50 protein-coding genes and 1 pseudogene are annotated in these 55,649 nt (G+C 65.4%); 16 read left to right on the top strand and 35 right to left on the bottom strand.

The window, feature by feature from the left end; genetic code table 11:
- The 3 genes from AWC06_RS09485 to AWC06_RS09475 form a co-directional block, all read right to left on the bottom strand.
- Nucleotides 1-1,472: condensation domain-containing protein (locus AWC06_RS09485; protein WP_244899060.1), on the bottom strand; the 1,472-nt coding region annotated here is incomplete at its 3' end.
- A 49-nt stretch (nt 1,473-1,521) separates the two neighbouring features.
- On the bottom strand, nt 1,522-1,749 hold the full coding sequence (locus AWC06_RS09480) for an MbtH family protein (RefSeq protein WP_085196721.1): 228 nt from the start codon (nt 1,747-1,749) through the stop codon (nt 1,522-1,524).
- A 390-nt stretch (nt 1,750-2,139) separates the two neighbouring features.
- Nucleotides 2,140-2,838 carry a TetR family transcriptional regulator gene (locus AWC06_RS09475; RefSeq protein ID WP_372458186.1) on the bottom strand — a complete coding sequence of 233 codons (699 nt, stop codon included), beginning with the start codon at nt 2,836-2,838 and terminating at the stop codon, nt 2,140-2,142.
- Nucleotides 2,839-3,109: 271 nt separating this feature from the next.
- Here AWC06_RS09475 and AWC06_RS09470 point away from each other — a divergent pair, with 271 nt between their 5' ends.
- The 5 genes from AWC06_RS09470 (at nt 3,110) to AWC06_RS09450 (ending at nt 11,213) form a co-directional block, all read left to right on the top strand.
- Nucleotides 3,110-3,565, top strand: coding sequence for an MmpS family transport accessory protein (locus tag AWC06_RS09470; protein ID WP_227371138.1), 456 nt, complete (start codon nt 3,110-3,112; stop codon nt 3,563-3,565).
- Nucleotides 3,562-6,444, top strand: a complete 2,883-nt coding sequence (locus tag AWC06_RS09465) for an MMPL/RND family transporter (RefSeq protein ID WP_085196716.1) — start codon at nt 3,562-3,564, stop codon at nt 6,442-6,444. Before AWC06_RS09470 ends, AWC06_RS09465 begins: the two co-directional genes overlap by 4 nt.
- A gap of 33 nt (nt 6,445-6,477) precedes the next feature.
- Nucleotides 6,478-9,414, top strand: a complete 2,937-nt coding sequence (locus tag AWC06_RS09460; RefSeq protein ID WP_085196714.1) for an MMPL/RND family transporter — start codon at nt 6,478-6,480, stop codon at nt 9,412-9,414.
- Between the two features lie 216 nt (nt 9,415-9,630).
- Nucleotides 9,631-11,001: a serine hydrolase domain-containing protein gene (locus AWC06_RS09455; RefSeq protein ID WP_085196712.1), complete on the top strand. Its 1,371-nt coding sequence runs from the start codon at nt 9,631-9,633 to the stop codon at nt 10,999-11,001.
- Nucleotides 10,998-11,213 carry a dodecin gene (locus AWC06_RS09450; protein ID WP_085196710.1) on the top strand — a complete coding sequence of 72 codons (216 nt, stop codon included), beginning with the start codon at nt 10,998-11,000 and terminating at the stop codon, nt 11,211-11,213. The genes AWC06_RS09455 and AWC06_RS09450 overlap by 4 nt, the downstream gene beginning before the upstream one ends.
- 4 nt (nt 11,214-11,217) lie before the next feature.
- Here the strand turns inward: AWC06_RS09450 and lipL are convergent, their stop codons facing one another.
- Genes lipL through mutA form a run of 4 tightly spaced genes read right to left on the bottom strand, consistent with a single transcriptional unit; the run spans nt 11,218 to nt 17,632 of the window.
- Nucleotides 11,218-12,483, bottom strand: coding sequence for an esterase/beta-lactamase LipL (gene lipL, locus AWC06_RS09445; protein ID WP_085196708.1), 1,266 nt, complete (start codon nt 12,481-12,483; stop codon nt 11,218-11,220).
- A gap of 52 nt (nt 12,484-12,535) precedes the next feature.
- Nucleotides 12,536-13,525, bottom strand: coding sequence for a methylmalonyl Co-A mutase-associated GTPase MeaB (gene meaB, locus AWC06_RS09440; RefSeq protein WP_085196706.1), 990 nt, complete (start codon nt 13,523-13,525; stop codon nt 12,536-12,538).
- Nucleotides 13,526-13,529: 4 nt separating this feature from the next.
- Nucleotides 13,530-15,779: a methylmalonyl-CoA mutase gene (gene scpA, locus AWC06_RS09435; protein WP_085196704.1), complete on the bottom strand. Its 2,250-nt coding sequence runs from the start codon at nt 15,777-15,779 to the stop codon at nt 13,530-13,532.
- A gap of 5 nt (nt 15,780-15,784) precedes the next feature.
- Nucleotides 15,785-17,632, bottom strand: coding sequence for a methylmalonyl-CoA mutase small subunit (mutA, locus tag AWC06_RS09430; RefSeq protein WP_085196702.1), 1,848 nt, complete (start codon nt 17,630-17,632; stop codon nt 15,785-15,787).
- Between the two features lie 192 nt (nt 17,633-17,824).
- Here mutA and AWC06_RS09425 point away from each other — a divergent pair, with 192 nt between their 5' ends.
- The gene (locus AWC06_RS09425) at nt 17,825-18,550 is read left to right on the top strand and encodes a TVP38/TMEM64 family protein (protein WP_085196738.1); all 726 of its coding nucleotides are present in this window, start codon (nt 17,825-17,827) and stop codon (nt 18,548-18,550) included.
- Nucleotides 18,551-18,630: 80 nt separating this feature from the next.
- Nucleotides 18,631-19,047 (top strand): nitroreductase family deazaflavin-dependent oxidoreductase, encoded by a 417-nt coding sequence (locus AWC06_RS09420; RefSeq protein ID WP_085196700.1) that lies wholly within the window; start codon nt 18,631-18,633, stop codon nt 19,045-19,047.
- A gap of 21 nt (nt 19,048-19,068) precedes the next feature.
- Here AWC06_RS09420 and AWC06_RS09415 read toward each other — a convergent pair whose 3' ends face one another.
- Nucleotides 19,069-20,211, bottom strand: coding sequence for an SPFH domain-containing protein (locus tag AWC06_RS09415; RefSeq protein WP_085196698.1), 1,143 nt, complete (start codon nt 20,209-20,211; stop codon nt 19,069-19,071).
- 28 nt (nt 20,212-20,239) lie between these two features.
- A complete protein-coding gene (locus tag AWC06_RS09410; RefSeq protein ID WP_085196696.1) occupies nt 20,240-20,674 on the bottom strand; it encodes an NfeD family protein in 435 nt (144 codons plus the stop codon).
- Nucleotides 20,675-20,732: 58 nt separating this feature from the next.
- On the opposite strand from AWC06_RS09410, the gene AWC06_RS09405 reads away from it, so the two are divergent.
- Complete coding sequence (locus AWC06_RS09405; protein ID WP_085196736.1) at nt 20,733-21,590, top strand: hypothetical protein; 858 nt, start codon at nt 20,733-20,735, stop codon at nt 21,588-21,590.
- On the opposite strand, the gene AWC06_RS09400 is transcribed toward AWC06_RS09405, so the two are convergent.
- The 9 genes from AWC06_RS09400 to AWC06_RS09360 form a co-directional block, all read right to left on the bottom strand.
- Nucleotides 21,556-22,596 carry a ferrochelatase gene (locus AWC06_RS09400; protein WP_085196694.1) on the bottom strand — a complete coding sequence of 347 codons (1,041 nt, stop codon included), beginning with the start codon at nt 22,594-22,596 and terminating at the stop codon, nt 21,556-21,558. The genes AWC06_RS09405 and AWC06_RS09400 overlap by 35 nt on opposite strands.
- The gene (gene inhA / locus AWC06_RS09395) at nt 22,596-23,405 is read right to left on the bottom strand and encodes an NADH-dependent enoyl-ACP reductase InhA (protein WP_085196692.1); all 810 of its coding nucleotides are present in this window, start codon (nt 23,403-23,405) and stop codon (nt 22,596-22,598) included. Before inhA ends, AWC06_RS09400 begins: the two co-directional genes overlap by 1 nt.
- 26 nt (nt 23,406-23,431) lie before the next feature.
- Complete coding sequence (fabG1, locus tag AWC06_RS09390) at nt 23,432-24,196, bottom strand: 3-oxoacyl-ACP reductase FabG1 (RefSeq protein WP_085196690.1); 765 nt, start codon at nt 24,194-24,196, stop codon at nt 23,432-23,434.
- An 88-nt stretch (nt 24,197-24,284) separates the two neighbouring features.
- Nucleotides 24,285-25,292 (bottom strand): VWA domain-containing protein, encoded by a 1,008-nt coding sequence (locus AWC06_RS09385; protein ID WP_085196688.1) that lies wholly within the window; start codon nt 25,290-25,292, stop codon nt 24,285-24,287.
- The gene (locus tag AWC06_RS09380) at nt 25,289-26,242 is read right to left on the bottom strand and encodes a DUF58 domain-containing protein (RefSeq protein WP_085196686.1); all 954 of its coding nucleotides are present in this window, start codon (nt 26,240-26,242) and stop codon (nt 25,289-25,291) included. Before AWC06_RS09380 ends, AWC06_RS09385 begins: the two co-directional genes overlap by 4 nt.
- On the bottom strand, nt 26,239-27,381 hold the full coding sequence (gene moxR1 / locus AWC06_RS09375; RefSeq protein WP_085196684.1) for a chaperone MoxR1: 1,143 nt from the start codon (nt 27,379-27,381) through the stop codon (nt 26,239-26,241). The genes AWC06_RS09380 and moxR1 overlap by 4 nt, the downstream gene beginning before the upstream one ends.
- A 143-nt stretch (nt 27,382-27,524) precedes the next feature.
- Entirely contained in the window at nt 27,525-28,241 is a 717-nt protein-coding gene (gene ripB, locus AWC06_RS09370) for an NlpC/P60 family peptidoglycan endopeptidase RipB (protein ID WP_085196682.1), read from the bottom strand.
- A 15-nt stretch (nt 28,242-28,256) separates the two neighbouring features.
- Nucleotides 28,257-29,696 carry an NlpC/P60 family peptidoglycan endopeptidase RipA gene (ripA, locus tag AWC06_RS09365; RefSeq protein ID WP_085196680.1) on the bottom strand — a complete coding sequence of 480 codons (1,440 nt, stop codon included), beginning with the start codon at nt 29,694-29,696 and terminating at the stop codon, nt 28,257-28,259.
- Between the two features lie 215 nt (nt 29,697-29,911).
- Nucleotides 29,912-30,490 (bottom strand): Rv1476 family membrane protein, encoded by a 579-nt coding sequence (locus AWC06_RS09360; RefSeq protein ID WP_372458185.1) that lies wholly within the window; start codon nt 30,488-30,490, stop codon nt 29,912-29,914.
- A 134-nt stretch (nt 30,491-30,624) separates the two neighbouring features.
- Between AWC06_RS09360 and acnA the strand changes: the two genes are divergently transcribed.
- Both acnA and AWC06_RS09350 read left to right on the top strand, forming a co-directional pair.
- On the top strand, nt 30,625-33,453 hold the full coding sequence (gene acnA / locus AWC06_RS09355) for an aconitate hydratase AcnA (protein ID WP_139819990.1): 2,829 nt from the start codon (nt 30,625-30,627) through the stop codon (nt 33,451-33,453).
- Between the two features lie 7 nt (nt 33,454-33,460).
- Nucleotides 33,461-34,024, top strand: coding sequence for a TetR/AcrR family transcriptional regulator (locus AWC06_RS09350; protein ID WP_085196678.1), 564 nt, complete (start codon nt 33,461-33,463; stop codon nt 34,022-34,024).
- A gap of 85 nt (nt 34,025-34,109) precedes the next feature.
- Here the strand turns inward: AWC06_RS09350 and AWC06_RS09345 are convergent, their stop codons facing one another.
- The 7 genes from AWC06_RS09345 to AWC06_RS09315 form a co-directional block, all read right to left on the bottom strand.
- Complete coding sequence (locus tag AWC06_RS09345; protein WP_085196676.1) at nt 34,110-34,301, bottom strand: helix-turn-helix domain-containing protein; 192 nt, start codon at nt 34,299-34,301, stop codon at nt 34,110-34,112.
- 87 nt (nt 34,302-34,388) lie between these two features.
- On the bottom strand, nt 34,389-36,017 hold the full coding sequence (locus AWC06_RS09340) for an ABC-F family ATP-binding cassette domain-containing protein (protein ID WP_085196731.1): 1,629 nt from the start codon (nt 36,015-36,017) through the stop codon (nt 34,389-34,391).
- Between the two features lie 15 nt (nt 36,018-36,032).
- Entirely contained in the window at nt 36,033-36,863 is an 831-nt protein-coding gene (locus AWC06_RS09335; RefSeq protein ID WP_372458187.1) for an enoyl-CoA hydratase, read from the bottom strand.
- The gene (trxA, locus tag AWC06_RS09330; RefSeq protein WP_085196672.1) at nt 36,860-37,225 is read right to left on the bottom strand and encodes a thioredoxin; all 366 of its coding nucleotides are present in this window, start codon (nt 37,223-37,225) and stop codon (nt 36,860-36,862) included. Before trxA ends, AWC06_RS09335 begins: the two co-directional genes overlap by 4 nt.
- Before the next feature lie 42 nt (nt 37,226-37,267).
- Nucleotides 37,268-38,080 (bottom strand): MBL fold metallo-hydrolase, encoded by an 813-nt coding sequence (locus AWC06_RS09325; RefSeq protein WP_085196670.1) that lies wholly within the window; start codon nt 38,078-38,080, stop codon nt 37,268-37,270.
- An 86-nt stretch (nt 38,081-38,166) separates the two neighbouring features.
- The gene (locus tag AWC06_RS09320) at nt 38,167-39,315 is read right to left on the bottom strand and encodes an acyl-CoA dehydrogenase family protein (RefSeq protein WP_085196668.1); all 1,149 of its coding nucleotides are present in this window, start codon (nt 39,313-39,315) and stop codon (nt 38,167-38,169) included.
- Nucleotides 39,312-40,805, bottom strand: a complete 1,494-nt coding sequence (locus tag AWC06_RS09315; protein WP_211281937.1) for a carotenoid oxygenase family protein — start codon at nt 40,803-40,805, stop codon at nt 39,312-39,314. Before AWC06_RS09315 ends, AWC06_RS09320 begins: the two co-directional genes overlap by 4 nt.
- Nucleotides 40,806-40,828: 23 nt before the next feature.
- On the opposite strand from AWC06_RS09315, the gene AWC06_RS23800 reads away from it, so the two are divergent.
- Nucleotides 40,829-41,575, top strand: a complete 747-nt coding sequence (locus tag AWC06_RS23800; protein WP_085196666.1) for a FadR/GntR family transcriptional regulator — start codon at nt 40,829-40,831, stop codon at nt 41,573-41,575.
- Here AWC06_RS23800 and zwf read toward each other — a convergent pair.
- The 8 genes from zwf to AWC06_RS09270 all read right to left on the bottom strand — a co-directional run bounded on the left by zwf (nt 41,572) and on the right by AWC06_RS09270 (nt 49,351).
- A complete protein-coding gene (zwf, locus tag AWC06_RS09305) occupies nt 41,572-43,035 on the bottom strand; it encodes a glucose-6-phosphate dehydrogenase (RefSeq protein ID WP_085196664.1) in 1,464 nt (487 codons plus the stop codon). The genes AWC06_RS23800 and zwf overlap by 4 nt on opposite strands.
- A gap of 79 nt (nt 43,036-43,114) precedes the next feature.
- Nucleotides 43,115-43,462, bottom strand: a complete 348-nt coding sequence (locus AWC06_RS09300) for a metal-sulfur cluster assembly factor (protein WP_085196662.1) — start codon at nt 43,460-43,462, stop codon at nt 43,115-43,117.
- Nucleotides 43,437-43,925, bottom strand: coding sequence for a Fe-S cluster assembly sulfur transfer protein SufU (gene sufU / locus AWC06_RS09295; protein ID WP_139819988.1), 489 nt, complete (start codon nt 43,923-43,925; stop codon nt 43,437-43,439). Before sufU ends, AWC06_RS09300 begins: the two co-directional genes overlap by 26 nt.
- Nucleotides 43,922-45,172, bottom strand: coding sequence for a cysteine desulfurase (locus AWC06_RS09290; RefSeq protein ID WP_211281939.1), 1,251 nt, complete (start codon nt 45,170-45,172; stop codon nt 43,922-43,924). The genes sufU and AWC06_RS09290 overlap by 4 nt, the downstream gene beginning before the upstream one ends.
- The gene (gene sufC, locus AWC06_RS09285; RefSeq protein ID WP_085196658.1) at nt 45,169-45,945 is read right to left on the bottom strand and encodes a Fe-S cluster assembly ATPase SufC; all 777 of its coding nucleotides are present in this window, start codon (nt 45,943-45,945) and stop codon (nt 45,169-45,171) included. Before sufC ends, AWC06_RS09290 begins: the two co-directional genes overlap by 4 nt.
- Nucleotides 45,942-47,117, bottom strand: a complete 1,176-nt coding sequence (sufD, locus tag AWC06_RS09280) for a Fe-S cluster assembly protein SufD (protein ID WP_085196656.1) — start codon at nt 47,115-47,117, stop codon at nt 45,942-45,944. Before sufD ends, sufC begins: the two co-directional genes overlap by 4 nt.
- Nucleotides 47,117-48,562 (bottom strand): Fe-S cluster assembly protein SufB, encoded by a 1,446-nt coding sequence (sufB, locus tag AWC06_RS09275; RefSeq protein ID WP_085196654.1) that lies wholly within the window; start codon nt 48,560-48,562, stop codon nt 47,117-47,119. The genes sufD and sufB overlap by 1 nt, the downstream gene beginning before the upstream one ends.
- Nucleotides 48,563-49,351: a helix-turn-helix transcriptional regulator gene (locus AWC06_RS09270; RefSeq protein WP_139819991.1), complete on the bottom strand. Its 789-nt coding sequence runs from the start codon at nt 49,349-49,351 to the stop codon at nt 48,563-48,565. It lies immediately after the preceding gene.
- Between the two features lie 113 nt (nt 49,352-49,464).
- Between AWC06_RS09270 and mptB the strand changes: the two genes are divergently transcribed.
- The 4 genes from mptB to AWC06_RS09250 all read left to right on the top strand — a co-directional run bounded on the left by mptB (nt 49,465) and on the right by AWC06_RS09250 (nt 53,960).
- Nucleotides 49,465-51,180 (top strand): polyprenol phosphomannose-dependent alpha 1,6 mannosyltransferase MptB, encoded by a 1,716-nt coding sequence (mptB, locus tag AWC06_RS09265; RefSeq protein ID WP_085196650.1) that lies wholly within the window; start codon nt 49,465-49,467, stop codon nt 51,178-51,180.
- A 26-nt stretch (nt 51,181-51,206) separates the two neighbouring features.
- Nucleotides 51,207-52,109, top strand: coding sequence for an ABC transporter ATP-binding protein (locus AWC06_RS09260; protein ID WP_085196725.1), 903 nt, complete (start codon nt 51,207-51,209; stop codon nt 52,107-52,109).
- Nucleotides 52,106-52,882 (top strand): ABC transporter permease, encoded by a 777-nt coding sequence (locus tag AWC06_RS09255; RefSeq protein WP_085196648.1) that lies wholly within the window; start codon nt 52,106-52,108, stop codon nt 52,880-52,882. Before AWC06_RS09260 ends, AWC06_RS09255 begins: the two co-directional genes overlap by 4 nt.
- Before the next feature lie 148 nt (nt 52,883-53,030).
- Entirely contained in the window at nt 53,031-53,960 is a 930-nt protein-coding gene (locus AWC06_RS09250; protein ID WP_211281938.1) for a COX15/CtaA family protein, read from the top strand.
- Here AWC06_RS09250 and AWC06_RS09245 read toward each other — a convergent pair.
- Nucleotides 53,910-54,557 carry a hypothetical protein gene (locus tag AWC06_RS09245; protein ID WP_085196646.1) on the bottom strand — a complete coding sequence of 216 codons (648 nt, stop codon included), beginning with the start codon at nt 54,555-54,557 and terminating at the stop codon, nt 53,910-53,912. The two genes, AWC06_RS09250 and AWC06_RS09245, sit on opposite strands and share 51 nt — an antisense overlap.
- A gap of 31 nt (nt 54,558-54,588) precedes the next feature.
- On the opposite strand from AWC06_RS09245, the gene AWC06_RS09240 reads away from it, so the two are divergent.
- A complete protein-coding gene (locus AWC06_RS09240; protein ID WP_085196645.1) occupies nt 54,589-55,569 on the top strand; it encodes a quinone oxidoreductase family protein in 981 nt (326 codons plus the stop codon).
- A 9-nt stretch (nt 55,570-55,578) separates the two neighbouring features.
- Here the strand turns inward: AWC06_RS09240 and AWC06_RS22960 are convergent.
- Nucleotides 55,579-55,649: pseudogene (locus tag AWC06_RS22960) on the bottom strand (WXG100 family type VII secretion target); the annotation flags it as partial.

Genomic DNA, 55,649 nt, shown 5'->3' with positions numbered 1-55,649 from the left:
TCCTCCAACTCCCCATACGTCATCGAGCGGCCCTCAAACGTCACCGCCACCGCCCGCGGACTACGCGCCACCTGCGCGGCAAACAACACCGGAACCGACACCGGCGCCGCCGCCGCCGTCAACACCCCCCGATTACTCCAATCATCGAGCCGGGGCTGCTCATCCTCATCGAGCAAATCAATCGACGACAGCCGCCGCCCCGGGTCGGCGGCCATCGCCGCCAATACCCGCTGCAGCCGCCACGCTAAATCGGAGACGTCGAAATTCGAGAACGGCTGCCCAGCGCCGGTCGTGTTGAGAAAAAGCTGGTCACCGCCGCTAGAGAAAATCAACCCAAAGGCGCCTACGAGGCCAGCATTGATCAATGACGCCGATGCCGCGACACCACCGAAGGGCAGAACAAATGTAGACGGGAGGAAATTAACGCTCACCCGATCAGAGGGCTGCCCTGGGTCGCGGAGCCGGGCCCTGCGCTCAAGCGCTTGCACCGGAAACCTCTGATGCTGCAGCGTCTCCCGTATTCGCGTGTCCACATGCTCGCAAAAATCGGCAACCGTAGACTCCGGCGACACCGTCAATACCAGTGGTACGACCCCGGCAAGCATCCCGGGCAGCGTCTTTGACTCCGGGGATACTCGCCTACTGACCGGGAAATCGAGCACCACCTCTGGACCCTCGGCACACCACCCACGCACCATCAGAGCGCACGCCGCAGTGATGACCGATGAGCGAGGCACGTTCCACGCGTGGGCTAAATCTTCAACTCGACGAACGACCAGAGGATCCAGTTGGACTGGCGCAGAAGGCTGGTGCAGATCACCCTCGGCCGCGGCTTGCTGAGACCGATAATTCGGTCCGCCGTCCGAGGGAAGGTTCGCGCTCCAAAAGGCCTCATCTTCTAGATAATCGTTGGACGCTTCGTATTCCAACTCGCAGTCGACTAAGTCTTGCAATGAGCCGAAGAAGGAAGGGGGGATTGGCGCGCCAGAAATGACTGCAGAGTAGATGGATGCGATCCGCTGGCCAACAAGGGCAATGCCGGATCCGTCTACGACTATATGGTGGCCACACCCGAACAAGTAGAATTCATCGTTCCGCGTCTTAAATAATGCGAATTTGAACAGCGGGCCGGTGAACGGCATTGGCGTATGTTGGATCGATAGCGCTATCGCCCGGGCTTCCTGAACGGGATCGGCCGAGCTGCTCAGGTCATAGAATTCCAGTTCGACATCCGGGTAATCGATGGCCTTTTGGAAAACCTGGCCATCCACCCCGAAGAAGGCGGATCTGACTGGTTCGGCGTCTCGCACCGCTCGGCGGATGGCCCATTCGAGAGAAGCACGTTCTACCGCGCCGTCGATCCTGACGAATAGGCCGAGTTGCCACTCAGTACTGGGATCACTCGTTTCCTGCGCGAGCCATATATCTAGCTGTCCGCGCGTGAGCGGAAGCGCCCCGCCGTCAAGTTCCATCAAACTCCCCCTTGAGACGGTTTACCGGTCAGAAAGCCCCCAGGATTACTTAGTCCGAAGACCGGTTCTCTGCCAGTCTGTCGCGCAGACTCTTCGGCCGTATATCGGTCCAGTTCTGTTCGATGTAGTCCAGACACGCCGCACGGTCAGCTTCGCCGTAAACCACTCGCCACCCGGCTGGAACATCTGCGAAGGTCGGCCACAGGCTGTGCTGCTCCTCGTCGTTGACCAAGACGAAAAAGCTGCCATTGTCGTCGTCGAACGGATTGATGCTCACCGATTCTCCAAACCACCTAGTTTGACGTGCGCGTAACGTTCCGAACCATACTGAAGCCCAAGGGTGTCGGTCCGGGGTTTCAACAAATTCCTGACGTTTCGGCAAGAAGATCCGCGAATGGTGCGTCGCGCAGGGTTCCGGCGGTGGTGGCTTTCTGAGCTGTGGCCTGCAGCAATGGGTTTGGCGTTGCGGCGTTTCGCTATCGAGCAGAGACGGGCGCCTCGAGAGACGATGACGTTCTGGTGGGTGTAGTGCCGCGAACGCTTGGATCAGTAGCCTCAGCCGGGGCGGACGCAGTCCCGAAAAGAAGCGGCGACGACCCCGCGATGGGCTATCAAGCGGGCGCGATGCCTGCCCTCTGACTGCCATCGGACCTAGACGAGCTCAGCGTCAGGTGTGGTTTCGCTCAGTCGATTCGGAGAGGAATCCGACGCAGGTCGCGGTCAGGAGTCGGGTAAGCGCGGAGGCGAAATCGAGGTTCCACTCGGTCGGAACCTGCGGTTCCTCGGCGAAGGCGTCGCTCAGTCCCTTCGGCGGGTGGGTGAGCTGCCACAAGGGCGCTGCCAAAGAGTAGGCAGCAAGAAGGACATTCAGTGCGCCCGAGCGCCCCAGCGCCGGCAACGCCTGCTGTATCGCATCCGCGAACGACATCACGGCAGCGGCGCTGGTCCGCCTGATCTCGACAACCCTGTCGAGATCGACCTCGTGCTCGAGGTGCAGGTGAAGGTTGGCGAGCAAGTCGCAGAAGAGCGGATCTGCGGCGAGACCGTTCGCTAACGTCTCGGCGACCCGCGAAGGCGACATCGGACCCGGCTCGCGCAACGCGGCGCACACGGTGTTCGACCACCTCACCCAACCTTCGGCTGCGAGATGCAGCAGCACTTCTTTATGGGAGGTGAAATAGCGGCGCACGGCGGAATAGTGGACCCCGGCGCGGTCGGCGACGGCAGTCAAGGTCACCGACGCGACACCCTCCTCCAGTGCCACCGAACGCGCGGCTGCCACGATCGCCGCCGCACGTTGGCGCTTTTGCTTCTCGGTGCGGGCGCGCTGGAAGGCAAACGACACCACCGTGCGAGGGTAACGCACATCACGTGATTTACGGGCCGATGCGAGACAATTCCTGTTTCCTGCCTTTACGCACGCGGTATGCATTACGATCCATATCGCGTTGCGAACGAGCCGATATGGAGGGCCCCGGCATGGTTTACTCATCAAGATCAGGTCGCGCTCCCTGGGGGCCGAACGCTTGAGGTGATCGCCGTACGCTAGCCTGCGACGCGCACCTCATGCGAGGTCGCCGTCTGGCGTGTCGCGGCCGATGTGTAGTTGCATGTTCGGGCGGTGACGATGATGCCGCGTGCGGAAATGGGAGGGGTGCGCGATTTTCAAAGTTTTGAGACGGTCGTGGATTCCGCTGGTCATACTGGTGGTCATCGCCAGCGGAGGGTTCACCGTGACAAGGCTTCACAGTGTATTTGGTTCTGAAAAGCGTCCTTCGTATGCCGATACCAAACTCAACGACACCAAACCTTTCAACCCCAAGCGCCTGACGTACGAGGTCTTCGGACCACCAGGGACGGTGGCCACCATTAGCTATTTCGACGTCAATGCTGACCCCAGGCATGTCGACAACGCGCCCTTGCCGTGGAAGTTGGAGTTCGCGAGCACCGAGGCGACGGCCGTCGGAAGTGTCTCGGCGCAGGGCGATAGTGACAGCATCGGCTGCCGCATCGTGGTCGACGGTGAAGTCAAAGCCGAAAGAGTATCGAACGAAGTGAACGCCTTTACCTTCTGCCTGTTGAAGGCCGCATGAGCTACGAACACATCGGCAACGGACACACCGCGCCACCGCGGCCGGCGCAGATGATCCATCGATTTGCCGTGCCTGTCATTTTGGCGTGGTTGGCGATCGCCGTCATTCTTAATTTCGCTGTCCCCACCTTGGAGCAGGTCGAGAAAGAGCATTCAGTATCGATAAGTCCCGACGATGCGCCGTCGTTCCAGGCGCTGAAGCGCATGGGCCAGGACTTCAAGGAAACTAATTCCCAGGGTGTGGCGATGATCGTCCTGGAGGGTCAGCAGCGCCTGGGCGACGAGGCTCACCGATACTATGATCGTTTGATTCGTCAATTAAAAGACGACCCCCGGCACATACAGCACATCCATGATTTCTGGGGGGACCCACTCACGTCGGATGCCGCGGAAAGCGCCGACGGTAAGGCAGCCTATGTTCAATTGGACCTCGCCGGTGAGCTGGGCCAAACTTTAGGGAACGAATCGACCCAGGCCGTCCGGGACATCGTGGACCGGACGCCAGCACCGCCGGGCATCAAGGCGTATGTCACCGGTCCTTCGGCGATCGCGGCGGACATGGGCCGCAGTGGCGACAGGACGTTGATCACAATTACGGTGGTAAGCCTCGCGGTGATCTTCACTACGTTGCTTCTCGTATACCGATCGGTTGTCACCGTAATTCTCTTGTTGCTGATGGTCGGGATTGAATTGCAGGTGGCCCGAGGTATCGTCGCGTTGCTCGGCCATAACGAGCTTATTGGTCTTACTACTTTCGTCGTTAATCTGCTGACATCCCTCGCGATCGCAGCTGGAACTGACTACGGGATATTCTTCTTCGGCCGTTATCAAGAGGCGCGTCAGGCTGGCGAGGATCGAATAACCGCCTTCTACACCACATACCGCGGCGTCGCCAAGGTCGTCTTGGCTTCCGGTTTGACCATCGCCGGAGCGCTTTACTGCCTCAGCTTTACACGGCTGACCGCTTTCCAAGCCCTGGGAATACCTTGTGCGGTAGGTATGCTGGTCGCGGTCGCGGTGGCGCTCACGCTGGTCCCGGCAGTTATTGCCTTAGGCAGCCGTTTCGGCATGTTCGAGCCCAAGCGCCTAGTCATGGGTCGTGGATGGCGGCGGATAGGCACGTCGATTGTTCGCTGGCCCGCGCCCATTCTCGTCGCGACGTTAGCGGTCGCACTTATCGGCCTATTGGCTCTGCCGGGATACAACCCCAGCTTCAACGACCAGAAGTTCATCCCCAAAGATATCCCCGCCAATCTGGGTTATACGGCCGCGCAGCGACATTTCCCCGCATCGCGAATGATGACGCCCGAAATCCTGATGATCGAGTCCGACCACGATATGCGCAATTCCGCAGACTTTCTGATATTGAACAAACTAGCGAAGGGCGTCTTCGCCGTTCCAGGCATTGCCAGCGTGCAGTCTATAACTCGGCCCACGGGAGCCCCGATCGCACACACCTCGATACCGTTTATGCTCAGCATGGGGCAGGCCAGCCAATTAGCAAATCTGAACTTTCAGAAATTGCGCATGAATGACATGCTCAAGCAAGCGGACGAGATGGCGAAAACAATCAGCCTAATGCAGCGCATGTATGGCCTGATGCAACAGATCACTGCCACGACTCATCACATGATCGGCGAAACGCATGACATGGTGGCGATCACTGAGGAATTGCGGGATCACGTTTCGGATTTCGAGGATTTCTGGAGGCCCATCCGCAGCTACTTCTACTGGGAAAAGCATTGTTACGACATTCCGATTTGCTGGTCGCTGAGATCCATATTTGATGGGCTCGACGGTGTCGACTTGATTAGCGATAAGCTCGAGGATCTCGTCAGGGATCTCGATAAGCTGGATATGCTCATGCCGCAGCTGCTCACCCAGTTTCCGCCAATGATCGCGACAATGCAGAGCACGCGGACCATGATGTTGACCATGCATAGCACGATGTCCGGGGTCTTCGGCCAGATGGAGGACTCAAGCGATAATGCAACAGCCATGGGGAAGGCTTTCGACAACTCCAAAAACGACGACTCGTTCTACGTGCCGCCGGACGTTTTCAAGAACAAGGATTTCAAACGAATCCTGAAAGTGTTCTTATCGCCGGACGGTAGGGCGGCCCGTATGCTCATTACGCAAAAGGATGATCCCGCGACACTCGACGGGATTTCGCGGGTCAACGCAATTAAAACTGCGGCCGAGGAGGCGCTCAAAGGAACTCCCTTAGAGGAATCCAAGATCTACCTCACTGGCACCGCAGCGATGACCAAAGACATTGTGGACGGCTCCAAATACGATCTCATGATCGCGGCAGTCGCTGCGCTGTGCCTGATCTTCATCATCATGCTGATCATGACGCGAAGTTTTATCGCCGCCCTGGTTATTGTGGGAACGGTAGCGCTTTCGCTGGGCGCGTCCTTCGGAATATCGATACTCGTCTGGCAGTACCTTCTCGGCATACAAATACACTGGGTAGTTCTGGCGATGTCGGTAATCGTCCTTTTGGCAGTGGGGTCTGACTACAACCTGCTGCTGGTCTCCCGGATGAAAGAGGAACTAGGAGCCGGGATAAACACGGGCATCATCCGCGCAATGGGGGGCACCGGAAAGGTCGTGACGAATGCGGGCCTGGTGTTCGCCTTCACCATGATGTCCATGGTGGTCAGCGACCTGACCATTATCGCTCAGATCGGTACCACGATCGGCCTCGGTTTGCTCTTCGACACGCTGGTCGTCCGCGCCTTCATGACCCCCTCGATCGCCGCATTGCTAGGACGCTGGTTCTGGTGGCCACAACAAGTGCGTCCCCGCCCCGCCAGTGCATTACTTCGGCCGTTAGGACCCCGTCCGCTGGTGCGCTCCCTGTTGCTGAGGAGCTAGCGGGATGTTTACCTTCTGCCCGTTGAAGGCAGCATGAACACCGAACGCCCTCGGCCGCCCCGTTTAGCTGGGACAATCCGCCGGCTGGCGCTGTTCGTAATCCTGGCCTGGGTGGCCCTGACTCTGATTGTGACCCTGGCAGTTCCATCGCTGGAGAAGGTCGGGCAACAGCATTCCGTATCGATGAGCCCTAGAGATGCGCCGTCGGTGCAGGCCATGATGCGCATGGGCAAGGACTTCAAAGAATCTAATTCCGACAGTTTCGCGATGATCGTGCTGGAGGGGAAACAGCCACTCGGCGACGATGCTCACACGTATTATGCCGGGTTGGTTCGTACGTTAAGAGACGATTCGAAGCACGTGGAACACGTGCAGGATCTATGGGGAGATCGACTCACTGCGGCGGGCGCGCAAAGCCCCGACGGTAAGGCCGCATATGTGCAAGTGAATCTGGCCGGCAACCAAGGCACAACCTTGGGGGATGAATCCGTGGCGGCGATCCGGGATATCGTAAAGCGGACCCCGCCGCCTCCCGGGGTCACGGCGTATGTCACTGGTGCGGCACCGCTGGTCGTGGATATGCAGCACAGTGGTAACAAATCCGTTCTGAAGATCACCGTGGTAACCGTCGTAATGATCTTCACGATGCTGCTTCTTGTGTACCGTTCGATCACGACCGTGGTTCTGCTGTTGGTCATGGTCGGGGTCGAATTAGCGGCGGCCCGGGGAATCGTCGCGTTTCTCGGCTACAACAATATTCTTGCGCTCTCGACATTCGCCATTAACCTGTTGGTGTCCCTTGGAATCGCGGCTGGAACCGATTACGCGATATTCTTCTTCGGTAGATATCAAGAGGCGCGACAGGCCGGCGAGGACCCGGAAACGGCCTACTACACCACTTATCGCGGAGTCGTCCCGGTTGTCTTGGCCTCCGGTTTGACTATCGCGGGGGCAATCTTTTGTCTGAGCTTTACGCGGATGCCCTATTTCCAGACGATGGGCATCCCGTGCGCCGTGGGCATGGTCGTTGCGGTCGCGGTCGCGGTCACGTTGGTTCCGGCGGTTATTGCCGTGGGCAGCGACGTTGGGCTATTCGACCCCAGGCGCAGGATCGGCGTCCGCCGGTGGCGCCGCGTCGGCACCGCGATTGTCCGCTGGCCCGCGCCCATTCTGACCGCCGCCTGCGCGATCGCACTGATCGGTTTACTGACATTGCCGGGCTATAAAACGAGCTACAACGACCGACTCTATATCCCCGACAATATTCCGGCCAATTTAGGGTTTGCGGCCGCTGACCGTCATTTCTCCCAGGCACGAACCATGCCGGAAATTGTGATGATCGAGTCAGATCACGATATGCGGAATCCAACAGACTTTCTGATTCTAAATAAACTAGCAAAGGCAGTTTTCCGGGTTCCTGGAATATCCCGGGTACAGGGCATAACTCGCCCTGAGGGAACGCCGATCGACCACACGTCAATACCGTTTCAGATCAGCATACAAAATGCGAGTCAGCAACAAACTATGCGGTACATGAAAGAGCGCATGCATGACATGCTTAAGCAGGCCGACGATATGGCGGTAATGATCGGCACCATGCAGCGCATGTATGGTCTTACGCAACAGATTACTGCCACGACCCATAGCACGATTACTCAAACGAAGGAAATCACCGCCATCACCAATGAACTGCGCGATCATTTTGCGGATTTCGAGGATTTCTGGAGACCGATCCGCAGCTATTTCTACTGGGAAAAACATTGCTACGACATTCCCATCTGCTGGTCGCTTAGATCCGTATTTGATGTGTTCGACGGTATTGACCTGATTAGTGAGAAGCTAAAGGATCTTGTCAAAGACCTCGACAAGCTGGATGCGCTCATGCCGCAGCTCCTCGAGTATTTCCCGCCGATGATTGCGAGCATGCAAAGCATGCGGACCATGATGCTGACCATGCACAGCACTATGACCGGGATCTTCGACCAGATGGACGACGCGAACAGTAACGTAATGGCGATGGGGCAGGCGTTCGACGCCGCAAAAAACGATGATTCCTTCTGGCTGCCTCCCGAAGTCTTCCAAAACAAAGACTTCCAACGTGCGATGAATTCGTTCCTGTCTCCAGACGGGAAAGCGGCTCGATTCATCATTTCGCAGAGAGGCCAGCCCGCGACTCCCGAGGGAATTAAGCGCATCAACCAGATAAGGACGGCGGCCGAGGAGGCGCTCAAGGGGACACCTTTGTCGAACGCCAAGATCTACACCGCCGGGACCGCATCGACCTATAAGGACTGGGGAGACGGCTCCAAATACGACCTCTTGATCGCAGGAGTTGGTTCGCTCTGCCTTATTTTCATCATCATGCTCATCATCACGCGAAGTTTTGTGGCCGCACTAGTTATTGTGGGCACGGTGGCAATCTCGCTGGGTGCATCGTTTGGACTGTCAGTACTGATCTGGCAGTATATTCTGGGCATAGATTTGCACTGGATGGTGCTTCCGATGTCGGTGATCATCCTTTTGGCCGTGGGGTCTGACTACAACCTGCTCTTGGTATCCCGGATGAAAGAGGAAATAGGCGCAGGGATAAACACGGGCATCATCCGCGCAATGGGCGGTACCGGCAAGGTCGTGACGAACGCGGGCCTTGTGTTCGCCTTCACCATGATGTCGATGGCGGTCAGCGACCTACGCATTATCGCTCAAGTCGGTACCACCATCGGTCTGGGTCTGCTGTTCGACACGCTGGTCGTCCGCTCGTTCATGACACCGTCTGCCGCCGCACTGCTAGGACGTTGGTTCTGGTGGCCGCAAGTAGTGCGCCCGCGCCCGGCCAGTCAATTGCTTGAACCTTACGCGCCGCGCCCGGTGGTTCGGTCCTTGCTGCTAAGGGAGGAGCAGGCGCACTACGACGATACGGACACCGACGTGCTCCCGAAGCCATCCCTGTGGCTTGATCCTCGCCCTTGACCAGCGGGGGCAGCGGCGGGCAACCGGCACCCTGCGTAGCGGGGTATGTCGACGAGAATCACCTACCGGGTTAAATACTCCCGGCTGTTGGCATCGGTACTGGAGCCTCTAGCCGACCGCTCGCTCGCCCACGGTCGACACGCCAGCAGACCGTTCGAGGCGCCCAGCACCAGAACAATGCGCCACTGCGGCCGCGCCAGGCGTTAGGTTCGGCCCATGATCCCACTCCTAGACACCACGACCCGGTCCCTGCGACGCATCGCTCTCGGCAAGCAGCGCGAGGCGCGGGTCCCGGGTCTCTACGCAGCGGTGTGCCGCGGGGGCGAGCTTGTGTGGGGCGACGGGATTGGCGTCGCGGACCTGGACGGTGACCACGCGCCCGGGCCAGACGACCAGTTCCTGATCGGCTCGATCACCAAAACGCTAACCGCGGTGATGGTCATGCAGCTGCGAGACGAGGGGCGGCTCACCCTCGACGACCTACTCGGCGATCACGTCCCGGAAGTCTCCCACCCGATCACCATCCGGCAATGCCTCGCCCACGTGTCGGGGATGGCCCGCGAGCCCCTCGGTGAGGTCTGGGAGACCCTGGAACACCCAGACTCGGAAGTGCTGCGGCGCGACTTCGATCGCGTCGAACGGATCCTGAGGCCCCACGAGCGCTGGCACTACTCCAATGTCGTTTACGCGATGCTCGGCCAACTGGTCGGGGAGCTCGACGGGCGGCCCTGGAAAGATTCGCTGCGCACCCGGCTGCTGGAGCCGCTGCAGCTGCGGCGCACCACGGTTGGGTTCGATGACGGCCCTCGCGCGACGGGGTACTACGTCGCGCCGTACGACGACGTCCCTCGAGTGGAGCCGGTCATGGACCTCAAGGCGATGGCACCGGCCGGCGGCCTGGCCAGTGCGGCCTCCGACCTGACCCGGTGGTCGGCGTTTGTGGCGGACCCGCCCGCGGAGCTGCTCTCGCCGGACACGATGGAGGAGATGTGCCAGCCGCAGATCCTGCTCAATGCGGAGGTCTGGACCGGCGCGATGGGACTGGGTTTCTTCCTCATGCGCTCGGCTACCAACCGTACCTGGGTGGGCCACACCGGCGGGATGCCCGGCTACATCACCGGCGTCTTCACCCACCGCGAGTCGGGCACGGGTGGAATTGCGCTGATGAACGCGACCGTCACGCCAGCGCCCTCCACGCTGGCGATCGAGCTAGCCGACCACGTGGTCGAGCACGACCCGGTGGAGGACAGACCGTGGCGGGCCGGCACGGAGGTGCCCGAAGAGCTGCGCGGCATCCTTGGTCGCTGGTTCTCCGAGGGTCATCCCTTCGTGTTCGTGGTGGAGCAGGGACGGCTCAAGGCACACATCGACGTGCCGATGGCCGCCGATCTCCCGCCGTCGGTGTTCGAGAAGATCTCCGACGACGTCTATCGCACGGTATCCGGACGGGAGCGCGGTGAGCAGCTGCGGGTGACCCGCGCAGCCGACGGCACGGTCACCAAGCTGAACTGGGCGACGTACCTCTTCACACGTGAGCCGACCACCTTCGGCGAGCGCGTCAATTCACCGAAGAAAGGGACGCCATGACCGACCACACCTACCGCGTGATTGAGATTGTCGGGAGCTCTCCCGATGGTGTCGACGCGGCGATCCGCAACGCAGTGACCCGCGCCGCAGAGACGATGCGGGGCCTGGACTGGTTTGAAATGCAGTCCGTCCGTGGCCACCTGGAGAACGGGACCATCGCGCACTTCCAGGTGACGCTGAAAGTCGGCTTCCGGCTCGAGAACGCTCAGTAATCCGTTAGCCCGCAACGGCTCCCGGCTCCGAGAAGGGTGCCCCGAAGTTCGCCACCCGCTCGAACCCGTGTTTGCGCGCCTCCTTAGCGCCGCGGCGGAGCAGGGTGCCGGTCGCGACGAATCCGCCGTGGTCGATCAGCACGAACGGCGACAAGAGCCGGTTGTGCACGAATCCGAACGCCAAGCCGCTCTCCGGATCCGCCCACCCGAGTGAGCCACCCAGTCCGGCGTGGCCGAATCCGGGCAGCAAGTTGAAAGGCACCCGGTGATAACCGAGGTGAAATGACAGCGGCACCACGAGATTACGGTCCAGCCGCAGACTCGGTCGACCAGTCAGACCGGCTACCAGCTCGCGAGACAAGAACTGGGCGCCGTCGATCTGGCCGCCGTTGGCGATCGCCCCGTACATCCGGGCCAGCCCGCGTGCCGTCGTCACCCCGTTCACCGAGGGTATTTCGGCGTCCAGCAGCGGAAGATCGCCTTGCACAACGGCTTTCATGCCCGGGAAGTACATGGCGCCGAATCCGGCGGACATTTCCAGGGCGGCGATCTTGGGTGCCAGCGCGTCGAACAGCGGATTGCGTATGGTGCTCTGCGGCATGATGATCTGCGAGGGCTGCGTCGCCGCGTCGGCCGGCGGCCGGCCCAGGTGCAGGCCGTCGGTGTCCAGCGGCTCGGCCAACTCCTGGCGGATCAGCTCCCGCATGCCCTTTCCGGTGACCGCCCGGCCCAGTCCGGACATCAGCCAGCCGTAGGTGATCGCGTGATAGGCGGGTTTGCCGAACGAGGCGCCCGCGGGCGCCGCCGCTAGCCGCTCTTCCATCACTTCGTGATCCAGCAAGTCTTTTTTGCTCGCGCCGTGCAGCGCCGACAATCCGGCCCGGTGCCGCATCACCTGGCGGACGGTGATGTCCGCTTTGCCGTTCGCGGCGAACTGCGGCCAGTACTCAGCAACGGGTGCGTCGTAGTCGATCAGGCCGCGGTCGACGAGGCGATGGATGACAGTCGAGGCCATTCCCTTCGTCGCCGAGAACACGAGTGCGCCGGTATCCGCCGACCATGGCACCCGTCCGCGCCGGTCGGCCCACCCGGTCCAGACATCGACGACGGGCTCGCCGTCCAGATACACCGCCAGTGCCCCGCCGCCGAATCGCCGGCCCCGGAACATGGCCGCGAAGCTCCGTACCGCGCAGGCAAAGTTCGGGTCGGCCGCACCGTGGACTCCGCGCGGCAGCACTGACCTGCGGTTGCCCACAACTTCCAGCCTCATACGATCGAATGTACCGAGCTGGTCCGCAAACAACTGTGAAGTTATCCTTCCGTTAGGCTGATGCAACATTAAGTATTTGCTGAGCGGCCATGGCCGGGGTCAGTTCGCCGGCCAGCACCTGACGCTCCACCTCCGCGCGAACCTTGCGCACTGCGGGGTTGGACAGCACCCGGTCCAGCACGGTGTCGCGGACCATCTGCCAGGTCCAGTCCACCTGCTGGGCACGCCGGCGCGCCTCGAACTCCCCCGCCTCGGTAAGCACCTGGCGATGACGCTCGACGGTTTCCCACAGCTCGGTCAGACCGGTGCCCTCCAGCGCGCTCATGGTGAGAACCGGTGGACGCCAAAGCGTCTCACGCGGATAGATCAACCGGATCGCCCCGGACAGCTCGCGCGCCGCCGAGCGGGCCTCGGCCAGGTGGTCACCGTCGGCCTTGTTGACCGCAACGATGTCGGCCAACTCCAACACGCCTTTTTTGATGCCCTGCAACTGATCACCGGTGCGTGCCAGGGTCAGAAAGACGAAGGTGTCGACCATGTTGGCCACCGCGACCTCGGATTGGCCGACGCCGACGGTCTCGACCAGGATCACGTCGAAGCCGGCGGCCTCGAGCAACACGATGGTTTCGCGGGTGGCCTTGGCCACCCCGCCGAGGGTGCCCGACGTCGGTGACGGGCGGATGTAGGCGTCGGGATGCACTGCCAGCCGCGCCATCCGGGTCTTGTCGCCGAGGATCGAACCACCCGTGCGGGTCGACGACGGGTCGACCGCCAGCACCGCTACCCGATGGCCGCGCTCGATCAGGTACATGCCGAGCGCTTCAATAGCGGTCGACTTGCCCACCCCGGGAACCCCGGTAATCCCGACATGGTGGGCGTTTCCGGCGTCCGGCGTCAGTGCCAGCAGCAACTGCTGCGCCTGCTCGCGGTGATCAGCCCGGGTGGACTCCACCAATGTGATGGCCCGGGGCAGCGCGGCGCGGTCGCCGCGACGCACAGCCGCCGCCAATTCCTCGACGTTGTCGCCGTTCTCGGTTGCCATGTGGCTAAAGGGCGTACCCGCGCTGCTCGGCCAGCTTCTTGAGCAAATCGATCGCGGCGTCGGCGATGACCGTCCCGGGCGGGAAGATGGCGGTGGCTCCGGCGGCGTAGAGCTCGTCGAAGTCACCGGGTGGGATGACTCCCCCGACCACGATCATGATGTCGGGCCGGCCGACCTCGGCCAGCGCGTCGCGCAGCGCCGGCACCAAGGTCAGGTGACCGGCGGCCAGCGACGACACCCCGACGACGTGCACGTCGTTGTCGGCGGCTTGGCGGGCCACTTCTTCGGGGGTGGAGAACAGCGATCCGACGTCGACGTCAAACCCGATGTCGGCGAACGCCGTTGCGATCACCTTCTGCCCGCGGTCGTGGCCGTCCTGGCCCATTTTGGCCACCAGGATCCGAGGCCGCCGACCGTCGGCCTCGGCGAACTTCTCGACGAGTTCGGTGGCTCTAGAGATACTGCTCACCTTTCCGGCTTCATCACGGTAAACCCCGGCGATAGTGCGAATCTCGGCTTGATGACGTCCGTACACCTTTTCCAACGCGTCGGAGATTTCTCCGACGGTGGCCTTGGCGCGTGCCGCGTCGATGGCCAACGCCAGAAGATTGTTGCCAAGTCCGTCTTCACCCGCGGGGCCATGCGCCGCGGCAGCGCGACTCAATTCGGCCAGCGCGCGGTCGACGGCCGACTGATCCCGATTTGCCCGCAGCTCTTGCAATTTCGCCAGCTGCTCGGCGCGCACCCGGCTGTTCTCGACCTTGAGCACCTCGATCTCGTGGTCCTCGTCGACCTGATACTTGTTCACCCCGATCACCGGCTGGCGCCCGGAGTCGATGCGAGCCTGGGTGCGCGCGGCGGCCTCCTCGATGCGCAGCTTCGGGATCCCGTCGTCGATCGCCTGGGCCATCCCGCCGTGCTCGGCCACCTCGGCGATATGGGCGCGGGCGCGCTGCGCGAGCTGATAGGTCAGCCACTCGACGTAATACGAGCCCGCCCACGGGTCGATCGGCCTGGTGGTACCCGACTCCTGCTGCAGCAGCAGCTGCGTGTTACGCGCTATCCGCGCCGAGAAATCGGTGGGCAGCGCGAGCGCCTCGTCGAGCGCGTTGGTGTGCAGCGACTGAGTGTGGCCCTGGGTCGCGGCCATCGCCTCGATACACGTGCGGGCGACGTTGTTGAACGCGTCCTGCGCCGTCAGCGACCAGCCCGAGGTCTGCGAATGAGTACGCAACGACAGCGATTTGGGATTCTTGGCACCAAAACCGGCGACCAGTTCACTCCACAACAGCCGCCCGGCACGCAGTTTGGCGACCTCCATGAAGAAGTTCATCCCGATGCCCCAGAAGAACGACAGCCGCGGCGCGAACTTGTCGATGTCCAGGCCGGCGTCCAGCCCCGCCTTGATGTAGTCCACGCCGTCGGCCAGCGTGTAGGCCAATTCCAAATCCGCTGTGGCGCCGGCCTCCTGGATGTGGTACCCGGAGATCGAGATCGAGTTGAACTTCGGCATCTTCGCGCTGGTGTAGCCGAAGATGTCGGAGATGATCCGCATGGACGGCTTGGGCGGATAGATGTAGGTGTTGCGGACCATGAATTCTTTGAGGATGTCGTTCTGGATGGTTCCGGCCAACTTCTCCGGCGGCACCCCCTGCTCCTCCGCGGCCACTACGTAGAGCGCCAGAATCGGCAGCACCGCGCCGTTCATGGTCATCGACACCGACACCGCCGACAGGTCGATCCCGTCGAACAACTGCCGCATGTCCAAGATGGAATCGATTGCCACCCCGGCCATTCCGACATCGCCTTGCACGCGCGGGTGGTCGGAGTCATACCCGCGGTGGGTGGCCAGGTCAAACGCCACCGACAGACCCTTCTGCCCGGCGGCCAGATTGCGCCGGTAGAACGCGTTGGATTCGGCGGCGGTGGAAAATCCCGCGTACTGGCGGATGGTCCAGGGCTGGTTGACGTACATGGTCGGGTACGGGCCGCGGATGAACGGAGGCTCACCGGGGAAGCTGTCCAGCGGGTAGCCCTCGGCGACCACCTCGTCGCGGTCGGCGGCGATGTAGAGCGGTTTGACGGCGATGCCTTCGGGGGTGTGCCAGTCGAGCTGGTCGGGCGTGTATCCGTGCGCCGCCGCGGCTCTGGCGACGTGCTCGGTGACGGCAGCTTGGGTGGCCGGTGCGCCGGCGTGCTCGCCGTGCAGCGGGACATCGGCGAAACTGCCGACAACACTCATGCTCGCGGTCATGGCGGCTAGGCTCCCAACCTGGTCAACAGATTCGACAAAGCCTGGACCGCATCGATTTTCGCGGTCAGATAGTCGTCGGGCCGGTGTGCCGCGTCGTCGCCGAGCACCTGCTGCGGCCCAGCCAGGTAAATCTGGGACACACCCGCGCGTCGTGCCGCCTCGACGACGCCGCTGGCCTCGGCGTGGTAGCGCTTGTCGGTGCCGCAGATGACCGCGACAGCCGGCGATCCGGCGGCCGATACCGCCGGGGCGACACCGGCGGCCTCGACCGGTCCCGGGTTGACGGCCTCGATACCGCCGGACGCCAACAGGTTCGCCGCGAACGTCGCCCGGATGTTGTGCTCGGCCAACGGTCCCAGCGGCAACAGCAACACCTGCGGACGCGACCCGGTGCGCTCCAGGTAGACGTCCGAGCGGTCCCGCAACGCCTCGAATCCCGCGGCGTAGCGCTGGATGGTCGGCACCGAATCGATCTGCGGTAGCGGAGGTTCGGCCAGGTTCGGGTATTCGTTGACGCCGGTGATCGCGGTGCGGCGGTGCGAAATGTCGTCGAGGCGGCGGGCGGCCACCGCCGCGATCTGCTCGGCGAGATAGTCACGGGCATCGACGAATCCACCGCGCTCCTCGAGGCTTTGGAAATCCTTCCACGCCTGCTGGGCCAGCTGCTCGGTGAGCTCTTCGACGTACCACGACCCGCCGGCTGGGTCCAGCACCCTGCCGATATGTGACTCCTCCAGCAGCAGAAGTTGAGTGTTGCGGGCGATCCGGCGCGAAAAGCTAGTCGCCATGCCGGGAAAACCGCCGGGGATGGCCACGTCGAACGGCAGCACCAAAACGGTATCGGCACCGCCGACGCCCGCGCCGAACGCGGCCACCGTGGTACGCAGCATGTTCACCCAGGGATCGCGCTGGGTCATCATCGGCAGCGAGGTCTCGGCATGCACGACGGCCGCGCCGTTCTGCGGTTCACCGACGACCTCGGCGACCCGCGCCCACAGTTGGCGCGTGGCGCGGATCTTGGCGATCGCCATGAACTGGTCGTCGTCAGCGGCCAACCGGAAGCTGATCTGGCGCAACGCTTCCGCGATCGTCAGCCCGGACTCGTCCAGCACCCGCACGTATGCCACCGCCGCGGCGATGCTGCCGGCCAGCTCCCATGCTGCGTTAGCGCCCAGATTGTGAAAGGCCGGACCGTCGACGGTGATCGCCCGCACCCCGCCACCGGGGGCCACCCGCGACGCCACCGCGACCACCTCGTCGAGCGAGGGCGCCCCCCGCCCGCTCAGCGCCGCCGTCAGCGGGTCCGCGCCAAGGTCGATCGACACCGACTTCCGTCGGTCAGCGTCCAACTGGCCGACCAGCCCCAGCAGAACGTCGGCGGCCGCGGTGAAGTCGGCGCCGGCGTCGAGAATCACCGGCGCCAGGTCCAGATACACGCCGTCGAGCAACCGCCCGAGCTGCGCCGGGGCCACACCGGAGGCGCCGACGCGCAGCACCAGCGCACCGACCCCGTCGCTGAGCGCGGCCAGCAGCGCCGCATTGCCGTCGGCGCCGTTGCTCGGAAACGCTTCGGCGACCTTCCAGCCGGAGTTGACGTCGCGCAGGGCGTCCGCGCCGCGCGCATAGGGCCAATCACCGGGCAGCGCCTGCTCGGGCAACGCGTCCAACGCGGTGTAGAGGGCCCGGATCGGGAAGCCCTCGTAGGTCGGGGTGTCGAGCAGCCGCTCGGGTTCGGGGCCCAAATCCTCGGCGTCACGATGTGTGCTCTTGGCCAGCACCCCGGCCACCGCCGTGCGCCATCGGGCGCGGCCCTGAACCGGGTCGGCGGGCTCGGCGGACACATCGACTGACACCGGCGGCTCCTGTTATCGCAGCATGTGGCGGGGTTGCCACTTGCCACTCAGGCTAATTGATCGAAGTCGACGCTCAGGAGCCGACCGTCCGCAGTATTGTGACGAAACGCGCGGCGGGTGCAACGAGTTGTTCACGGGCGGCCCGTAGTCTTGATCACCGTGACGGCTCGGGCCACCACCAAAATCGGCGACATGGCGCGCGGCCTGGCCTCCACGGTCATCGCGACCGCACGTCAGCTGCCCAAGCGCCGCATCGTCATCACGGCCGGGGCCGTTGCCATCCTGGTCGCGGTGGCCGTGCTGGTTCCCGTCCCCACCGCGGTGCAGCTGCGGGACTGGGCCGCGTCGGTGGGCCCGTGGTTTCCGCTGGCGTTTCTGGCCGCCCACATCGTCGTGACCGTGTTTCCGTTCCCGCGTACCGCGTTCACGCTCGCTGCCGGCCTGTTGTTCGGGCCGGTGTTGGGGGTGGGACTGGCAGTGGTGGCCAGCACGGCGAGCGCGGTGATCGCGTTGATCCTGATCCGTGCGGTGGGCTGGCAGCTGAGCCGCCTGGTGCGTCACCACGCCGTCGAGAAGCTCGACGCACGCCTGTATGACCGCGGATGGCCCGCGGTCATGTCGCTGCGGCTGATTCCAGCCGTGCCGTTCTCGGTGCTCAACTACGCTGCCGGCGCGTCGGCGGTGCGGCTGTTGCCCTACACGCTGGCCACGCTGGCCGGTGTGCTTCCCGGAACCGCCGCCATCGTGATTCTGGGCGACGCGCTCACCGGTGACATCAGCCCGTTGTTGCTCCTTGCCTCGCTGTGCACCGCGACCGTCGGGCTGACGCTGCTGGCCTACGAGGTACGTCATCACCGCAAGCAGCACCGCGTGCCGGTGACGGCCGAGGAGAACCCCGAGCCGGCCCTCGCGCCGTAACCGGAGGAATTTTGTCCACCACACGTCCATCGTCGAGGTTGGCCGCCGTCGGCGCGCGAATCCTGCGGTCTCGCGCGCTCATGCGCGCACCGATCTGGATCTACAAGGCCCGCGCAGGCGCGATGCTGAGTTCGCGAGTGCTCATGCTCGAACACATCGGCCGCAAATCTGGCGCGCGGCGCTACGTCGTCCTCGAGGTCGTCGATCACCCCACGCCGGAGACCTATGTCGTCGCATCCGGTTTCGGTGAGAAGGCCCAGTGGTTCCGTAACGTCCGGGCCAACCCACGTGTCCGGGTCTATGCGGGTAGCCGCAGGCCCGCAGCGGCTACCGCACGCGTCCTGACTCAGTCCGAAGCCGACCGCGCACTCGCCGTATACGTGGGCCGGCATCCCCGTGCGTGGCAGCGGTTCAAAGGCGTGCTCGAGGAGACTCTCGGCAGCCCGATTACCGAGACCAATACGCCGCTGCCGATGGTTGAGTTGAGACTGGACTAACCGCGGCCCGGCACCTTCGCCTCACTGCCTCAGCTCAGAGGGCGGCGGGAAGGTGCCCTCCACCGGCTTGCGCGCGTCGGCCTCGGCCTTGGCCACCGCCTGCACGATGGCAGGGTCGGTCTCGGTGGAGAACCAGTCGGCTATCTCTTCGCCGTCCGATTCGGGTGCGGGCAGGTTGTCGTCCACGGGCGACGGCTGATACCGGAACACGCCGTCTTCACCCGGGGCGCCCAGCAGCTTGGCGAACCCCTGTAATGCCGCGCCGAAGTCGCTGGGCACCAGCCACACCTTGTTGGCTTCACCTTTGGCCATCTGCGGCAGGGTCTGCAGGTACTGGTAGGCAAGCAGCTCCGGGGTGGGCCGGCCGGCCTTGATCGCCGCGAACGTCTTCTCGATCGCCTTGGCCTGGCCCTGGGCCTGCAGGTAGGCCGCCGCCCGCTCACCCTGCGCCCGCAGCATCCGGGATTGCCGGTCGGCCTCGGCGGCCAGGATCGCGGCCTGCTTGGCCCCTTCGGCGGCGAGGATCTGGGCCTGCTTCTCCCCCTCGGCCTGTTTGATCGCCGCCTCCCGGGTACCTTCCGCGGTCAAGATCATCGCCCGCTTCTCCCGGTCGGCCTTCATCTGCTTTTCCATCGACGCCTGGATCGACGGCGGCGGGTCGATGCTGCGCAGCTCCACCCGTGCCACCCGCAGGCCCCAGCGACCGGTGGCCTCGTCGAGCACTCCGCGCAGCTGGCCGTTGATCTGGTCGCGCGACGTCAGAGTCTGCTCCAGCGTCATGCCGCCGACGACGTTGCGCAGCGTGGTGGTGGTGAGCTGCTCGACCCCGACGATGTAGTTGCTGATCTCGTAGACCGCGGCCTGCGGGCTGGTGACCTGGAAGTAGACCACGGTGTCGATGTTGAGTGTGAGGTTGTCCTCGGTGATCACCGGCTGCGGCGGGAACGACACCACCCGCTCGCGCAGGTCCACTCGGGCACGGACCCGGTCGATGAAGGGCACCAGCAGCGTCAGTTGCCCGCTGACCGTGCGGCTGTAGCGGCCCAGCCGTTCGATCACCGCCGCTTCGGCCTGCGGGATCAGCGCAATCGACTTGGCCACCACAATGATGGCGAAAATCACTAGTACGGCCAGAAATACCAGCCCGGCAGCTGCACCTTGCATCGGAATGCCTCCTATTGCTCCAGAGGGGTTATGGGCTCTTCCAGACCACGGCGGTGGCCCCGTCGATATGCATGACGGTCACCCGCTCGCCAGGCTCGAAGACATCGCCGTCATTCAACGGCCGCGCAGTCCAGACCTGTCCGTCCAGTTTGACCTGGCCTTCATCGTGCGTGATTCGGTCAAGCACCAGCGCGTGCTTGCCCTCCAGCGCCTTGACGCCGGTCTGCGCCCCCTTGGCGGGAATCAGACGCCGCCGCAGCGCGGGCCGCACCAGCACCAGCAGCAGCACCGAGACCACCAGGAAAACCGCGCCGTCAGCCCAGACCGGCAGGTCGAGCAGCCAGCTGGATCCGGCAGCGGCCAGCGCGCCGCCGCCGAGCATCAGCAAGAACATGTCGCCGGTGAGCGCCTCGGCACCGGCGAGGCCCAGTGCGAAGATCAGCCAGATCAAGGCCGCAGGCATGCGGTCAGGATATCGCGTGATCGGCCGCGATCGAGTCGAACAACTAGACTGCGAAACCATGTGGTGCCCCAGTGCGACGCTCTCGGTGTGGGCCAACGCCTGGCTTGCCGGCAAGGCCGCTCCCGACGACGTTCTTGACGCGTTATCTTGTTGGGCGCCAATGCAATCCGTTACCGCCTACGATGCGGTGGCGGCGGGGCACACCGGACTCCCGTGGCCGGACGTGCATGACACCGGCGCGGTGTCGCTGTTGCAGACGCTGCGCACCGCGGCCGGGCCGGCGGTTGCGGGCACCCCGTCGATCGCGGTGGTGTTGCCCGTCCCCGGAGACGTTCCGGGGCTGGCCGCGGGCACGCAGTTCGAGCACGACGCCCTGGCCGCCGGCGAGGCAGTTATCGTCACCAACCCGGACGATCCCGCCGTGGCCGTCGGGCTGGTCCCCGAATTCGGTTACGCCGACGGTGAAGACGAACTCGCGACACCCGAGCTGTGCGCGCTGTCCTGGACGGTGTACTCGCTGCCGAACGCACCCGTGGTCGACCATGAGGAGCTCGGCGAGGCCGAGTACGCCTTGCGGTTGGCGGTACGGTCGGCCGCCGACGCGCTAACCGCCATCGGGCTGGGATCGACTGGTGTCGATATCGAGGATCCGCGCGGGCTCGTCGAGCAGTTGCTGGACTCCGCCCGCCAGCACCGGCTCCCCGAGCATGCGCCGTCGCGCGCGGTGCGGGTGCTGGAAAACGCCGCGCACGTCGACGCGATCGTCACGGTCAGTGCCGGGCTGACGCCAATCGGCACGCAATCGCTCTCGGAAGCCCTGATCGCCAGCGACGCGCTGCGCCCGCTGGCCGCGGTGGTGCGCGCGGCGAGGATGGCCGCTCTCAGCGCGATTCTGCAGGCCGCCTGGCGATCCTGACGGGCGGCGACCATTCGGCGACGCAGTGCGGCGGGCCGCATGGCGCGCCGTTGACGCTGGCGCCGCAGCCCGGCACCGGGTCCGGCGCCGTCACCCGAGCCGGCGCGCGGCCGTCGCGCAGCTCGTCGATCAGATCGACGGCCAGCCGGGCGAAGCGGCGGTCGGCATTGGGTGTGGCCGCCCGGGCGAATGCCATGCCCGCCGCCTGCGCCTGCGATCGCAGTTCGTGGTCAAGATCCCACACCACCTCGATGTGGTCGGCGACAAAGCCGATCGGGCAGACGATGACGGCCTCGATGTCCGCCAACGTTGAAAGATGGTCGGCCACATCGGGTTCCAGCCAGGGTACCTGTGGCGGGCCGGACCGCGACTGCCACACCAAGTCGTACTGCCGGTATCCGACCTTGTCGGCGACCAGCCTTGCGGCGTAAGCGACTTGGCGGCTGTACAGCCGCGGGCCGCAGCGCTCGTCGGCGGCGACCGGAATAGAGTGCGCGGTGAAAACCAGGCGGGCATCCGCGGGCACCGTGTCGGCCGCCGCAGCGATGGCGTCGGCGAACATCTCGACGAACAGCGGATGGTCGAAATACGGTCGCAGCTTGACGAGTTCAGGCGCCCCGTCGCCGGCGGCCTCACGGGCCCGGGCGATGTCCTCGACATACTGCGTGCAGCTGGAATAGCCGCTCCACGCCGACGTGGTGAACACTGCGGCGCGACGAATCCCGTTGTCCCGCATGGTCGCAACGACGTCTTCGACGTACGGCTCCCAGTTACGGTTGCCGAAATACACCGGCAGGCCCTGCACGGCTTCCAGTTCGCCCACCAGCGCGCGGTTGATCGCGTTGATCGGCGACACCCCACCGAAATGCAGGTAGTGCTCGGCGACCTGGTCGAGGCGTTCGGCCGGTACGCCGCGGCCGCGGGTGACGTTCTCCAGGAAGGGCCGCACCTGTTCGGGGCCCTCCGGTCCGCCGAACGACAGCAGTAGGACGGCGTCAAACCGCATCAGAGCAATTGGTTATGCGCCCCGCCGTCGGCGTAGATGATGTCGCCCGTTGTGGCCGGCAGCCAGTCCGACAGCACCGCGCACACCGTTTTGGCAACTGGCGTGGCGTCTTTCATATCCCAGCCGATCGGCGCTCGCTGGTCCCAACCCTGCTCGAGCAACTGCATCTGACCGCTGGCCTCCTCGCCGAGCGCACCTCCGACGATCGCGCTCATCGCGAGCGTCCGAATCGGTCCGGCCGCAACGAGATTGGATCGCACACCGTAAGGGCCGGCCTCGCGGGCGACGAAGCGGTTCACCGACTCCAGTGCGCTCTTGGCCACTGTCATCCAGTTGTAGGCGGGCATCGCGCGGGTCGGGTCGAAGTCCATGCCGACGATGCCGCCACCGCGATTCATGATGGGCAGCACCGCCTTGGCCAGCGATGCGTATGAGTAAGCCGAGATGTGGATGCCCTTGGACACATCCTCATACGGCGCCTCGAAGAACGGGTTGATGCCCATCCCGCTGGGCGGCATGAAGCCGATCGAATGCACCACGCCGTCAAGCTTGCTGCCCTCGCCGATCACCTCGGATATCCGTTCGGCGAGCGTGTCGAGGTGCTTGTCGTTTTGCACATCGAGCTCCAGCAGCGGCGGTTTCTCCGGCAGCCGGTCGAGGATGCGCTCGATCAGCCGTAGCCGGTCGAAGCCGGTGCAGATCAGCTGCGCACCCTGTTCCTGGGCCACCCGGGCGATGTGGAACGCGATCGACGCGTCGGTGATGATCCCGGTGACCAGAATGCATTTGCCTTCGAGCAGTCCTGCCATATCCGTCCTTGTTCGTGTGGAGGTCTTCAGTGACCCATGCCCATGCCGCCGTCGACCGGGATCACCGCGCCGGAAATGTATGAGGCGTCTTCGGAAGCCAGGAAGCTGACCACCCCGGCGACCTCTTCGGCAGTGCCGACCCGTTTTGCCGGGATGAAGTCCAGTGCGCCCGCTTGGATCCTCTCGTCCAGCGCGCGGGTCATGTCGGTGTCGATGTAGCCCGGTGCCACCACGTTCGCAGTCACATTGGCTTTTGACAGCTCCCGGGCGATCGAGCGGGCCATGCCGATCAGACCGGCCTTGGACGCTGCATAGTTGGCCTGGTTGCCGATGCCCCAGGTGCCGGACACCGAACCCATGAAGATCATCCGTCCGAACCGCTTCCGCTGCATGCTGCGCGATGCCCGCTGAGCCACCCGAAACGCCCCAGTGAGGTTGGCGTCGATGACCTTCACGAACTTCTCCTCGGTCATCCGCATGAGGAACGCGTCCGCGGCCAGGCCGGCGTTGGCCACCAGCACCTCGACCGCACCCTGGTGCTCCTCGACCGCTTTGAAGGCACGATCGACAGCGTCGTTGTCGGTGACGTCACACTCGACGCCGAACAGCCCGTCGGGCGCCCCGGATCCGCGGTGCGTCACCGCGACCTTGTGACCGTCGGCGGCCAGCCGCCGTGCCACCGCCAGCCCGATCCCCCGATTCCCGCCCGTAACCAGCACCGATCGCGCTATAAACGGTGGTCTGCCGGCCGCGGCAGTCTCGGCCGGTTTCTCGGTGGCAACTTCAGTCACCCCGACAACTTAGCGCATCGCCGAGTGGCCACTTATGACACGGGTTTTGGGCGCAAGCGTGCATTAACTGGCCACTCGGCGCCGCAGATCAGGTCGGCAGGCGCCGGTTGATGAGCAGCGCGGCCAGCGCGGCCAGTGCCAGGATCAGCGAACCCAACCGCAGCCAGCCGACGCTGGCGTCGCCCTTGATCGTCTCGTAGCCGATCTGCTGCTGCAGCGAGGCGTAAACCTGCTTCAGCTCCTGCAAGTTGGAGGCGCTGTAGTTGTTACCGCCGGACAACTCGGCGACCTTCTTCATCGTGGTGTCATCGACCGGGACGGGTTGACGCTGGCCGTTGATCTCCACAAACCCGTACGGGGTGCCGAACGAGATCGTCGAGATCGGCACCCCCTGATCCTTCGCGGTGCGCGCCGCGGTGAACGCGCCCTTGGGGTTGTCCGGATTGGTCGGCACCGTCTCCTTGCCATCGGAGAACAGCACGATCCGGGCCGGCGGCGGGGTGTCACCACCGCCGATCACCGCGCCCACGGTGGCGATCGCCTGCAGCGCGGTGAAAATGCCCTCACCGGTGGCGGTGCGGTCGGCGAACTGCAGCTTGCCCAGCGCGGCTTTGGTCGCCTCCCGGTTGGTCGTCGGCTGCACCAACACGGTCGCGGTACCGGCGTAGGCGATCAGCCCGAGGTTGATGCCCGGGGTCAGCTCGCCGGCGAACTCCTTGGCGGCGACCTGCGCGGCGACCATGCGGTTGGGGTCGACGTCAGTGGCCCGCATCGACTGGGACACGTCGATCACCAGCATGACGACCGCGCGGTTGCGCGGAATCCGCACATCATGCGTCGGCCCGGCCATCGCGATCGTCAGCAGCACCAACGACGACACCAACAGGATCGCCGCCAGATGCCGCCACCGCGTCGGCTGCTTGGGGGCGACGCTTTCCAGCAGCTCCATGTTGGCGAACCGCAGCATCCGCCGATGCCGGGACACCTGCGCGATGATGTACAGCGCGACGATTCCGAGAACGACCAGGAAGAACAAAAACCACCACGCGTGAGCGAACCCGGTCAGCGTCATCGGGCCGAGCAGCGGCAAGCTCATTGGCGCCCCGCCAATGCGCCGCGCCGGCGGGACTCGACGAACCGCACGATGTCGGCGATCCAGTCGCGGTCGGTGCGCAGCGACAGCAGCGGCGCCCCGCAGCTGCGGATGGTGCGCTTGACATCCGCGCGGTGCGCCGCGGCGGCCTTGGCGAAGTCGTCGCGCAGCTGCGCGTCGATGGTGAACTCGCGGGTGACGCCGGATTCCGCGTCCTGCAGAACGACATCGCCGACGTCGGGCAGCTCGACATCGCGAGGATCGAGCACCTCGATACCGAGCACCTCATGGCGCGCAGCGATCGCGCGCAGCGGGCGCTGCCAGTTGATCGGGCCCAGGAAGTCGCTGATGATCACTGCCATCCCGCGGCGGCGTTCCGGGCGGCGCAGCGCGTCGATCGATGCCGCCAGGTCGCCGCGCACGCCGACCGGCGCCTTTGGCGCGGTGGCGATGGTGCGCAACAACGTGTGCTCATGCTGGCGTCCTGAACGGGCCGGCACCCGGATGCGCTGCGCGCCGTTGTCGATCAGCGCGCCAAGCCGGTTGCCGCCACCGCTGTTGAGGAAGGTGATCGCGGCGGCGGCCGCCACCGCCAGGTCGCGTTTCTCGCAAACCGTGGTGCCGAAGTCCAGACTGGCCGACATGTCGACCACCAACCAGGTCTCCAACTCACGGTCGGCGATCATCTGCCGGACGTGCGGGTGCGTGGTGCGCGCCGTGACCGCCCAGTCCATCCGGCGCACGTCGTCACCGGGCTGATACTCGCGCGACTCCCCGGCCTCCGTGCCCGGCCCCGGAATCAAACCCAGGTGGTCGCCGTGCAGCACGCCGTCGAGCTTGCGCTTGACGGTCAGTTCAAGGGTGCGCAGTGCCGCCGACAGCTTGGGGTCGTCGATGTTGCCGCGCATCATCGACGGCGGGTGAACCACCCCCGGCGACTTGGATTCTGTCACCGACCGCTAGCCGCGCCCGCGGCCTGCATCACCGGCGGTACCGAATGCCCTTGCTGCGGAACAGCATTCACTTGTGGCATGGCAACCGTCTGCAGGACCCGGTTGATGACGATCTCCGGCGAGATCTCGTCGGCGAGCGCGTCGTAGGTGAGCACCAACCGGTGCCTCAGCACGTCGGGAATGATCTCGATGACGTCTTGCGGGATCACGTAGTCACGGCCGCGCACCAGGGCCAGTGAGCGAGCACCGGCGATGATGCCCAGCGAGGCGCGCGGGGACGCGCCGAAGGCGACCCAGCTCTTGACGTCGTTCATCCCCAGCTGCTCGGGGTGACGGGTGGCGGTGACGACGCGGACCACATAGTCGACCAGCGCGTGGTGCACGAAGTTGTTGGCCGCGATGTCCTGTAGCCGTACCAAGTCGCCGGTGGCGAGGATCTGCTTGGGCTGCGGCGGGCTGACGCCCATCCGGTAGATGATCTCGCGCTCTTCCTCCGGCGTGGGATACCCGACGTTGATCTTGAAGAGGAAGCGGTCGCGCTGCGCTTCTGGCAGCGGGTAGACGCCCTCGTGCTCGATCGGGTTCTGCGTGGCCATCACCAGGAACGGGTTGGGCAGCGGGAAGGTCTTACCGCCGATGGAGACGTGGCGTTCCTGCATGACCTCCAGCAGCGCCGACTGCACCTTGGCCGGCGCCCGGTTGATCTCGTCGGCGAGCAGGAAGTTGACCACCACCGGCCCGAGTTCGGTGTCGAACTCCTCCTTGCCCTGCCGGTAGATGCGGGTACCGATGATGTCGGTGGGCACCAGGTCCGGGGTGAACTGAATACGGGCGAACGTCCCGCCGACCACCCGGGCGAAGGTCTCCACGGCCAGCGTCTTGGCCACGCCGGGCACACCCTCGAGCAGCACGTGGCCCTTGGACAGCAGCCCGACCAGCATCCGCTCCACGAGCTGGTCCTGACCGACGATGATTCGTTTGACCTCGAAGATGGCGCGTTCCAGGGTGTGCACCTCGGCGGCGAGCCCATTGCCGGCACCGCCGCCACCGGACGGCGCCGCGTGCGCCGGGCTCGTTTGAGGCCCGCCGGCCCCGGAGTAACCGCCGGCGCCCGGGGGCGACCCGCCTGCTGATGTCATCGATTACCCTCCACGGCTCAACCTCCAGCGCTCTATCAGACACGACTGCTCGCACGACGAACGTCGCGGGGCAGCGGCGTGCCCTCGTCCAACTATTCCAGGCCGCCCGGATTCCGTCGACGTGACGGTTCGGCCGGCGGGTCTCAGGACTCGATGATGCGGGTCACGAACGGCGTCATCCCGGCGGTCCGCACCGGGCTGACGGTGACTTTGCCGACGATGCTGGACGCCTCCAGCATCTGACCGTTGCCCAGGTAGATCGTGACGTGCTGGGTGCCGCCCGGCCCGTAGAAGATGAGGTCGCCCCGCTTGGCCTGGGCCGGCGGAACGTGCCGGCCGGCGTTGTACTGATCGCCGGAAAACCTCGGGATCAGCACGCCGACTCCGGCGAACGCGTACCGGGTCAACCCCGAGCAGTCGAAGCCAACGGTGTCGGCACCGGAATCCACGCCCTTGCTGGGCCCATTGGGGGTGCCGCCACCCCACGAATACGGCACCCCCATCTGGGACGACGCCCGACGGATCACGTACTCGACGGCCTGGCGGCCATAGACCCGCGGAATCCGGCTCGGTGTGGTGTTGGTATTGGAGTTGTTGTTGCCGCCCAAGTTGATTCCGAGCCCGCCCAGGAATTGACGGCCCAGATCGAGCGTGCTCTGGGTGGCCTGCGCGGTGGCGTTGAGCGAGGCGTTGGCGATAGCGACCGGGTCCCCCGGCGCGCCCGCGCTGACCACCGCCGGCAGCGTCGGGTCCCACTGGCCGTCCTCGGCAGCAGCCGGAGAAGCCAGACCGATCAAAAGCGCGATCGCCGCCAGTATCAGCCCGGCCAGATTGATGTAGTGAAAGCCCTTGCCGCGCATGGATCCTTTCACGTGTCAAAACTCGATGTAGCGGACCACGTACGGCGTCATACCGCTGGTGCGAACCGGCGCGACCCGAACCTTCAACCCGACGTCGGGCGCTTCGAGCATCTGGCCGTCGCCGAGGTAGATCGTCACGTGCTGGCTGCCGCCGGGGCCATAGAAGATCACGTCGCCGCGGCGCATCTGCGCGGACGGGATCTTGCGGCCCATGTTGTACTGCGAGCCGGAGTAGTGCGGCAGCTTGATGCCCACTCCGGCGAACGAGTACAGCACCAGACCGGAGCAGTCGAAACCGACCGTGCCCGAACCGGATCCGATCCCGTTGCTCGGCCCGGCCGCGTTGCCACCGCCCCACGAATAGGGCACGCCCAACTGCGACAGACCGCGTCGAATCACATATTCGGACGCCTGCCGCCCGTAGACCCGCGGGATGCGGCCGTTGGTGATGCCGGAGTCCGGGGTGTCCGGCTTGATGAGACCGATCGACTGCAGGAACTTGTGCCCCATGTTCGCGGTGACCTGCGACGAGGTCGCCGAAATACCCAGCACCTGGTTGATGATGGCGATCGGGTCACCGGGGACGTTGGCGCTGGGCACCATCGGCAGGGTGGGATCCCATTCCCCGGCCCACTGTCCTGCGTTCCCCGGCGGCGGGCCGGCGGGCCCCGGTGCCGCGGGATCCCACCGGTCGCCGGAAGGCGACGCCGCCCGCAGTCCGGCGCCCGGTCCACCCGCGGGCGCCGACCAGTTGCGGGCGGCGTCGAGTCTGGCCTGGGCGGCGTTGCGCTCGCCGGCCAGGCGATTGACTTCCTGCTGCTGTTCGCCGAACTTGCGGTGCGCGCTGGTCAACGCTGTCACCGCCGCGGCCTGGCTGGATTGAGCGTCGGCGACGGCCTTGTCGGCCTGCTGCTTGGCCAACCGAGCCGCCGACTCCTTGTTCACTTGCTCGGTACGGGCTCGTCGCAGGTTGTCCATCACCCGCCGGGAACTGGCCGCCAGGGTCTGGCCGGCGGCCGCGGTGGTGATGATGTCGTCCGGGCTGCGCGCCGTGAGGTAGCTGCCCGACGGGCCGTTGACATAGGTGGCGACCGCGAAGGTGTCGAATCGCTTCTGGGCTGCGGCGATTGCCGCGTCGGCATCCTTGACCGCCTGTTGGCTGGCCTCGACGTCGTGTTGGGCGCTCGCGGCGTTGTCGCGCGCGGTTTCCAGGTCGACCAGTGCCTTGTTGACGCTTTCCTGCTCGGTTTCAATTTGCGCGCTGAGGTCCTGCAGACGCTGGTTGGCCTGCGCGACATCGGCGATCAGCTGGGCGATGATGTCCGGGGTTTCGGGCGCGGCCTTGGCCAGCCCCGGCATGCACAGCAGAACGGCCACGCTCAGCATGGCCGGACCGACGCGCCGGGTGAGCAAGGCAGCCAGCCGGGAAGACGAGCCGCGGCAAATGCGTCTCATTCGACTCAGTTCTCCTATGGCTCAACACGGGCGGACGGCCGTAGTAATCACAGGCCCCAGTAATCACTGGAAGCGCGTTGAAAACAAAGGCATCACTTGCACCGTAAGCCACATCTGACGCGATGGAAACTTTAGTCACAAATTACAAGTGTGTTCTTCGAAGAACTGTGACCGAACGGTGACATCGGTCGTTTGCGGGAATGGCGGCGCGGCGTTTAGACGCTCTGGTCAGCGTCTTCTGTCGGTGCTTCGACTTTCTCCGTCGGCGATGACCGCCGGGCGCGGACTTGCATGATCCGTGTGCCGACAACTGCGGCCAGCACGGCGATCAGCAGCACAATTGTGAATGCGGTCCAGGGAAACTGGGGGGTGTTGAGTTGGTGCAGGAAATTCTGCGCCGAGACCACCGGGTTGCCGGTCTTGGCATTGTCTTCGCCGATCTCCAGGGTGGCGCGCGGGAATTGCATGCTGTAGCTCCCGACGAAGTTCGGGCTCAGCACCAGCACCGTGGCGTCGCGATGTTGGGCGCCCACTACCGTCGCGATGTCGCGCAGCGGCGTGTCGTTCGGGGGGTTGTGGTCGAGCACGACGATCTTGAGATCAATGCCGTGGTCGCGAGCTTGGTTGATGACCTGAAGGAGCCCCGCCGTGACGGCCGGTGGCGCGCTGAGGTTCTCCGCATTGACCTGCTGCTGCACGATGGCCAGGCACTGGTCGGGCGGTGTCGACGGATCGGCGCCGACGGTGCCGCAGATCTCGCCCGGGATGTAGAGCGGCGCGTGCGGGGTGGTCACGGATCAAGACCGTACCGCGTGACGACGATGCGGGCCGCAAGACGGGTGTGGGATATGCAGGACAAGCGTACTGTTAAAGTGGTTTCAGGCCGGCGAGCAGAACTAAATCCAGAACTAAATCCACGGGAGTTGATGTGACCAACAAAGATTCGGTGAATTCGTTTCAAGCCCGCAACACCCTGGACGTCGGCGACAACAGTTACCAGATATATCGCCTGGACGCGGTTCCTGGAACCGAGAAACTTCCCTACAGCCTCAAGGTGCTGGCCGAAAACCTGCTGCGCAACGAAGACGGCAGCAACATCACCAAGGATCACATCGAGGCGATCGCCAACTGGGATTCGCAAGCCGAGCCCAGCATCGAAATCCAGTACACGCCCGCCCGTGTCGTCATGCAGGACTTCACCGGTGTGCCGTGCATCGTCGACTTGGCCACCATGCGTGAAGCCATCGCCGATCTGGGCGGCAACCCCGACAAGGTCAACCCGTTGGCGCCGGCCGATTTGGTGATCGACCACTCGGTGATCGCCGATCTGTTCGGCCGCGCCGACGCATTCGAGCGCAACGTCGAAATCGAGTACCAGCGCAACGGCGAGCGCTACCAGTTCCTGCGCTGGGGGCAGGGCGCCTTCCAGGATTTCAAGGTGGTGCCGCCGGGCACCGGGATCGTGCACCAGGTCAACATCGAATACCTGGCCCGCGTCGTGATGGAGCGCGCCGGTTCGGGCGGACAAATCACCGCTTACCCCGACACCTGCGTTGGCACCGACTCGCACACCACGATGGTCAACGGACTGGGGGTTTTGGGCTGGGGCGTCGGCGGCATCGAGGCCGAGGCCGCCATGTTGGGGCAGCCGGTGTCGATGCTCATCCCGCGGGTGGTCGGGTTCAAGCTGACCGGTGAGATTCAGCCCGGGGTCACCGCCACCGACGTGGTGCTCACCGTCACTGAGATGCTGCGCCGGCACGGGGTGGTCGGCAAGTTCGTCGAGTTCTACGGCGAAGGTGTGGCCGAGGTGCCGCTGGCCAACCGCGCGACGCTGGGCAATATGAGCCCCGAATTCGGCTCTACCGCAGCGATTTTCCCGATCGACCGAGAGACCATCGACTACCTGCGGTTCACCGGGCGCAAACCGGAACAACTGGCGCTGGTGGAGGCTTACGCCAAAGAGCAGGGCATGTGGCACGACCCCGCCCATGAGCCGGAGTTCTCGGAATACCTCGAACTCAATCTGTCGGACGTGGTCCCGTCGATTGCGGGGCCCAAGCGTCCGCAGGACCGGATTGCGTTGTCGGAGGCGAAGTCCGCGTTCCGCGAGACCCTTCCGAACTACGTCGGCGACGATCCGCAGAAGAAGGAGTACTCCAAGCTCGACGAGGTGGTCGACGAGACCTTCCCGGCCAGTGACCCCGGGCAGGTATCGAATGGCCATGCCGACGACCATGTGCAGTCGGCTGCCAAGCAGGCGAAGGGCCGCACCAGCAACCCGGTCCCGGTCAAGTCCAAGGAACTCGGGGAGTTCGTGCTCGACCACGGTGCGGTGGTGATCGCCGCGGTCACGTCGTGCACCAACACCTCCAATCCCGAGGTGATGCTCGGGGCCGCGCTGCTGGCCCGCAACGCGGTGGAAAAGGGCCTGGCCTCCAAGCCGTGGGTGAAGACGTCGATGGCGCCGGGTTCACAGGTGGTCAGCGACTACTACGAAAAGGCCGGGCTGTGGCCGTATTTGGAGAAGCTGGGCTTCTACCTGGTCGGCTACGGCTGCACCACCTGCATTGGTAACTCCGGTCCGCTGCCGGAGGAGATCTCGAAGGTGGTCAACGACAACGACCTTTCGGTTGCCGCGGTGCTGTCCGGCAACCGCAACTTCGAGGGCCGCATCAACCCGGACGTCAAGATGAACTATCTGGCCTCGCCGCCACTGGTGGTCGCCTATGCGTTGGCCGGCACGATGGACTTCGATTTCGACTCGCAGCCGCTGGGCAAGGACCAGCAGGGCAACGACGTGTACCTGCGCGACATCTGGCCGTCGCAGAAAGACGTCTCGGACACCATCGCGTCGGCGATCAACCAGGAGATGTTCGTCAATAACTACGCCGATGTGTTCAAGGGCGACGAGCGGTGGCGGAATTTGCCGACGCCCAGCGGCAACACCTTTGAGTGGGATCCGGAATCGACCTATGTGCGCAAGCCGCCGTATTTCGAGGGGATGCCGGCCGAGCCGGAGCCGGTCGGCGACATCACCGGCGCCCGCGTGCTGGCGCTGCTCGGCGATTCGGTGACCACCGACCACATTTCGCCGGCGGGCAGCATCAAACCGGGCACTCCGGCGGCGCAATACCTCGAGGAGCACGGAGTCGAGCGCAAGGACTTCAACTCGTTCGGGTCGCGGCGCGGCAACCATGAGGTGATGATCCGCGGCACGTTCGCCAACATCCGGTTGCGCAACTTGCTGCTCGACGACGTGGCCGGCGGCTACACCCGTGACTTCACCCAGCCCGACGGGCCGCAGGCCTTCATCTACGACGCGGCGCAAAACTATGCGACAGAAAACATTCCGCTGGTGGTTCTGGGCGGCAAGGAATACGGGTCGGGTTCGTCGCGGGACTGGGCCGCCAAGGGCACGCTGTTGCTGGGCGTGCGGGCGGTGATCGCCGAGTCGTTCGAGCGCATCCACCGGTCCAACCTGATCGGCATGGGCGTGATCCCGCTGCAATTCCCCCAGGGCATGAACGCCGAGTCGCTGGGGCTCGACGGCACCGAGGTGTTGGACATCACCGGTATCGAGGCGCTCAACGATGGCAAGACCCCAAAGACGGTGCGGGTCAAGGCCAGCAAGAACGGTGCCAAGCCGGTGGAATTCGACGCGGTGGTGCGCATCGACACTCCAGGCGAAGCCGACTACTACCGCAACGGCGGCATCCTGCAGTACGTGCTGCGCAACATGCTGAAATCCAACTAGGACCCCTGTGCCGAAGGTCAGCCAGGACCATCTGGCGGCCCGTCGCCGTCAGATCCTCGACGGGGCCCGCCGCTGCTTCGCCGAGTACGGCTACGACAAGGCGACGGTACGACGGCTCGAGAAGGCCATCGGCTTGTCGCGGGGTGCGATCTTCCACCATTTCCGCGACAAGGACACCCTGTTCTTCGAACTGGCCCGCGAGGATGCCGGGCGGATGGCCGCCGTCGCGTCTCGCGAGGGTCTCATCCAGGTGATGCGCGACATGCTCGCTGCCCCCGACCAGTTCGACTGGCTCGCCACGCGATTGGAGATTGCGCGGAAGCTGCGCAACGATCCGGTATTCAGCCGCGGGTGGACGGAGCGCTCGGCCGAGCTGGCGGCAGCGACAACCGATCGACTGCGCCGGCAGAAGCAGGCCGGGCGAGTTCGCGGCGACATTCCCAGCGACGTGCTGCAGTGCTACTTGGACCTGGTCCTCGACGGATTGGTCGCCAGGCTGGCGTCTGGCGAAGACCCGCAGCGGCTGGGCGCCGTCCTCGACCTCGTCGAGGGATCGGTGCGGCAGCGCTAGCGGCACAACCCGACGCCGATCGTGCACTCATGTCGAAAAAGTGCGAGAAATCTCGCCAGGACTACACGTTCGGCGATACACGGCGCTACCGAGATCGCGTGCGGTGATTGGGTCCGCCGCGGCTGCGCATGGCGACGCCTGACTCGCGAAGCATGCTGTGGATGGACCCGTAGGATCTGCCGGTGGAAGCCACCAGGTTACGAATGCTGGCGCCGCCCTCATAGGCATTGCGCAACTCGAGCAGTAACTGACTGCGTGATTTTTTCGATTTCCGCATCGGCGCCTCCCCGATTCAACAGGATCCCCAAAGCACACAGCGTAGGAAAGACGACGTCGGCGGCGGGCCGATTTCGCGAAATCGCTGTCAGGCCAACTCGATCAAATCCCGGTATTCATCGGACCAATGGTCCTCAGTGCCGTCGGGCAGCAACACTACTCGTTGCGGCCCGAGCGCCTCGGCTGCCCCCGGGTCGTGTGTCACCAGCACCACCGCGCCGGTGTAGCTGCGCAGCGCGTCGAGCACCTGCTCACGAGATGCGGGATCCAGATTGTTGGTCGGCTCGTCGAGCAGCAGCACATTCGCGGTCGATGCCACCAGACCGGCGAGCGCGAGGCGGGTCTTCTCGCCGCCGGACAGCGTGCCGGCCAACTGGTCGAGCTGCGCTCCGCTCAACATGAACGCGCCGAGCAGACCGCGCAGATCCTGCTCCCCGGAATCGGGCGCGGCGTGCCGGATGTTCTGCCACACCGTCGCGGCGTCGTCGAGCGTGTCGTGCTCTTGCGCGAAATAGCCGATTTTCAGGCCGTGTCCAGGTTCCAACGTCCCGGCATCCGGACGCTCGACACCGGCCAGCAGCCGCAGCAGCGTCGTCTTGCCGGCACCGTTGAGTCCCAGCACGACCACCCGAGAGCCGCGGTCGACGGCCAAATCGACTCCGGTGAACACCTCGAGCGAGCCGTAGGTTTTGGTCAGGCCGCTGGCTACCAGCGGGGTCCGCCCGCACGCGGCCGGGCTGGGGAACTTGATACGGGCCACCTTGTCGGCCACCCGCTCCTCGTCGAGCGCGGCCATCATCCGATCTGCGCGCCGCAGCATGTTCTGCGCCGCAACGGCTTTGGTGGCCTTGGCGCCGAGCTTGGCGGCCTGGGCGCGCAGCGCGGCGGCTTTGCGTTCGGCGTTGGCGCGTTCCCGGCGGCGCCGCTGCTCGTCGGTGGCGCGGGCGTCGAGATACCTCTGCCAACCCATGTTGTAGACGTCGACCTCGCCGCGCACGGCGTCGAGGAACCACACCCGGTTGACCACGTCGGCCAGCAAGTCGACGTTGTGGCTGATCACCACTAGCCCGCCGGTGTGCCCGCGCAGGAAATCCCGTAACCAGCCCAGCGAATCGGCGTCGAGGTGGTTCGTCGGCTCGTCCAGCAGCAGGGTGGTAGATGACCCAGCGCCGGTGTCCGAGGCGGCAAACAGAATCCGCGCCAGTTCCACTCGGCGACGTTGTCCGCCGGACAACGTGTGCAACGGTTGGGTCAGTACTCGTTCGGGCAACCCGAGGCTGGCGCAGATCCGTCCGGCTTCGCTTTCGGCGCCGTAGCCGCCCAGCGCGGCGAAGCGTTCCTCGAGCTGGCCGTAGCGGCGGACCGCGCGATCACGCGCGACGTCGTCGGCGACTTCGGCCATCAGCGCCTGTTGCTTTTCCAGGTCGGTGAGCAGCGTGTCCAGTCCGCGCGCGGAGAGCACTCGGTCGCGGGCAAGCATGTCGAGGTCGCCCTCTTTGGGATCCTGCGGCAGATAACCGATCTCACCGGCGCGCGTCACCGATCCGGCATACGGTTCCGCTTCTCCGGCGAGGATGCGCAGCGTCGTGGTCTTGCCGGCGCCGTTGCGGCCGACGAGCCCGATGCGGTCGCCTGGCTGCACCCGCAGAGCCGGCCCATCAGCGGAGAGCAATGTGCGCGCTCCAGCGCGGACCTCGAGGTCCGTTGCCGTGATCACGGTCACTCTCCCTGGTTACAAGTCGTCGGTGAACACCGGCGGCCGTTTCTCTGCGCGCGCGGCAACCGCTTCTTCGAAGTTGGCGGTGAGCAGACGAACGAATAGCTGTCCCAGGCCTTCGGCCTGCATGTGCCCCTCCAGGCTAGCGGCGTCCAGTCCACTCCACAGTGTGCGCTTGGTCAACTCGATTCCCGGCCGGGAGAACGCGGCGATCTGCTCGGCCATCGCGTAGCAGGTGTCCAGCAGCTGGTCTTCCGGCACTTGACGGGACACCAGGCCGATCCGCTCGGCTTCCTCGGCGTCGACGTCACGGCCGGTGAGCATGAGTTCGAACGCCCGCGACGAGCCGATGGCCCGCGGCAGTAGGTAGCTCAGGCCGAGCTCGCTGGCGGTCAGCCCGTTGTTGATGCCCGCGGCCCGGAAATAGGCACCGGCCGCCGCGACGCGGATATCGGCCGCCAGCGCCAGGCACAGCCCGCCGCCGATCGCTGCGCCGTTGACCGCGGCGATCACCGGCTGGTGCAGCCGTCGCAGCGCCAGGATGACCTCGTCGAGAATCTCCATGGAGCGCAGCGCATAGGTGGGCCGGGTCAGTCCCTCGACGTGCGGCACCTGCCCCGCCGACTTGTGGTCGGCGCCCGACGAGAAACCTCTGCCCGCCCCGGTCAGCACGACCACCCGCACCGAGTTGTCGTAGGTGATCTTTTCCAGCTCGGCTTTCAGCGGCACCATGACGTCGAACGCCATGGAGTTCATTCGCTCCGGCCGATTGAGGGTGACCAGCGCGACCGCCGGCCGCGGATGTTCAACGAGTACGTAGCTCACCCGCTGAACGTAACGCGTCAGCTTTGGCCGTCGCGCTCCTGCGCTGCGATCGCGGCGTCGATGTCGAAGTCCTTGACCTTTTGCACCAGTTCTTCCAGCGCCGCCGGTGGCAGGGCACCCGGCTGGTTGAATACCAGCTTGCCCTTCTTGAACGCCATCAGCGTGGGGATGGATTGGATCTGGGCGGCCGCTGCCAGTTGCTGTTGGGCTTCGGTGTCGACCTTGGCGAAGACGACGTCGGGGTGTTTCTCCGAGGACGCCTGGAACGTGGGCGCGAACTGGCGGCACGGTCCGCACCAGGATGCCCAGAAGTCGACGAGCACGATGTCGTTGCCGTTGATGGTGTCGTTGAACTGGTCGGCGGTGAGGTCTCGAGTAGTCACCCTCTGCCCAACGTCGCGGGCAGCCGCAGTGTTCCCAACCGCCTAAGTCAGGTGGTCGTAGTCGCCGCGGACCCACGCGGCGTGGCGGGCGGCCGACCGCTGGACCGCGGCATGCCCGTCGCTGTCGATGGAATTCGTGAACAGGCCGTAGATGCGGTCGAAGTCCAAGGACGCAACTGTGTCGGCCATGCGCTGCACCACCCCGCCGGACAGCGGCAGCAGGTTCGGGTAGCTACGCAGAAACCCGACCGTGCGGCGGTCGGGATTGGGGAAGACGGTATCCCCGACCAGCAGCACACCGCGTCCGTCGGCGCCGTCGCGCCAGCAGGCCACCGCACTGCCTGGGAAGTGTCCGCCCACCCGGATCACCGATAACGACGGTGTGAGTTGCAAGGTCTCCGACCATTGCCGGATCACCGGGTCGGGGCGCATCACCCACTCGGCGTCGGCGGCGTTGACGTACACCGGGACGCCGCCGAGGCGGTGGCTCCACTCCACTTGTGCGCCGTACATGTGCGGATGGCTGGCCACAATCGCGATGAGCGTGCCGCGCTCGGAGACCGCGGCGATTGCCGCGTCGTCGAGAAAGCCGGAGGGATCCCATAACACGTTGCCGGCGTCGGTGCAGACCAGCTTTCCCAGCTGCCCGATTCCGAACGCCGGCGAACTGCCGATCGCGACCAGGCCGTCCTCGATGAGCATGACCTGCGAGCGCATACCCTCGGCGGCCAGCTGCTCCAGCGTCGCCCACTGCTGACCCTCGCGCGGCACCCACTGCCGCTCGTCGGCGCAGATCGCGCAGACTTCCGACCTGTTCGCGTGTTCGACACCGCACGTTCGACACAACCAGAACATGAAACAACCCTAATTCCGCGAGACAGACGCCACGGCTGTGATCGGCGCGGAATCACGACCCACGCGTCTGTTTCGCGGCCGGCCGATCAGTATGAGCGCGGCAGCCCCAGGCTGTGCTGGGCGACGTGGTTGAGCACCATCTCGCGGGTGATCGGCACGGTCTTGAACAGCCGGACGAACTCGTACATGTTGGCCAGCGCGACCTCGCGGGTGAAGCCACTGCCGCCGTGCACCTCGATGGCTTGGTCGACACAGCGAGTGGCGGCGTCGGCGGCCAGGAATTTCGCCATGTTGCTGCGCTCGCCGGCATCGACCCCGGCGTCGTAGTCCGCGGCGGCCTGCCGCGTCATCAGCCGGGCGGCCTCGAGCGCAATCTTGGCTTCTGCCAACGGATGTGCCACACCCTGGTGTGCACCGATCGGCACCGCCCACACTCGACGATCGCGCGCGTAGCTCACCGCTTTGTCGAGCGCGTATCGGCTGACGCCGTTGCAGATCGCGGCGATGATCACCCGCTCGGGGTTCATGCCGTCGAATGCCACGCGTAGTCCGTTGCCCTCGCCGCCGACGAGCCGATCCGCGGGCACGGCGACGTTGTCGAAGAACACCGTGAACGACTTGTCGGTGATCTCGAATGTCATGGGGATGCGGTGCATTTCGATGCCCGGCGTGTCCCGGTCAACCAGGAACAGCGATAGCTGCCCGCGGCCCTCTGCGTCGCTGCCGGTGCGGGTGACGACGAGCAAGGCGTCGGCTTGGTCGGCGGCGGTGATGAAGGTCTTCTGCCCGTTGAGGTGGTACTTGTCGCCGTCGCGGCGCGCGGTGGTGGCCAGCCGGTGAGTGTTGGAGCCGGCGTCGGGCTCGGTTATCGCGAACGCGATCTTGACATTTCCCGCCGCCATCGGCGCCAACCACTGTTGTTTCTGCTCGTGGGTGGCGTGACGGGCCAGCAGGCTGCCGACGATGCCGGGTGAGATCATCAGCATGATCTGCGGGCAGCCCGCCGCGGCGGCCTCCTCGGCGACGATGTTCATCGCGCTCAATCCCATTCCGCCGCCGCCGTATTCCTCGGGCAGGTTCACCCCGACGAATCCGCCGGCTGCCAGGGCATCCCACAACTCGGTGGGATGCTGCAGGGTTTCGCTGCACCGGGTGAAGTATTCGTTTCCGAAGCCGGCGACGATTCCGTGCACCGAGGCGCGTAGCTCGGCCTCTTCGGTCGCGGTGAGCATCAACGGAAGTCCATCCAGTGCCCGTGCGGGGTGAATCCCAGCAGGAACGGGATCTCGATGCGGCATATCGGACCGGCGGTGATGTCGTCGGTGTCGAAAATGACGTATTCGCCCAGGTTTTCGATCCACCGCGACACCGGAACCATCAGGTAGCCGTCACCTTCGGGCGCATCGGGGCGGCGCGGCACGAACGTCGGTTCCATTACCAGCGCCGGGCGCTCATGCCGCAGCCGGTACTGCTGCTCGTCGCCCGTTGTCAGGTCGCGCACCACCAGGCTGTGCATGCGCATGCCGCTGCCCTTGGGGTCGCCGCCGATCAGATAACCCCATCGCTGGCGGCGGCCGTAGAACCGCTCGTCGACCTTGGGCAGCTCGCGCGGCTGGTCGTCCAGCAGCTCGGATTTCACGCTGCCGCTGTCCAGGTCCACCGTCCAGCGGCCGAGCGTGCTGCGGGCCAGGTTGAAGAACAGCGCGACGTCCTCGCCCTCGAACTTGTCGATGTCCAGCGGAAACGGCGGCCGCTCGAAAATCGGGGCATCCAGGGTAAGCATGTGACCGTCAACATCGGCAGCCAGCGTGTGCATCGCATACTGTGGCTCGATTTCGGCAGTGATCCAACGAATCTCGCCATGCTCGACGTCGTCGCGCGGCACCAGCGCCAACATGGTCGGTAACTCGGGGGCCCAGCTGTGTACCGGCAGCCCCCGCTCGATCCGGTCGGGGTCGAACACGAAACCCTGAAACGGCAACACCATCCACTCGGGGGTGAGCCACATGTCGTGCACCTCCGAGGAGTACGGCGCGTCCCACAGCTCGCGGGAGGCCACCGTGCCGTCGCGGCGCACCACGTGCACGGTGACATAAGGCTTGCGGTTGCTGTAGGCCCAGCCGTACAGGGTGCCGCTTGCGCTGTCCCACTTCGGGTGCGCGGTGAACGCCGCATCGCCGTAGCCGGCCTGCTCGAAGATCCCGCGGGACAATCGCGGCGACCACGGCACTATTCCACGGGTTTCCAGCGAGACGGGATCCAGAGCCACCGGCGGACTGCCTTGTTCGCCCGACGCGAGGATCTCGCCCGCGAATGGAAAACAGTTGATGTTGTTGGTGCCCTGCGGAATTCCGCGGGTGAATTCGTCACGCACCGCGGCGCCGAAACCGATGTTGCGCCAGTCGGTCCAGTCGCCGTCGGACCAACAGAACATGGCGCGCCGATGCTGTTCCTCCAGAAGGTATTTGGGGGTGCGCACCCAGCGGTTGCGGAAGTCGGCGCGGCCGTTGTCGAAGATCAGGCCCTGCACCATGCCATCCATTGCGAGTAGGCCGTTGGCGCCCTGGCGGGTCGGGCGTTTGAACGTCGGCCCAACGCGATAGAAGCCGCCGGATAGCTCTTTGGGGATTTCGCCGAACGTCGTGACGCAGTCGTCGACGGTCGCCTCGAACCGCATCGGCCGGAACGCTCCGGTGAGCACCGCGGTGTTCGGGACATTCACCATGCCAACTTAGTATACTAAGTGCCGTGACGGTGGCAAGACCTTCCCGGCCTGCCCGGGCTCCCGACGTCGTGGCCGCCACCCTGCGCCGGCGGATTCTTTCGGGTGAACTGGCGCCGGGTGATTCACTGCCCACCGAAGGCGAGCTGATCAGCCAACTCGGCGTGAGCCGGGAAACCGTCCGGTTGGCGCTGCGGCTCCTGGACGCCGAGGGGCTCACCGCGACCAGCCAAGGGCGCAGCGGCGTGCGCATCCGGCATCCCGAACCCCAGCGCATCGCCCGCTCACTGGTGCAGTTGCTGACGCTGACCGGCGCCACCTGGGGTGACCTGCTGGCGTTCCGGAAGATGCTCGAACCCGCCGCCGCGGCCGATGTCGCCGAACGGGCCACCGGCCAACAACGAGCCAGCATCGCCGACGTCGCCGCGCGCGGCATCGCCCCGGACGGCACCGGCTATCACGAATTCCACGAACTGCTCGTCCAGGCCAGCGGCAACCCGCTGTTGACCACCGTGTTGGCCGCGGTCGAACAGGCCGTTCGCTGGGCGGCGGCAGAACAGGACATCACGCAGTACGACCGTGAAGAAGCCGCCAGATCGCATCGGGCGATTGCCGCGGCCATCACCGCGAAAGACCCACAACAAGCGGAACGCAGAACGCGCCAGCATCTCGACGCCGCGCTGCGCCACGTCGAAGCGTCCGGGCTGCGCGATGCCCCGATGATCCCGCCGTCGCGTTGGCGCGGCGATGACGCTGACTTGCCGTGGCGCTAGTTCTTGCCGCGCCAAACCCGTTCGAACGGCAGCCGCCAGGCCCGCGGCGCGATCAGTTGATGGATCGCGTTGGGCCCCCACGAGTCGAGGTCGTAGCTGCGCACCGGCGGCGGATCGTCGAGCAACGGCGCCGAGACCTCCCAGAGCCGCTCGACGCCGTCGGCCGTGGTGTACAGGGTCCGGTCGCCGCGCATCGCGTCCAGAATGAGACGTTCATAGGCTTCGAGAACGTCGCCGGCACGGCCGGTCTCCTCCATCGCGAACTGCAGGCTCAGCTTGTCCAGCTTCATTCCCGGCCCGGGCCGCTTGCCGTAGAACGACAGTGACATCTTTGCCACGTCCGCGAGGTCGAACGTGAGGTGATCCGGACCTTGTTGTCCCACACCGGATCCGGGTGGAAACATGCTTTTCGGTGGCTCGTTGAACGCGATCGAGATGATTCGTTGCCCCTCGGCTAGGCCCTTGCCGGTGCGCAGATAGAACGGGACGCCCGCCCACCGCCAGTTGTCGATCTCGCATTTGAGCGCGACGAACGTCTCGGTATCCGAGTCGGGCGAGACCCCGGGCTCGTCGCGGTAGCCCTTGTACTGACCGCGCACCACCTGACTGGGATCAAGTGGCCGCATCGAGCGGAATACCTTGTTCTTCTCGTCCGTGATCGCTTGTGGGGCAAGCTCGGTGGGCGGTTCCATCGCGACGAACGCCAGAATCTGGAACAAGTGCGTGACCACCATGTCGCGGAACGCGCCGACAGACTCGTAGAACTGCGCGCGACCCTCGAGTGTGAGCTTCTCCGGCACGTCGATCTGGATGTGGTCGATGAAGTTCCGGTTCCAGATCGGCTCGAACAACCCGTTGGCAAACCGGAACGCCAGGATGTTCTGCGCCGGTTCCTTGCCGAGGAAGTGATCGATGCGGAAGATCCGCTCTTCGTCGAACCGGCTGTGAATCGCGTCGTTCAATTCCCGCGCGCTGTCCAGGTCGAGACCAAACGGCTTCTCCATGATCACCCGGGAATGCTGAACCAGATTCGCCTCGCTCAGCTTCTCCAGCACCGGCATCACCGCCTTCGGCGGCACGCTCAGGTAATGCAGCAACCGGGCGTCGCCCCCGAGCGCCTCGACTTGCTCGTGCACGGCTGCGGCGAGCGCTTCGGAGCTCGAGCTAGCGCTTTGGGAAACGTAGGTCAGCTTGGCGGTGAACTGATCCAACAGCTCGTCGGAAACATCGCGGCTGGAGAATTCGTGGCACGCCTTGTGCGCCAGCTTGCGGAATGCGTCGGTGTCGAGATCATCCAGCGAAGTGCCGACGATGCGCATTTCGGGGCACATGTTGGAGCAAGACAGGTGGAATAGACCGGGCAGCAGCTTGCGACGGGCCAAATCACCGGTGGCACCGAACAACACGACGACATGCGGTTCCGCGCCCGGCCGCTTGTCCTTGGATCCCTCGGCGTTCATCCCTGGGCCCCCTCGCGCTGCTCGGGATAGGTGTCAACCGCGATGGTAGTCATGCCCGCCGGGGCGCGAGCGGAAACAGTCAGACGGTGAAACCGAGGGCGCGCAGCTGGTCGCGGCCGTCGTCGGTGATCTTGTCGGGGCCCCACGGCGGATTCCACACCCAGTTGATGCGCAACTCGTCGACCAGGCCCGTACCGATCAGCGCGCTGCGCGACTGGTCCTCGATGACGTCGGTCAGCGGGCAAGCCGGCGAGGTCAGCGTCATGTCGATCAGCGCGACGGTGCCCTCGTCGCCTTCCTCCAGGTTCAGGCCGTAGACCAGTCCCAGGTCGACGACGTTGATGCCCAGTTCGGGGTCGACGACGTCGCGCATCGCCTCCTCGATGTCGGCGAGCAATTCGTTATCCGGTGCAGCGGTTTCGCTCATCATCCAACTCCGTTGATTGCGCGCTGGCCTGCGCCAGCGCATCTTTGAAAGCCATCCAGCCGAGCAGCGCGCATTTGACCCGGGCGGGATATTTGGCCACGCCGGCGAACGCGATGCCGTCGCCCAGGACCTCCTCGTCACCGGCCACGGTTCCCCGCGAAGACACCATCTCGGTGAACGCGGTGACGATCTTGATCGCCTGCCCGACGCTTTGTCCGATCACCTGCTCGGTGAGCACCGACGTGGCTGCCTGGCTGATCGAACAGCCCAGTCCGTCGTAGGAGACGTCGGCGATGTGCTCACCGTCGTCAGACAACGCCACCCGCAGCGTGACCTCGTCGCCGCATATCGGGTTGACGTGGTAGACCTGCGCGCCGAACGGCTCGCGCAACCCTCGGTTCTGCGGGTGTTTGTAGTGATCGAGGATCACGTCCTGATAGATCTGCTCGAGGCGCACGATCACGCTCTCCCGAAGAAGTCCAGCGCGCGTCGCACGCCCCCGACCAGACGATCCACCTCGTCGAGCGTGTTGTACACCGTGAACGACGCCCGGGCGGTGGCGGCCAGCCCGAATCGGCGGTGCAGCGGCAAGGCGCAGTGGTGTCCGACCCGTACCGCCACGCCGTCGTCGTCCAGCACTTGGCCGACGTCGTGCGCGTGTACGCCCTCGACGACGAACGAGACGGGCGAGCCGCGATCTTGCATCGATGTGGGCCCGATGATCCGCACGCCGTCGATGCCGGACAGCCCCTCGATGGTCGCCGCCACCAGTTCACGTTCGTGGGCGTCGATGGCGTCCATGCCGATCGCTTGCAGATAGCGTGCGGCCGCCGCTAATCCGACGACTTGAGAGGTCATCGGGGTTCCGGCCTCAAACCGTTGCGGCGGCGGTGCATAGGTGGAGACCTCCATGGCCACATCCTCGATCATCGAGCCGCCGGTCAAAAATGGCGGCATCGCCTCGAGAAGCTCTCGGCGGCCGTACAACACACCGATCCCGTTGGGTCCCAGCATTTTATGCCCGGAGAACGCGGCGAAGTCGACGTCGAGCGCGTGAAAGTCGACCGACTGGTGCGGCACCGATTGGCAGGCGTCCAGTACGGTCAGCGCGCCGACCGCTTTCGCCCGGTCAACCAGCTCCGCAACCGGGCCAACTGCGCCGGTGACATTCGAATGATGGCTGAACGCAATGACTTTGACGTGCTCGTCGAGCTGCAGTGAATCCAGGTCGATGTGCCCGTCGTCGGTTACGGAATACCAGCGCAGCGTCGCGCCGCTGCGCCGGGCCAGCTCCTGCCAGGGCACCAGGTTGGCGTGATGCTCGAGCTCGGTGGTGACGATGACGTCGCCCGGGCCGACGGCGCACTTCTCGAAGCGGTTGTCCCCCAGCACATAGGACACCAGGTTGAGTGCCTCGGTGGCGTTCTTGGTGAACACCAGCTCCTCAGTGTCGGCGCCGACGAATGCGGCGATGTCGGCGCGGCCCAGCTCATAGGCGTCGGTGGCCTCCTCCATCAGCTGATGCGCGCCACGATGCACCGCGCCGTTGGAGGTGACCAGAAACTCGCGCTCGGCGTCGAGCACCTGCACCGGCCGCTGCGACGTCGCACCGGAATCCAAGTACGCCAGCTGTTTTCCACCTCGCATCACGCGCTTGAGGATCGGGAAGTCGGCGCGGATCGCAGCAACGTCAAGGGGGGCCACAGTCAGGCCCCCGTTGCCGCCGTCTGGGTGAAACGCACGTACCCGTTCTGGTCGAGTTCATCGGCAAGTTCCGGACCGCCAGATTCGACGATCCGCCCACCGATGAACACGTGCACGAATTCCGGATGGATGTAGCGCAGGATCCGGGTGTAGTGGGTGATCAACAGGATGCCGCCGTGGACTTCCTCGGCGTAGCGGTTGACCCCTTCGCTGACCACACGCAGCGCGTCGACGTCCAGGCCGGAGTCGGTTTCGTCGAGGATTGCGATCTTGGGTTTCAGCAGCCCCAGCTGCAGGATCTCGTGGCGCTTCTTCTCTCCGCCAGAAAAGCCTTCGTTGACGCTGCGTTCGGCGAAAGCCTGGTCGATGTCGAGGGAATCCATGGCGGACTTGACCTCTTTGACCCAGTGCCGCAGTTTGGGCGCCTCACCGCGCACCGCGGTCGCCGCGCTGCGTAGGAAGTTCGACATCGAGACGCCCGGCACCTCGACGGGATATTGCATGGCGAGAAACAGTCCGGCCCTGGCGCGTTCGTCGACGCTCATGTCCAGGACGTTCGCGCCGTCCAGTGTGATCGACCCGGAGGTCACTCGGTACTTGGGGTGACCGGCGATCGCGTAGGACAGCGTGGATTTGCCTGAGCCGTTGGGTCCCATCACGGCATGCGTCTCGCCGGAGCGCACGATCAGGTTGACGCCGTTGAGGATGGGAATCTCACGATCCCCATCCGACACGTCCTCGACGCTTACGTGCAGGTCTTTGATTTCCAGAGTGGTCATGAGGCTGTCGTCTTTTCCGTGATGGCCAGTTCGTGCTCGATGGCTGTGGTCAAACGTTCCCGCACCTCGGGGATGGCGATCTTGGCGATGATCTCGCCGAAGAAGCCGCGCACCACCAGCCGGCGGGCCTGCTCCTCGGGGATGCCGCGGGAACGCAGGTAGAACAGTTGCTCGTCGTCGAATCGTCCGGTGGCGCTGGCGTGACCGGCGCCGACGATCTCGCCGGTCTCGATCTCGAGGTTGGGCACCGAGTCGGCGCGTGCGCCGTCGGTGAGCACCAGGTTGCGGTTCACCTCGAAGGTGTCGGTGCCCGTGGCATTTGCACGGATCAGCACGTCGCCGACCCACACGGTGTGCGCGTCGGGAAGCTTCGACTCCGGATCCCCTTGCAGCGCACCCTTGTAGAGCACGTTGGATTTGCACTCGGGATGAGCATGGTCGATCAGCAGCCGCGACTCCAGGTGCTGCCCGTCGTCGGCGAAGTACAACCCTAGCAGTTCGGCATCACCGCCGGGACCGTCGAATCGCACTCTGCCGGTGAGCCGCACCAGCTCGCCGCCGAGGGTGACGGCGACGTGGCGCATCACGGCGTCCTTGCCCAGCGCGGCGTGGTGCATGCTGACGTGCACGACGTCGTCGGCCCAGTCGGCGACCCACACCACCGTGAGTCGCGCGGCGTCGCCGAGGACGAATTCGACGTTGTCGGCGTATGTTCCGCTGCCGCGCTGGTCGACGACGACGACGGCCTCCGCGAGCTCTTCGACCCGGATTTGCAGGTGCCCGTAGGCGGTTGCGCCCTCCCCCGGGCCTTCGATGACGATGTCGACCGGCTCGGCGGTGTTCACCGTCACCACCGTCGCAGAGTTGAACGAAGAAAACGCTTGCGCAGCAACCCGGTCAACCGGAATGCCGCCCTCGCCGAGCCGCTCGTCGCCTCGTCGCACAGTCTCGACCCGCACACCGGGCCGCTCGCTGACAGTGATCTTGGCGGTGCCGGTGGCCGGCGCCGAGCCGTCGTGCAGGCCACGCAAGCGTCGCAGCGGGGTGAACCGCCAGATCTCGTCCCGATGGCCGGGAACCTCGAAGGCGTCGACGTCGAACGAGGCGAAGACCTCGCCCTTGTTGACTGCGGCTAGGGCCGAACCCTCAACCGCTTCGGTCAGATTCGTCACTAGCCGACCGCGCCTTCCATCTGCAGCTCGATCAGCCGGTTGAGTTCCAGGGCGTATTCCATGGGCAGCTCTTTGGCGATCGGCTCCACGAAACCGCGCACCACCATCGCCATCGCCTCGTCTTCGGTCAGCCCGCGGCTCATCAGATAGAACAGCTGGTTCTCGCTGACCTTGGACACGGTGGCCTCGTGGCCCATCGTGACGTCGTCCTCGCGGATGTCGACATACGGGTAGGTGTCGCTGCGGCTGACGGTATCGACCAGCAGCGCATCGCATTTCACGCTGGAGCGCGAACCGTGTGCGCCCTTGTTCACCTGGACCAGGCCGCGGTAGGACGCGCGGCCGCCGCCGCGGGCCACCGACTTGGACACGATGTTGCTCGACGTGTTGGGCGCCAGGTGCAGCATCTTGGCGCCGGTGTCCTGGTGCTGGCCCTCGCCGGCGAACGCCACCGAGAGCACCTCGCCCTTGGCGTGCTCGCCGGTCATCCAGACCGCCGGGTACTTCATCGTCACCTTCGAGCCGATGTTGCCGTCGATCCACTCCATGGTGGCGCCCGCCTCGGCGCGGGCCCGCTTGGTGACCAGGTTGTAGACGTTGCCCGACCAGTTCTGGATCGTGGTGTAACGGCAACGGCCGCCCGGCTTTACGATGATCTCCACCACCGCCGAGTGCAGTGAATCCGACTTGTAAATCGGAGCAGTACAGCCCTCGACGTAGTGCACGTAAGCGCCCTCGTCGACGATGATCAGCGTGCGCTCGAACTGGCCCATGTTCTCCGTATTGATCCGGAAGTAGGCCTGCAGCGGGATGTCCACGTGCACACCGGGTGGAACGTAAATAAACGAGCCGCCAGACCAGACCGCGGTGTTCAGCGCCGAGAACTTGTTGTCGCCCGCCGGGATAACCGTGCCGAAGTACTCCTTGAAGATCTCCGGGTGCTCCCGCAGACCCGTGTCGGTGTCCAGGAAGATGACTCCTTGCTTTTCAAGGTCTTCCCGGATCTGGTGGTAAACCACCTCGGACTCGTACTGAGCGGCTACCCCTGCGACCAGACGCTGCTTCTCGGCTTCGGGGATACCCAGCTTGTCATACGTGTTCCGAATGTCCTCGGGCAAATCATCCCACGTGGCGGCCTGCTTCTCGGTGGACCGCACGAAGTACTTGATGTTCTCGAAGTCGATGCCCTCGAGGTTGGAGCCCCACTTCGGAATCGGCTTGCGCTCGAAGATGCGCAGCGCCTTGAGCCGGTTCTCGAGCATCCACTCCGGCTCGTTCTTCTTGGCCGAGATGTCGCGCACCACCGCCTCGGACAGGCCACGCTGGGCGCTGGCGCCGGCGACATCGGAGTCGGCCCAGCCGTAGCCGTACCGGCCCAGCGAGGCGATGGCCTCTTCCTGGGAGAGCGGTTCACCAATCTGGCGAACCTCGGGCGTGGTCGTCATTTACGACGCTCCTTGCTTGCTCGTGGTGGCTTCGACGCGGGCTGTGCGCCGAAGGGTTAGTGGCTTGTCCGGGCTGAGCGGGACATGTGTCGTGCACGCGCAGTCACCGTTGACGATCGTCGCCAACCTTTGCACGTGCGTCCCAAGCACCTCGGCCATGGCCTGCTGCTCGGTTTCACACAACTCGGGGAACTCCTCGGCGACGTGCGACACCGGGCAGTGGTGCTGGCAGATCTGCACGCCGTGGATCGGACCGTCGACCCGCGTGGTGGTGGCGACGTATCCGGCCTTGCTCAACGCGCCGGCAACCCGCTCGGCGGCGGCTTCGACCTCGGCGTCCGCAGCAGATTCCGGTGCCTCGACACCGGACAAAATCGCGTCGATACGCTGCCGGGCGAACTTGCGGACCGCGTCCTCACCGCCGATCTCCCGCAGTTGACGCATTGCCGCGGACGCCAGGTCGTCGTAACTGTGGCCCAGCTTGGCACGCCCCGCCGCAGTCAGCCGATACCGTTTGGCCGGGCGTCCCCGCCCCGCCTGCTGCCACGCGGCTGCGGGAACAGACTCCGCCTCCCCCGCCTCGATCAGCGCATCCAGGTGGCGCCGCACCCCTGCAGCGGACAGCCCCAGCTGGTCGCCGATCTGCCCGGCGGTGATCGACCCGGATTCCAGCAGCAGCCGCACGACGGCGCTGCGAGTATGGCCGTCGTGCGTCAAAGCCGCGGCCGATGCCGCCTCTGACGGGATTTTCACAACACCAGTGTGACGCAATTCCGGCGACCGGTCCAGCTGATCCTCGCCGGGCGGCGGCTGGGTCCCATGGCGGCGACCCGTCCCCCGCAAGCGGAGGTGCCCCCAGCGCCCGGCTCCGCCGCGCTTGCGATCGCCGCTACGCTGCTCTGATGGCGGTTCGCCACCACACGCTGAGTTCGTCGATCGCCCGCTGGCATGGGGACGAGCCCACCGTCGGGTCGCCGCTGAACGACAGCGAGTTGACCGCGGTGCGCCGCACCCGGCTGTTCGGCGCCACCGGGACGGTGCTGATGGCGATCGGCGCGTTGGGAGCCGGGGCTCGGCCTGTGGTGCAGGATCCGTCGTTCGGCGTCCGGCTGCTCAACCTGCCGTCGAGGATCCAGACGGTGTCGCTGACGATGACCACGACCGGCGCGGTGATGATGGCGCTGGCCTGGCTGATGCTGGGCCGGTTCGCGCTCGGCGACCGGCGCATGTCACGCGGCGAACTGGACCGCACGCTGCTGCTGTGGACGCTGCCATTGCTGGTGGCCCCGCCGATGTACAGCAAGGACGTCTACTCCTATCTGGCGCAAAGTCAGATCTGCCGGGATGGGCTCGACCCCTACCGGGTCGGCCCGGCGCCGGGACTGGGCCTCGGCCACGTGTTCACCCTGTCGGTGCCCAGCCTGTGGCGGGAGACCCCGGCGCCCTACGGTCCGCTGTTCTTATGGGTCGGGCGCGGAATTTCGGCATTGACCGGGGAAAACATCGTCGCCGCGGTGCTGTGCCACCGGGTGGTGGTGCTGATCGGGGTGGGGCTGATCGTGTGGGCGATCCCACGGCTGGCCCGGCGTTGCGGCGTCGCCGAGGTCAGCGCGCTGTGGCTGGGCGCGGCCAACCCGCTGCTGATCATGCATCTGGTAGCCGGCATCCACAACGAGGCGCTGATGCTCGGCCTGATGCTCACCGGCACCGAATTCGCGCTGCGCGGCGTGGACGCGGCGGGCCCGCTTGTTCCCGCCTGGACGTGGCCCCGCGGCTGGACACAATGGCGGAAGTGGGCACCGCTGGGCATGCTGCTGGCGGGCGCCGTTCTGATCACGCTGTCCTCGCAGGTCAAGCTGCCATCGCTGCTGGCGTTGGGGTTCGTCGCGATGGCGCTGGCCTGGCGCTGGGGTGGCGATCTGCGGGCCCTCTTGCTTTCCGGTGGGCTGATGGTCGGTTTGGCCCTCGGGGTGATGGCCGCCGTCGGCTGGGCCAGCCGGCTCGGCTTCGGCTGGATCTTCACCCTGGGCACCGCCAACGTGGTGCGCAGCTGGATGTCGCCGCCGACGCTGATTGCGCTCGGCACCGGCCAGGTCGGCATCCTGTTGGGTCTCGGCGATCACACCACCGCGGTGTTGTCGCTGACCCGTGGCATCGGCGTGTTGATCATCGCGGCAATGGTCTGCTGGCTGCTGCTGGCGGTGTTTCGCGGCAGGCTGCATCCGGTCGGGGGCCTCGGCGTCGCGCTGGGCGTCACGGTGCTGCTGTTTCCCGTGGTCCAGCCGTGGTATCTGCTGTGGGCCATCATCCCGTTGGCCGCGTGGGCGACCCGGCCGAGCTTCCGGATCGCCGCTATCGGCGTGACGATCGTCGTCGGCGTCTTCGGCCCGACCGCCAACGGTGACCGTTTCGCGCTGTTTCAGATCGTCGACGCCACCGTGGCCAGCACCATCATCGTGGCGATGCTCATCGCTGCGACCTACACCCGCTTGCCGTGGCGCCAATTGCGCAGCGAAGGCGCCGAACTGCTGCACGACGCGATAACAACTGATTTGATGCCGGCCACCGAGACCCGTCAGGCCACCCCGCTACCTGGCGCTTACGCTGAATCCCCGTGAGCCCGGACCCCGATATCCCCGTGCGGATGCGCGGGGTGTGCAAGCAGTACGGGACCACGAAAGCGGTCGCCAATCTCGATCTCGATGTGCATGCCGCCGAGGTGTTCGCGCTGCTGGGCCCCAACGGCGCCGGCAAGACGACGACGGTCGAGATGTGCGAGGGCTTCATTCGCCCGGACGGCGGCACCATCGAAGTGCTCGGGCTGGACCCGATCGCCGACAACGCGCGGCTGCGGGAGCGCATCGGGGTGATGCTGCAGGGCGGCGGAGGTTATCCGGCGGCCCGCGCCGGCGAGATGCTCAACCTGGTGGCCGCCTACGCCGCCGACCCGCTGGATCCGCAGTGGCTGTTGACCACACTGGGTCTCACCGACGCCGCTCGCACCACCTACCGGCGGCTCTCCGGCGGTCAGCAGCAGCGGCTGGCGTTGGCTTGTGCCCTGGTCGGGCGTCCCGAGCTGGTGTTTCTCGACGAGCCCACGGCAGGCATGGACGCACACGCCCGGCTCTTGGTGTGGGAGCTGATCGACGCGCTGCGCCGCGACGGCGTGACGGTGGTGCTGACCACCCATCAGCTCAAGGAAGCCGAGGAACTCGCCGACCGGCTGGTGATCATCGACCACGGCGTGACGGTGGCCGCCGGCACGCCGGCGGAGCTGATGCGCAGCGGCGCCAAGGACCAGCTTCGGTTCAGCGCGCCGCCGCGACTTGACCTGTCGCTGCTGACGGCGGCCCTGCCGGAGGATTATCGGGCCACCGAGGTGGCGCCCGGCGAGTACCTGGTCGAAGGGCCGGTGGACCCGCAGGTGCTGGCGACGGTGACGGCGTGGTGTGCCCAAATCGACGTGCTGGCCACCGACATGCGCGTCGAGCAGCGCAGCCTGGAAGACGTGTTTTTGGATCTGACCGGCCGGGAGTTGCGCTCATGAGCGAATCGGTGTTTCCCGCAGGGACTTTCACTCCTAACCCGCGGCCTAACGCAGTGCCGCGGATGCTGGCCGCACAGTTCACGCTGGAGCTCAAGCTGCTGCTGCGCAACGGTGAGCAACTGCTGCTGACCATGTTCATCCCGATCACGCTGCTGGTCGGCTTGACGCTGCTGCCGCTCGGCTCGTTCGGCGACAACCGCGCCGCAACCTTTGTCCCGGTGATCATGGCGTTGGCGGTGATCTCCACCGCGTTCACCGGCCAGGCCATCGCGGTCGCGTTCGATCGCCGTTACGGCGCGCTCAAACGGCTGGGCGCCACCGCGTTGCCGGTGTGGGGCATCATCGCCGGCAAGTCGCTGGCGGTGGTGGCCGTGGTGTTCCTGCAGGCGATCGTCTTGGGCGCCATTGGTTTTGGGCTGGGCTGGCGCCCGGCTGTGGCCGGTTTGGCGTTGGGTGCGCTGATCATCGCGCTGGGCACCGCGGGGTTCGCCGCGCTGGGCCTGCTGCTGGGCGGCACGCTGCGCGCCGAGATCGTGCTGGCCGTCGCCAACCTGCTGTGGTTTGTCTTCGCCGGATTCGGCGCGCTGACCCTGGACACCCAGGCGGTTCCGACCGCGGTCAAGTGGGCCGCGCGGCTCACCCCGTCGGGCGCGCTGACCGAGGCGCTGTCGCAGGCGATGAGCGTCTCGGTCGACTGGTTCGGCGTCGCCGTGCTGGCTGTCTGGGGCGCGCTGGGTGCGCTGGGTGCGCTGCGCTGGTTCCGCTTCACCTGATGTGCCGAGTGCGCGGTTTCATACGCGAAACGCCGGGCGAGGCGTATGGAGTTGCACAATCGGCCCTACTACGTCGTGTAGTTCCTATTCGCCTACCATCGGGTCCGTGACCACCACGGCCTTGCCTGTCGGACGGTGGGTGCTGCGGCTGGTGGACCTGCTGCCCACACCCAGTCTTCGCGCCCAGCGCGTCATCGCCGCGGCCGTGATTCTGACGCAGGGCGGCATCGCCGTCACTGGTGCGGTCGTCCGCGTCACAGCATCAGGCCTGGGATGTCCGACCTGGCCGCAGTGCTTTCCGGGCAGCTTCACCCCGATAGCGGTCGCCGAGGTGCCCCGTATCCACCAAGCCGTCGAATTCACCAACCGGATGTTCACATTCGGGGTGGTGACCGCCGCGGTGTTGGCAGTCTTAGCCGTTACAAGGGCCCGCCGGCGGGCGGAAGTACTGGGCTACGCCTGGTTGATGCCCGCCTCGACGGTCCTGCAGGCGGTGATCGGCGGCATCACCGTGCTGACCGGCCTGCTGTGGTGGACGGTGGCCATTCATCTGCTCGCGTCAATGACGATGGTGTGGCTGGCGGTGCTGCTCTACGTCAAGATCGGCGAGCCCGACGACGGCCGCGTCGTGCAGCGAGTGGTCAAACCGCTACGGGGGCTTACCCTGCTCAGCGCGATGACATTGGCCGCGGTACTGGTGACCGGCACCCTCGTGACCGGCGCCGGCCCGCACGCCGGTGACACCAGCCCGTTGCGGACGGTGCCGCGGCTGAAGATCGAGATCACCACGCTGGTGCACGTGCACTCGTCGCTGCTGGTGGCCTATCTCGCCCTGCTGGTCGGGCTGGGCTTTGGGCTGCTGGCGGTGCACGCGCCCGGGCCGGTGCTGCTGCGGCTGGGCGTTGTGCTGGCCGCGGTATGCGGTCAGGCCGCCGTCGGCACCGTGCAGTTCTTTACCGGGGTACCCGCAGCGTTGGTGGCGCTGCATGTCGCCGGCGCGGCGGTGTGTACGGCGGCCACCGCCGCGTTATGGGCGTCGATGCGAGAGCGGACCCAGCCCGAGCCGATCCAGCGCTGACTCGACAGACAGCGCGAACTGCCGCTGCGCGTCGTCGCGCGTGGCTTCGTCGAGCCTTTCCCAACCAAGCGACGGCCCAATCAGATCCAGCTTCACCAATCGGGCGTCGTCGGTGACGTCGGCTCGGGCGTAGAGCAGCTCGTCGGCTCCCACGCCGACTCGCTCGGCGGCCGCCTGTAATGCGGCCTGCCCGAGGTCCCACAGTTCGAAGTCGGCGTCGACCGCCCGCTGCGAACTGAACGCGTGTGACTGCACGCCGCCGAAAAAGACCAGCGCCGTCTGGCTTTGGGCCCTCGGTGCCGTCGGCACACCGGCATGCCGGATGTCGCGCAAGTAGTGGTTGTCCATGTTCCAGGCGACGACGTCGGGTGCGTTGAGCAGGTTGCGCACCCGCCTGGTCCACGCAACAAACGCTTTGCGGTCGTCAGGCGCCGCGCGCAGAATCACCAGATCGGCCCGCAGCGTGTCGGGGTGGTCCCACGCCATCGAGTGGCCGTGCAGTCCCCGCTTGCGCAGTGCGGCAATCAGGCCGGCGTCGTCGCCGGGCCCGGCCAGCACGATGCGCGGATGAAAGATATCGGGCCGGGCCAACTTCATGCGGACTCCACACTTGCGGATGATAGTTGGCATGCACGCGATCGAAGTCGCCGAAACCGGCGGGCCAGAAGTCCTACGTTATGTCGACAAGCCGCAGCCCTCCCTTGCCGCCGGAGAGGTGCTGATCAAGGCCGAAGCCATCGGCGTCAACTTCCTCGACACCTATTTCCGGTCCGGGCAATACCCGCGCGAAGTCCCGTTCGTGCTCGGCAATGAAGTCGCGGGCAGGGTGGTCGCGGTCGGCGACGGAGTGACGATGCTGGCGGTCGACGACCGGGTGGTGACCGCTGCCGCTGCATCGGGTGCCTATGCCGAATTCTGCACTGCTCCAGCCGAATTGGTCGCACAACTGCCATCGGAAGTGGATTTCGACGTGGCTGCCTCGGCGCTGCTGAAGGGGATGACCGCCCACTACTTGCTCAAGTCGGTGTACCCCGCGCAGCCCGGCGATGCCGTGTTGGTCCATGCCGGGGCAGGCGGAGTGGGCCTGATTTTGACCCAGTGGGCCACCGACTTGGGCGTTCGGGTGATCACGACCGTGTCGACACCGGCCAAGGCCGAGTTGTCCCGGCAAGCCGGTGCCACCGAGGTGTTGGACTATCCCGGCGACGATCCCGACGAGTTCGGCAGGCGGATACGCGAATTGACCGATGGCGCCGGCGTCGCCGCGGTGTACGACGGGGTCGGGGCCAGCACCTTCGACGCGAGCTTGGCTAGCCTGGCCATCCGCGGAACATTGGCGCTGTTCGGCGCGGCCAGCGGACCGGTCCCGCCCGTCGACCCACAGCGGCTCAACGCCGCCGGCTCGGTTTACCTCACCCGGCCGACGCTGGTCCACTTCACCCGCACCGCGCAGGAATTCGCTTGGCGTTCAGGGGAATTGTTCGACGCGATCGCTGCCGGTTCGATCAGCGTGACCGTAAGCGAGCGCTACCCGCTGAGCGATGCCGCCCAAGCACACCGTGACCTGCACGCCCGTCGAACGGTCGGTTCAATCGTTCTGGTGCCGTAGCGGTTGCGGTCAGCCGCCCCATTTGGCGGCTTCGGCTTGGTCGCGGGCCAGCATCGAGGTGGTGTTGGTCTCATGGGTGC

The organism is Mycobacterium fragae (genome assembly GCF_002102185.1).
GTDB lineage: Bacteria > Actinomycetota > Actinomycetes > Mycobacteriales > Mycobacteriaceae > Mycobacterium > Mycobacterium fragae.
The sequence above is the reverse complement of the archived record's forward strand: the minus strand, read 5'-3'. Positions and strand labels throughout refer to the sequence as shown.

Bases quoted from the DNA above. Each gene is read 5' to 3' on its own strand.
- AWC06_RS09465 (WP_085196716.1), top strand. From the start codon at position 3,562: ATGAGCTACGAACACATCGGCAACGGACACACCGCGCCACCGCGGCCG.
- AWC06_RS09460 (WP_085196714.1), top strand. From the start codon at position 6,478: ATGAACACCGAACGCCCTCGGCCGCCCCGTTTAGCTGGGACAATCCGC.
- AWC06_RS09455 (WP_085196712.1), top strand. From the start codon at position 9,631: ATGATCCCACTCCTAGACACCACGACCCGGTCCCTGCGACGCATCGCT.
- AWC06_RS09450 (WP_085196710.1), top strand. From the start codon at position 10,998: ATGACCGACCACACCTACCGCGTGATTGAGATTGTCGGGAGCTCTCCC.
- lipL (WP_085196708.1), bottom strand. From the start codon at position 12,483: ATGAGGCTGGAAGTTGTGGGCAACCGCAGGTCAGTGCTGCCGCGCGGA.
- meaB (WP_085196706.1), bottom strand. From the start codon at position 13,525: ATGGCAACCGAGAACGGCGACAACGTCGAGGAATTGGCGGCGGCTGTG.
- scpA (WP_085196704.1), bottom strand. From the start codon at position 15,779: ATGACCGCGAGCATGAGTGTTGTCGGCAGTTTCGCCGATGTCCCGCTG.
- AWC06_RS09425 (WP_085196738.1), top strand. From the start codon at position 17,825: ATGGCGCGCGGCCTGGCCTCCACGGTCATCGCGACCGCACGTCAGCTG.
- AWC06_RS09420 (WP_085196700.1), top strand. From the start codon at position 18,631: ATGCGCGCACCGATCTGGATCTACAAGGCCCGCGCAGGCGCGATGCTG.
- AWC06_RS09415 (WP_085196698.1), bottom strand. From the start codon at position 20,211: ATGCAAGGTGCAGCTGCCGGGCTGGTATTTCTGGCCGTACTAGTGATT.
- AWC06_RS09410 (WP_085196696.1), bottom strand. From the start codon at position 20,674: ATGCCTGCGGCCTTGATCTGGCTGATCTTCGCACTGGGCCTCGCCGGT.
- AWC06_RS09405 (WP_085196736.1), top strand. From the start codon at position 20,733: ATGTGGTGCCCCAGTGCGACGCTCTCGGTGTGGGCCAACGCCTGGCTT.
- AWC06_RS09400 (WP_085196694.1), bottom strand. From the start codon at position 22,596: ATGCGGTTTGACGCCGTCCTACTGCTGTCGTTCGGCGGACCGGAGGGC.
- inhA (WP_085196692.1), bottom strand. From the start codon at position 23,405: ATGGCAGGACTGCTCGAAGGCAAATGCATTCTGGTCACCGGGATCATC.
- AWC06_RS09385 (WP_085196688.1), bottom strand. From the start codon at position 25,292: ATGAGCTTGCCGCTGCTCGGCCCGATGACGCTGACCGGGTTCGCTCAC.
- moxR1 (WP_085196684.1), bottom strand. From the start codon at position 27,381: ATGACATCAGCAGGCGGGTCGCCCCCGGGCGCCGGCGGTTACTCCGGG.
- ripB (WP_085196682.1), bottom strand. From the start codon at position 28,241: ATGCGCGGCAAGGGCTTTCACTACATCAATCTGGCCGGGCTGATACTG.
- ripA (WP_085196680.1), bottom strand. From the start codon at position 29,696: ATGAGACGCATTTGCCGCGGCTCGTCTTCCCGGCTGGCTGCCTTGCTC.
- AWC06_RS09345 (WP_085196676.1), bottom strand. From the start codon at position 34,301: ATGCGGAAATCGAAAAAATCACGCAGTCAGTTACTGCTCGAGTTGCGC.
- AWC06_RS09325 (WP_085196670.1), bottom strand. From the start codon at position 38,080: ATGTTCTGGTTGTGTCGAACGTGCGGTGTCGAACACGCGAACAGGTCG.
- AWC06_RS09315 (WP_211281937.1), bottom strand. From the start codon at position 40,805: ATGGTGAATGTCCCGAACACCGCGGTGCTCACCGGAGCGTTCCGGCCG.
- zwf (WP_085196664.1), bottom strand. From the start codon at position 43,035: ATGAACGCCGAGGGATCCAAGGACAAGCGGCCGGGCGCGGAACCGCAT.
- AWC06_RS09300 (WP_085196662.1), bottom strand. From the start codon at position 43,462: ATGAGCGAAACCGCTGCACCGGATAACGAATTGCTCGCCGACATCGAG.
- sufC (WP_085196658.1), bottom strand. From the start codon at position 45,945: ATGACCACTCTGGAAATCAAAGACCTGCACGTAAGCGTCGAGGACGTG.
- sufB (WP_085196654.1), bottom strand. From the start codon at position 48,562: ATGACGACCACGCCCGAGGTTCGCCAGATTGGTGAACCGCTCTCCCAG.
- mptB (WP_085196650.1), top strand. From the start codon at position 49,465: ATGGCGGTTCGCCACCACACGCTGAGTTCGTCGATCGCCCGCTGGCAT.
- AWC06_RS09260 (WP_085196725.1), top strand. From the start codon at position 51,207: ATGCGCGGGGTGTGCAAGCAGTACGGGACCACGAAAGCGGTCGCCAAT.
- AWC06_RS09255 (WP_085196648.1), top strand. From the start codon at position 52,106: ATGAGCGAATCGGTGTTTCCCGCAGGGACTTTCACTCCTAACCCGCGG.
- AWC06_RS09245 (WP_085196646.1), bottom strand. From the start codon at position 54,557: ATGAAGTTGGCCCGGCCCGATATCTTTCATCCGCGCATCGTGCTGGCC.
- AWC06_RS09240 (WP_085196645.1), top strand. From the start codon at position 54,589: ATGCACGCGATCGAAGTCGCCGAAACCGGCGGGCCAGAAGTCCTACGT.